The organism is Kitasatospora sp. NPDC032121, from assembly GCF_055580145.1.
Window position 1 is genome coordinate 1 of record NZ_JBVILX010000007.1, and the last position, 47,492, is coordinate 47,492.

The following is a 47,492-nucleotide window of genomic DNA, read 5'->3' on the forward strand; positions in this document are numbered from 1 at the left end:
ATCGAGCTGAACATGCCGCTGGTGCGCTTCATCGCGGCCCGGTTCCGGCACCGTGCCGAGGAGATGGAGGACATCCTCCAGGTCGGCACGATCGGCTTGATCAAGGCCGTCGACGGCTACGATCCGCGGCGCGGCGTCGAGTTCGTCACCTATGCCATCCCCACCATCGCGGGCGAGATCAAGCGGTTCTTCCGTGACACCTCGTGGCCGGTGCGGGTGCCGCGCAGCATGCAGGAGCTCTACCTGTCCGTCACCCGCGGCTCCGACCGGCTCGAGCAGGAACTCGGTCGTCTCCCGCAGCCGGGGGAGATCGCGGAGGATCTCCACCTCACCGTCGAACAGGCCACCGAGGGTCTGATGGCGGGCCGGGTCTGTCGTCCCAACTCGCTGGACGCGCTGCGTGACGGGGACACCGACGAGGCCGGCAGTGCCCTGCTGGACCGCCTGGGCGGCTGCGATCCCGGCATCGAGCTCGTCGACTTCCGTATCGCGGTGCGGCCGCTGCTGGCCCGGCTGCCGGAACGCGAGCAGACCGTCCTGAAGCTGCGGTTCTGGGACGGCTGGACGCAGTCCCGGATCGCGGAGCGGATCGGGGTCTCCCAGATGCACGTCTCGCGGCTGCTCAGCGCCACGCTGGCCTGGCTGCGGGAGGAGCTGGAGGACCGCGGCGCCCCCGGCTGGGCGGACGAGCCCGAGGAGGGCTGAGGCCCCGGGGGTGGCCCACGCGCAGTGCGTGGGCCACCTCGCCTCACCGGACGCCGGGTCGGCGGGTTAGAGGGCGCGCCGTCCGGGCACCCGCCCCGAACGGAGCGGGGGGACCGCGAAGGCAGGAGAAGACGATCCGGGAGCGGCTGGGCCGCCACCGACAACGAAGCGGAGGACGCGATGGCCGTCCGTCATGTCCTGATCGATCGGCCGCCCGGGGACGTGTGGAAGGTGCTGGCCGACCCGCGCTGCTACGCCCGGTGGGTTCCGGGCACCTCCCGCACCGAACCGGCCGGCGGCAGCTGGCCCCGGACGGGCGCCCGCCTGCGCTACACCGTCAGGGCCGGCCCCTGACACCTGAAGGGGCACACCGTCGTGCGCCGCTGCGAGGAGCCGGAGCGCCTGGAACTGGAAGCCGTCGCCGGCCGCCTGGGCACCGCGCGCATCGCCCTCGAACTGCTGGCCTGGGGCAGCGGCACCCTCGTCATCGTCGACGAACACCCCTTGCAGGGACCGGGCAGCAGCCTGCACGCCGCCCCGTCCGAGGCACTGCTGCACCTGCGCCACCGCAGCATGCTCTCCCGCCTGGCCGACACCGTCGAGAACACAGGCCACCGGACCGTCGAGAACGCCGGGCACCGGTCACCGGCACGAGGAGGCGCGGCATGAACGACGCCGTCGTGATCGGTGCCGGACCCAACGGACTGGTCGCCGCGAACGTCCTCGCCGACGCCGGCTGGCAGGTCGAGGTCCTCGAAGCCCAGGACCACCCCGGCGGCGCGGTCCACAGCGACCGCGGCGTGCACCCGGACTACGTCCACGACGTGTTCAGCTCCTTCTACCCGCTGGCCGCGGCATCCCCCGCCATCCAGGCACTCGCCCTCCAGGACTACGGCCTGACCTTCAGCCGCGCACCCGCCGTGCTGGCCCATCCCCTGACGGACGGGCGCTGCGCCCAGCTGCGTCAGGACGCGCAGGAGACGGCCGAGCTGATCGGCCGCGACTTCGGCCCCCACGACGCCCAGGGCTGGCAACGGCTGTCGGAGCTGTGGGAGCGCCTGGACCCGTGGCTGATCCGGGCGATGTTCGCACCCTTCCCGCCGGTGCGCGCCGGGCTCGTGCTGGCCGCCCGGGTGCGGGCCGCCGGTGGCCTGCGCCTGGCACGGTTCGCGACCCTGCCGGTGCGCCGCCTCGCCGAGGAGGAGTTCGACACCCAGGGCCCCGCGCTGCTGCTGGCCGGCTGCGCCCTGCACGCCGACCTGCTGCCGGAGTCCCCGATCAGCGGCGTGTTCGGCTGGTTGATGGCCATGCTCGGCCAGCAGTACGGCTGGCCCGCTCCGGTCGGCGGCGCCCGCGCGCTCACCGACGCCCTGGTGCGCCGCCTGGAAGCGCACGGCGGACACGTACGGTGCGACGCCCGCGTGGAAGGCGTCCTGATCCGCTCCGGGCAGGCGATCGGCGTGCGCACCGCCGGTGGCGAAACCGTCCGGGCCCGGCATGCCGTACTGGCGGACGTGGCCGCCACCACCCTGTACGGCGGCCTCGTCGGCTGGGACCGCCTTCCCGCCCAGCTGCGCCGCGACCTGCACCGCTTCCAGTGGGACTTCTCCACCGTGAAGATCGACTGGGCGCTCGACGGCCCCATCCCGTGGAGCTGCCCCGACGCGGCCCGCGCCGGCACGATCCACCTGGGGGCGGACCTGACGGAGCTGAGCGACTACGCGCTCCAGGTCATCACCGGGCGCGTCCCCGCCCGGCCGTTCGGACTGCTCGGCCAGATGACCACCACCGACGCCTCGCGCTCGCCCGCGGGCACCGAGTCCGCCTGGATGTACACCCACGTCCCCCAGCGGGTGTCGGCGGACTCCGGCCCGGACGGGCTCACCGGACGCTGGGACGGGCACGAGAGCGCCGTGTTCGCCCGGCGGATGGAGGCCCAGGTGGAACGGTTCGCCCCCGGCTTCGGTGACCGGGTGGTGAACCGGCGCATCCTCACCCCGCCCGTCCTCCAGGGCCTGGACGAGAACCTGGTCGGCGGCGCCATCAACGGCGGCACCACCGCGCTCCACCAGCAAGCCGTCCTGCGTCCCGTCCCCGGCACCGGACGGCCCGAGACCCCGATCCAGGGCCTCTACCTCGCCTCCTCCTCCGCGCATCCGGGCGGCGGGGTCCACGGCGCCTGCGGCGCCAACGCCGCCCGCGCGGCCCTGCGGGCGCGCCGACCCGCCGTACGCCGGATCGCGGGGCCCGTGCTCACCGCCGCCCAGCGTGCCCTCGCCCGGCCGACAGGGGCCTGAGTCCCGGCCCCGCCGGGATGGCCGGGGGTTTCGGCGGGGCCCGCCCGCCGGCCCGGGAGGTCACGCTGGGGAGCATCGGGCAGCGCCCGGGTGAACTGCCGACACGGTGCGAGATGGAACGCCGCACCCGGGGGAGGCTCGTCGGGCGACTGGCGGCACCTTTCGAAGCCGGGGCGCGGTGCTCCCGTCGAGGCGGGGCAGGGGCCGACCATTTCTCGCAGTGCCCGGGCGCCGTGGCGGCGAACCGTGCTCCGGCGCCCCGCCGATCCCGGGCGGGCCGAGTATCCGATCGGAGTACTGATGGACGAGCCCAACCGCGTGCGCAAGACGACCGAACAGCTGCCCGGTGCCCCCGGCCCGCAGGCGCCGCCCGTGGCGGAACCGACCGAGCCGCGTGCGCCGCTGCCGCCGAAGCCCGACCAGGAAGCGCCCGCGGCGGTGTCGGCGACAGGCCGTGCCGCCGGCACGGAGGCCGCGCGGGCCCAGAACGGCGGGTACCTGACCACCGCGCAGGGCGTACGCCTGCCGGACAGCGACCACTCGCTCAAGGCCGGCCCCCGTGGCCCCGTGTTGCTGCAGGACCATCACCTGCGCGAGAAGATCATGCACTTCGATCACGAGCGGATCCCGGAGCGGGTGGTGCACGCCCGCGGCGCCGCGGCCCACGGCGTCTTCCGCGCGTACGGCACGGCGGCGGACGTGACCAAGGCGGCGTTCCTGGCCGAGGGCGTGGAGACGCCGGTCTTCGTGAGGTTCTCCACCGTACTGGGGTCACGCGGCTCGGCGGACACGGTACGCGACACCCGCGGGTTCGCCACCAAGTTCTACACCGGCCATGGCGTCTTCGACCTGGTCGGCAACAACATCCCGGTGTTCTTCATCCAGGACGCGATCAAGTTCCCGGACATCATCCACGCCGGCAAGCCGCACCCGGACCGGGAGATCCCGCAGGCGCAGAGCGCGCACGACACGTTCTGGGACTTCGTCTCCCTGCACACCGAGGCCACCCACCACACGCTGTGGAACATGTCCGACCGCGGCATCCCGCGCTCCTTCCGGATGATGGAGGGCTTCGGGGTCCACACCTTCCGCCTGGTCGACGCCGAGGGCGCGACCACGCTGGTGAAGTTCCACTGGAAGCCGAAGGCGGGCGTGCACTCGCTGGTGTGGGAGGAGGCGCAGCTGATCGGCGGCACGGACCCGGACTTCCACCGGCGGGATCTGGCGGACGCGATCGAGGCCGGGGCGTTCCCGCAGTGGGAGCTCGGCATCCAGATGTTTCCGGACTCGCCGGAGCAGACCTTCGAGGGCATCGACCTGCTCGACCCGACCAAGATCGTTCCCGAGGAGCTCGCCCCGGTCCGGCCGATCGGCCTGATGACGCTCGACGCCAACCCCACCAACTTCTTCGCGGAGACCGAGCAGGTGGCCTTCCACCCCGGCCACCTCGTCCCCGGCATCGACATCACCGACGACCCGCTGCTCTCCGGTCGGCTCTTCTCCTACCTCGACACCCAGATCACGCGACTGGGCGGTCCGAACTTCGCCCAGATCCCGATCAACCGCACCCACGCCCCGGTCAACGACATGCTCCGCGACGGTTTCCACCAGGACGCCGTCCACAGCGGCGTCGCGCCGTACAAGCCGAACTCGCTCGACGGCGGCTGCCCGTTCTTCGCCGGCGCCGCCGACCGCGCCTTCGTGGAGCACCCCACACCGATCGCGGCCGGAGCCAAGGTCCGCGAGGCGCCCGCCTCGTTCGACGATCACTTCAGCCAGCCCCGGCTGTTCTGGGTGAGCCTGAGCCTGGTGGAGCGCGAGCACGTGATCGCCGCCTACACCTTCGAACTGTCCAAGGTCTACGAGCAGGCGATCAAGGAACGCGTGCTGACCGTCCTGGCACGGATCGACGACGAACTCTGCCGGGAGGTCGCCACCGGCCTCGGCCTGCCGGCACCGACCGCCGCCGCGCTCGCCGACGTCACCCCCAGTCCGGCCCTGTCCCAGCTCGGGCAGCGGTGGCCCGCGACCGGCCGTGTGCTGGGCATCATCGCGGACGGTGGCGGTGACCCCGCCGTGGTCCTCGGAATGCGCGACGCCGCGCGTGCCGCGGGCCTGCTGCCGCTGGTCATCGGTCCCACCGGAGCGCCACTGGCCGAGGGCCTCGGCGTGCAGCGGACCTTCGCCGCCGCCCGCTCCGTCGAGTTCGACGCGCTCCTGGTGGCCCACGCTCCCGGGCCGGGGGCGGATGACCGCGGCGCACGGGACGCCAAGTCCGGCGCGGTGGCGGGCGGCCAGCGGACGGTCGACTCCCGGGTCGTCCTGCTGGTCAACGAGGCCTATCGACACGCCAAGCCGATCGCCGGTCTCGCGGACGCCCGCGCCCTGTGGGCCGCGGCGGGGGTCGATCCGCACGCACCGGGCGTGTCCATCGAGACGGACGGCGGGAGGGCCGTCTCGGCGCTGGTGGAGCAACTCGGCACGCATCGTGTCTGGGAGCGCTTCCCCGTGGCAGGTTGAACCCTCGCAGGCCCGCCCGCGCCGGAGACCACCGGTGCGGGCGGGAGTTCGGCTGTCACGGGAAGCCGCCGGGACGCTGCGTCGGATGCGCTGGACCGACACCGTGATCAGGACCCTGTCGCCCCGGCTGCTCACCGGCGTCCGATCCGCCGGCCTCCGGGGTGCGTCACCGGATCGTTCGGTCCCGGCGCCCCTCCGGTTCGAGTACGGCGGGCGGCAGCCCGTCGAGTGCGGTCAGGACGTCGACCGGGTGGACGGCCAGCAACCGAGGGTCGGGTTCGTGGCCGCCGGCGTCGCCGGGGCGCGACCCACCGTCGGGTCCGCCCCGCCAGATGGCGATGTGGCGGGGCGAGGACGGCGGGCCCCAGAGGCGGGGAGCGACCGGACCGAACAGGGTGACGGACGGGGTACCGAGGGCCGTCGCGAGGTGGGACAGGCCGGTGTCGCCGGCCACGACGGCGCGCGCTCCGGCGACCAGGGCGGCCAGGACGGGGAACGGGACGTCCCGCTCTCCGCCGAACACGGCCCCCTCCGGCAGCCCGGCGTCCCGGGCCACCCGGTGGGCGAGCGCCCCCTCGCCCGAGCCCGCAGTGATCACGACCGGCACGCCCGACGAGTGGACGGCTCGGGCGACGGCCGCGAACCGTTCGGCGGGCCAGCGTCGGCTGCCGGCGTCGGCTCCCGGATGTACGAGGACGGCGTGCGGGGCGGGCGAGGGCGACTCGGGGGCGGGGATCAGCAGGTCGGCCGGGTCCGCCGCGATGCCGTACCACTGCACCAGGCGGCACCAGCGCTCGCGTTCGTGCTCCTCCTCGTCCCACTCCGGACCCGCCAGTGCGGGCGGTCCGACGCGCCCGAAGCCCCACACCTGCCGTGGGCCGAGAGCCTGGAGCACGGCGTGGCTGGCGGGGCCGTTGCCGTGCAGGTCGACGGCGAGGTCGGGTGGCGGACCGGACCACGCCAGCCGGGAGGGGACCCCGCGCCCGGCGGCGGTGGTGCCGAGCAGCCGATCCACGCAGCCGGTTGCCAGGACGGCGCCGGAGAGCCGGGCGGGTGCGGCCAGCGTGATGTGGTGGTCGGGCAGGGCCCGACGCAGTCCGCGCAGGACGGGCACGCCGGTGAGCAGGTCGCCGAGGCCCAGGGCCCGGAGCACCAGGACCCGCGGACGGTGGGCGCCCTGCCGGGGCGTACGCCGCCGGGGCACCGCCTGGCCGGGCGTCACCGCGCCGGCCACGGGCCGCCGCCCGTCGCGGCGGCCGCCCGCCGGGCGAGCGAGGTGGTCGAGTGTCCGTCGAGGTAGGGCAGCACGACGGCGTGGCCGCCCCAGCTGCGCAGGACGGCCCGTTCGGGCAGGGTCTCGGCTGTGTAGTCGCCTCCCTTGACCCACAGGTGGGGCCGCAGCAGACCGAGCACGCGCTCGGGCGTGTCCTCGTCGAAGACCGCCACCGCGTCGACGCAGCCGAGGCCGGCCAGGACCCTGGCCCGGTCCTCCGCGGAGTTGATCGGACGCCCGCGGCCCTTGAGCCGCCGGACGGAGGCGTCCGAGTTGAGGCAGACGATCAGGCAGTCGCCGAGCCGCCGGGCGGATTCCAGGAGGGCCAGGTGTCCGGGATGCAGCAGGTCGAAGCAGCCTCCGGTGGCGACCACCGTGCCTCCGCGGGAGCGGACCGCACGGGCCAGCCGTGTCGCGTCGGGCGTGACCGGATCCTCGGTGGTGGAGGCCGGGGGCGTGTGCCGCCAGAGTGCGGGATCGCCCACGCCGCCGCGGGCGATGAAGTCCGTGGCGGCCGTGACCCCGCGCTGCACGGCCTCTTCGGGGAGGGCGCCGTCGGCGAGCGCGGTGGTCACGGTGGCGGCGAAGCAGTCCCCGGCTCCACAGGTGTCGCCCGTCGCCTCGTACGGGGCGGGCAGCAGGATCGGGCTGTCGGGGCCGCGGCTGAGCAGTGCGCCGAGGGGGCCGAGGGTCACCGCGACTCCGGCGGCTCCCCAGCGCCGGGTGAGCAGGGCGGCTCGGCGGGTTTGCGAGGGAAGGTCCTCGCCGGGAGGCTCGTCGGGGGCGAGGGCGACCGTGAACAGACGGGCCTCGGCTGCGTTCGGGGTGGCCAGCCGGACACCGGGCACCGGTGGGCCGCCACGGGGGTGCGGGTCCCACACCACCGGGAGGTGGCCGGTCGCCGTGGCCAGTTCCGGCCGGAGCCGGTCGGCCGTCCGCAGGCCGTAGTCGGAGACCAGGACCGCCCCGGCGGCCGCGATCGCCTGTCGGGCGGTGTCTCCGGGCGCGCCGGGCACGCCGCCGCCCCGGTCGATCCGCACCAGTGGCCGTCCGCCGACGCGGACCCGGGTCTTGACCGGCAGGTCGCCGTCCAGCGGGAGTTCGACGAGGGTGACCCGGTCCGCGAGCAGGCGGCGCAGCTCGGTCGAGGCGTCGCCGGTCCCGACCGCGGTCACCAGGACGACCTCGCGGCCGCCGCCGGCCGCCAGCCAGGCGGCCAGCGCCGCACCGCCCGGCCGGTGCCGTTCGGCCGTCACGTCCACCACCGGCGCGGGCGCGTCGGGGGCGAGCCGGGTCGCGTCCCCGTCGATGTCGCAGTCGAGCAGGCTGTCGCCGACGACGACCAGCGGACGGCGTCGGTTCGTGACCCGGGTCTCGGCGGTGCTCATGCCGACTCCCTGGAGGGGCGTCCCCCGTCGCCGCCGGTGCGCGCGACGGTGGTGTGGGCCGGCAGCAGGTACGGCCGTGGGCGGGCCAGCGCCGCGTCGAAGGCCTCGCACACCAGGTGGAGGGCGATCAGGTGGACCTCCTGGACCGTGGCGGTCCGGTCGGCCGCGACGGCGAGGACCTCGTCGGCGGCGGCCGCGAGCGGGTTGGGTGCCGGGCCGGTCATCGCCCAGACGTCGAGACGGCCGCGCCGGGCCGCCTCGGTGGCGCGCACCAGGTTGGGACTGCGGCCGGAGGTCGACAGCAGCACCAGTACGTCGCCCGGTCGGCCGTGGGCGGCCACCTGGCGGGCGAACACCTCGTCGAAGCCGTAGTCGTTGCCGATGGCGGTGACGCTGGACGTCTCGGCGTGCAGCGCGATCGCGGAGAACGGAGGCCGCTCGGCCGCGTAACGGCCGACCAGTTCGGCGGTGAGGTGCTGGGCCTGGGCGGCGCTGCCGCCGTTGCCGGCCGCCAACAGCCGGCCGCCGGCGGGCAGCCGCCCGGCGAGGGCGGTGCCCCACGAGGTGAGCAGGGGCAGCTGGTCGGTCCGCAGTCGACGGACGGCCTCCTCCAGGGCGAGGCAGTGGCCGGTGGCCGGCCGCACGTCGGGCTGGTGGTCACGGGATCGGGGTGTCATCGCACGACTCCCGTCATCGGGTGGACGGTGGGGCGGGCCGTGGCGAGGACGTCGAGGTAGACCGCCTCGCTGCGGTCGGCGACGGCCCGCCAGGTGTAGTTGGCGAGCACCCGGCGGCGGCCGGCGGCCCCGTAGGCGGCGCGGACGGCGGGTGCGGCGAGCAGTCCGGCCACGGCAGCCGCGAGCTCCTCCGCGGAGCCGGGCGGTACCAGTCTCCCGGTGCGGCGGTCGGCGACGGTGTCGAGGTGCCCACCGACGGCGCTGGCCACGACGGGGACACCGCAGGCCATGGCCTCCAGCGGTACGATGCCGAACGGCTCGTACCGGGCCGGGCAGACCACGAGGTCGCTGTCGCGCAGCAGTCGGGGCATCCGCTCGCGGGGTACGGCGCCGAGCAGGGTGAGGCGGTCGGCGACGCCCAGTTCCACGGCGAGAGCCCGCAGTCGACGGGCTTCCGGGTCGGCGGGCAGCCGGTCGGCCGGGGGGCCGCCGGCGACCAGCAGGTGGACGCCGGGCAACCGGGTGAGCGCTGCCACGGCGGTGTCCGTGCCCTTGCGAGGGACGAGCCGGCCGACGGTGAGCAGCCGCGGCGGCCCTGCGGGCGGGCGGTGCCGGGCGGGGCCGAACCGGTCCGGGTCGACGCCGCAGGGCGCCACCCGGATCCGATCGGGTGGCAGGCCCATCAGGAGCAACTCCCGCACCTCGTCCCGGCAGGTGGCGATGACGGCGGCGGCCGACAGACCGACGGCGGTCTCGGCCTCGATCCGGTCGGGCGGGCTGGTGTCGGCCGACCCCTGGTACCGGCGCTTGACCGTGCCGAGCGCGTGGTAGGTGTGGACCACCGGCAGGCCGCGGTCTCGGGCGCCGCGCAGCGCGGCCAGGCCCGACATCCAGAAGTGCGAGTGCACCACGTCGGGCGGGTCGCTGTCCCAGTGCTCCGCCAGACGGTCGCCGAATTCCGGTATGTGGGGCAGCAGTTCGTCCTTGGGCAGGGCGTGGGCCGGGCCTGCGGGGACGTGGTGGACGGTCACTCCGGGCCGCAGGCGCACGTGTGCCGGCAGGGTGGGCGAATCCCGCCGGGTGTGGACGGTGATCCGGTGGCCCCGGTCGGCGAGCGCGTCGGCGAGGGCGGCGACGTGGACGTTCTGACCGCCGGCGTCGACTCCGCCCAACTCCGCCAGCGGGCTCGCGTGTTCGGAGACCAGGGCGATGTGCAGAGGGGGTGTCGTGGTCATCGGGTCAGCTCCTCGATCAGGTGTTCCCAGTCGTTCAGGAAGCGCTTGAGGCCGTAGCGTTCGAGTGCCGCCCGGCGGGCCCGTCGACCGTCCGCGTCGGCGGCGGCCGGATCGCGAAGGTAGTGGCGGGTCGCCTCGGCGAGCGCTTCCGGCCGGGTGCAGAGCACTCCGGCACCGGGCGGTACGGCCCGCACCACCTCGGTGGTGGCGAGTGCCACCACCGGCATGCCGAGGTGCATCGCCTCCAGCAGCGACAGTCCCAGCGACGTCCACCGGACGGGGTGCAGGTAGGCGCGGCGGCGGGCGAGTTCGGTGTGCAGGCGGGCCTGCGGCAGCTCGTACGTCCGGCAGCGTTCTTCGGGGAGGCCCAGGTGCCCGGCCAGGCCGTCGGTGCGCATGCCGAACACGTCGAGCGGGGCGGCGGCCGAGAGCATCGGCAACAGGTCGCAGCCGACGGTGCGCCCGCGCCGGACGGGTTCGTTGACCACCACGGCGGCTCGCTCCAGCTCGCCGGTGTACCGGTGGCCGGGGTCGACGATCCCGTGCTCCACGACGGTGGCCGGGGCCCGGCCGTTGTCCCAGAACAGGCGGTTGAAGTGGGTCACGTGGACGATCGGCACCCGGGCCTGGTCGGCGAGCGGATGGCGGGTGTCGGGCACGTTCCCGTGCGGGCTGTTGTGCTCCAGGTACAGGGCCGGCACGTCCCGCCCGGGCCGGCGTCCGAGCCAGCGCTCGGCGAGGTCCTGCTCGTGGGGCCGTTGGAGCACCACCAGGTCGACGTCGGCGCGGCGGAGCTCGTCCGGGGAGAGCTCGACGACCGAGGAGGGCCAGTCGAAGGTCAGGGCCCGCCCGAGTCCGTCCGGCCCCCGCCCCGGGAGGACCGGGACGAGGTAGCGGTGCGGTCCCTGGACGAACGCCGTCGTCCAGGATCCGTGGACGTGCCACAGCAGGATGTTCACGGGGCCTCCTCGGCGCGGCGCAGCAGATCATCGACGGCGCGGACGATCTCGGGCCCGGTCAGCGAGTCCAGACAGGGGTGGCCCGGAACCGGGCAGGTCCGGGCGCGGGTGCCGGCGCACGGGGCGTCCTGGTGCCCGAGCAGCACGTGCGGCACCCCGTGGGGGCGCCATCGCTCGGCCGGGACGACGGGAGCGAACAGGCAGACGACCGGCGTGCCGACGGCCGCCGCGAGGTGGGCGGGACCGGTGTTCCCGACGACCACGGCGTCGGCTCCCCGGAGCACTCCGGCCAGCTCGCCGAAGTCGGTGCGCCCGCCGAGGTCCAGGGCGTACGGGCCCGCCACCTCCGCGGTGAGTTCCTTGTCGCCCGGGCCACCGGTGACCACCACCCGGTGCCCCGCCGCGCTCAGGGCCCGGACCACGGCGGCGGCGGTGGCCGGGCCGGGAGCCCGGGCCGGGACGGCCGCACCGGGGTGGACCACCACGTACCGGCCGGGGCCGGTCAGCGTACCCGTGTCAGTGGCCCGCCGGATGCGCAGCCGGCCGTCGTCCCCGGGCGGGAGGGCGAATCCGGCCGCTTCGGCGAGGTCGAGCGCGGCCAGGGCCTCGTGCCGACCCTCCGCGCGCCGGTGCCGCAGGTCGAGCAGCGTCCCCGGGTAGTCCTCGCTGTCGGCCGCGATGCCCCGCACGCCCGCGAGCCGCAGCACCAGGGCGGTGGGCAGCGGGCTCTGGTGGAAGGAGGTCAGTACCAGGGCCCGGTCGAAGCGGTGCGCGGCGAGGTCCGCGACCACCGTTTCGATGTCCTCGGCGCGGACCGGCGGCGGGTCGAATCCCACCCAGGGGGCGTCCCAGACCAGGATCCGGTCGACCCCGGGCAGCAGCCGGGCCGCCGGCAGGCCCCTCGGCCCGCAGAGCAGGGTCACCTCCTGCGAGCCGTGGGCCGCCGCGCGCACCGCGGGTCCGGCGAGCAGCACGTCGCCGGCGCTGTCCAGCCGCACCACCAGTGTCCTCATGACGGGTGCCCGGTGAGCGGTCCGAGCAGGAGCCGGACGGCGCAGACGAGGTCGGCCGCCCGTTCGTGGGCCGCGGCGATCTCCTCCGGTCGGGTGACCGGGCTGGGAACCAGCACGCCGCGGGCTCCGGCGGCCCGGGCGGCCTCCACGTCGGAGCCGATGTCCCCGATCACCGCGACCCGCGCCGGCGGGACGCCGAGCGCCTCGCACGCGGCGAGCACCAGCCCGGGCAAGGGCTTGCGGCATCCGCAGCCGTCCGACGGTCCGTGCGGACAGACCGCCCAGACCTCGAAGGGTCCGAGCAGCTCCTCGACCCTGGCCCGTACCGCGTCGTGGCGGGCACGGTCGAGCAGGCCGCGGGCGACGCCCGACTGGTTGCTGACCACGCCGACGGCCACACCGGCCGTCCGGAGCAGCGCCAGCGCGGGCCGCGCGCCGGGAACGGGCCGGACCAGGCCGGGGTCGCCGTTGTACGGCACGTCCTCGACCAGGGTGCCGTCGCGGTCGAAGAGCACCGCGGCCGGTGCCCCGGGCAGCTGTGGGGCGGGCCGTCCCGTGTTCGGACCGGCGTACAGCCAAGGGCCGGAGGCCGGGGTGACGAGGGCCATCACGTCGTACTCCCTGCTCCGCCCGGTTGCCGGGCCGCAGACGGAACGGGGGGCGCCCCGCCGGAGGGCCGACGTACCGCAGGCCCGCTCGCCGGGGAGTGCGTACGGCGCTCGGCCCCGCGGTGGCGCACCAGGCCGCGCACCCAGTGGTAGCAGGCGGCCGGCGGGATCGCGACGCTGGTGGCGAGCATGGCCGCGACCTCGTCGGCCGTCCGCGGACCCGGCGCGATGCGGGCGAGCGCGAACTCGCCGGTGCCCAGCAGCCACGCGCCGCAGAGCAGCGCCGCTTCCCGGTGGCGGCCTGCCAGGACGCAGACCATGGCCCCCGCCGCTGCCGCGGTGACGGCGAGGTGCCGGGGCAGCCGGCCCCGCGGAGCGTCGGCGCGCCGCCACCAGCCCCGGCCGTGCAGACGGGTCATCAGCACGTCGTCGCCGTTGCCCACCTGGAGGCGCAGGGAGGTCCACGGGTCGGCGGGGCGCACCGGATGGGTGGTGGTCCGCCGCCCGCGCTCCAGTCGCCACCCGGCGTCGAGGACCCGCAGCGCCAGATCGGCGTCCTCGCGGAACGCCCGCCGGAAGCGTTCGTCGAAGCCGTCGACCTGCTCCAGGGCCTCGCGCCGGTACGCCATGTCCGCGGTGATCCACGCGGCCCCGGCGAGGCCGGCCGTGGCCCGCTCCCAGTCGGTGGGGCGGCGGTCGGCCGGAAGCGGCACGACGATCCGGCCCTGGACGCCACCCGTCCGCTCGTCCGCGGCGGCGAGATCGGCGGCGAGGTCACTCGCCCAGGTCGGGCCGGGCACGGTGTCGTCGTCGAGGAACGCCACCCAGGGTTCGGTCGTCACCCGCCAGCCGGCGTTGCGTGCGGCTGCGGGACCGTTGCCGCCGCCGGCGACGGTCACGACCCGGTCGCGCAGGAGCACGGGGACGGAGGCGTCCAGTGGCGGGGGACCGGGGCGCGGCCGGTCGTCGACCAGGACCACTCGCTCGGGCGCGGGCCCCTCGGCCGCGGCCAGCGCGGTCAGGCAGGCGGCGAGGCTCGGCCGTCCGAGTGTGGGGATGACCACGGCGTAGCGCGTCACGGCCGCGCCTCCCCGGCGTCGGCGAACATCGACGCCCGCCGGACCGCGAACGGCCCGAGCGCCAGCAGGTCGACGGGCGAGGAGCCGAAGCACTCCAGGGCGTCGCGGGGGCTGTCGACCATCGGGCGGCCCGCCGTGTTGAGGCTGGTGTTGACGACCACCGGCAGGCCGGTGAGCAGTTCGAACTCCTCCAGCATGCGGGCGGTGGACGGGTCGTCGTCGGCGTCGACGGTCTGGATCCGCGCCGTGCCGTCCACGTGGACGACCGCGGGGATGCGTTCGCGCCACTCGTCGGCCACCCGGTGCACGAAGAGCATGTACGGGCTGGGCAGCGGCCCCTCGAAGATCTTGGCCGCACGGTCGGCCAGGACCATCGGCGCGACCGGCCGGAACTGCTCGCGGCCCTTGACGTCGTTCAGCCGCTCCAGATTGGCGGCGTATCCGGGGTGTGCGAGCAGCGAGCGGTGCCCGAGGGCCCGCGGCCCGAACTCGGACCGGCCCTGGTACCAGGCGACGATGCCGTTCTCGGCGAGCACCCGGGCGGCCTCGGCGGCGATCGAGGCCGGTCGCTCGTACGGTACTCGGGCCCGGTTCAGCCACGCCTCCAACTCGGTGTCCGGCCAGGAACGGCCCAGGTCCGCGCCGGGCATCGGCGCGGGTTCGTCGCCGTGGACGGCCGCCAGGTACAGGGCCGCGCCGAGCGCGGTACCCGCGTCCCCGGCCGCGGGCTGCACCCAGACCCGGTCGAACGGCCCCTCCTGGGCGATCCGGGAGTTGGCCACGCAGTTGAGTGCCACGCCCCCGGCCATGGTGAGCAACCGGTCCCCGGTGCGCCCGTGCAGCCAGCGCGCCAGGTCGAGCAGGACCTCCTCCAGCACCCGTTGGGCGGAGCAGGCGAGGTCGGCGTGGAGCGGTGTCCAGTCGCCGCCCGGCGGCAGTGCCGGCGCGAACTCCTCCCACGGCACGGCGGTGGCCCGGAAGCCGCCGTCCCCGGTCGGGTGGACGTGGCGGCGCAGCGCGTCCGCCATCCGCGGCCGGCCGTAGGACGCCATCGCCATGACCTTGTACTCGTCGCTGGAGCGCAGGAAGCCCAGGTGCTGGGTCAGCTCTTCGTACACCAGACCGAGCGAATGGGGCAGCTCCTGCCCGGCCAGTGGCTCCAGTCGGCTGCCCCGTCGCCGGGCGGCCAGGTGCGAGGTCGCCTCGCCGCGCCCGTCGAGGACCAGCACGGAGCACGTGTCGGCTTCCCCGTCGGCCGCGAGCGCGCACGAGGCCGCGTGCGCCACGTGGTGCGGTACGAAACGCACCTGCTCCGGGCGCAGGCCGGGCAGCGCCTCGGCGAGGAACGTGGGGGCCACCCGGGCGTAGTGCTGCCGCAGCTCGTCCCACGGGTCGTCGAGGCCCAGCGCGTCGGCCGGCCGGGCGAGGGCCGGGTCGTACGCGTAGGCGACGAAGTCGAGGTCGGCCGGCTGCAGGCCGGCCCGGGCGAGGCACCAGCGGGCGGCCTGTTCGGGGAGTTCCCAGGCGGAGAAGGGCAGTGGTCGTTTGCCGTGCTTGCGTCTGGAGAAGCGTTCCTCCTCGGCGGCGCACACCGTACGGCCATCGATGACCAGGGCCGCTGAGGGGTCGTGGAACAAGGCGTTGATACCGAGTAGGCGCATGCTTCCTCTTTCGGGCGGGGCCGTTCCCGCCGGGCCCCTCCTGCCCGGGCCTGCGGGATGGGACCTCCGGATGGTCCGCGTCAGGCCTCGGGGTGCTCGCGGAACCAGGCGATCGTCCGCAGCAGCCCCTCCCGCACCGGGGTCCGCGGCTCCCAGCGCAGCTTGCCGCGGGCCAGGGTGATGTCGGGCCGGCGGACGGCCGGGTCGTCGATCGGGCGCTCGATGAACTCGATGGGAGAGCGGGAGCCCGTGAGCTGGATGACCAGTTCGGCCAGTGCCAGTACGGACATCTCGGCGTCGTTGCCGAGGTTGACCGGTCCGGACAGTTCGGACTCGGCCATGGCCACGATGCCCTCGACGGTGTCGTCGACGTACGTGAGCGAGCGCGTCTGGCTGCCGTCGCCGCTGACGGTGAGCGGTTCACCGGCCAGCGCCTGCCGGATGAACGTCGGCACGGCCCGGCCGTCGTGGGACCGCATGCGGGGACCGTAGGTGTTGAACAGCCGCACGATCGCGGTGTTCACGTCGTCCGCCCGGCCTTCCGCGGTGGTCAGCGCTTCCGCGAAGCGCTTCGCCTCGTCGTACACGCTGCGCGGGCCGATCGGGTTGACGTTGCCCCAGTAGCTCTCGCTCTGCGGGTGCTGGAGCGGGTCGCCGTACACCTCGGACGTGGACGCGAGCAGGAAGCGCGCTCCGTGCCGCCGGGCGAGCTCCAGTACGTTGCGCGTGCCCAGGCTCCCGGTCTCCAGGGTGTGCACCGGCAGCCGCAGGTAGTCGGCGGGGGACGCGGGGGACGCGAGGTGGAAGACCATGTCGGTGGGCTGTGCGATGTCCAGGCCGTCGGCGACATCGGCGCGGTGCACGACGAAGCCGGGCCGGTCCAGCAGGTGCGCCACGTTGGCCGGTGACCCGGTGCAGTAGTCGTCGACGCAGGTGACGGCATGGCCCCGGGCCAGCAGCGCCGTGCAGAGGTGCGAGCCGACGAAGCCGGCCCCACCAGTCACCACGGCATGTTTACCGCTTGTTCGCACAGAGTTCATGGCATGTCCATCCTCAATCGGGGACGTAGCAGCACGAACAGCATCTGTGGCTGTCGAGGAGGACGCGACCGGGGCCCGCGGTTTTGCCCGTGCGGAGTGACGGTGCCTGCGCCCGCGCCGCGCGGCGAAACGGCCGCGGCGGCGGCGCGGGGGCGGGCCGCCACTCGGGTGATCCTGGCTGGAAGGGCCGACCCTCCGGGGGAGCGGTGGGGCAGGGCCGACCGGTCGGCGCATCCGGTCGGCGCATCCGGTCGGCGCGCTGCCGGCGCCTTCGGCGCGGTCAGTGGCGCCCCGGGGTCCGGCGGCGGCCTCGCGCCGGCCACTGAGCCGTGCCGGTCCGCTGAGCCGTGCCGGTCCGCTGAGCCGTGCCGGTCCGGTGGGCCGGCCCCCCGCGGGATCAGGCGGGTGCCGACGCCACCCGGGGCAGGGCCGACGGCCGGCGCGCCAGGACGCCCCCGACGACGGCGACCGCGACCACCAGGCCGCCCGTCAGCAACGCCGTCCGGGCTCCCAGCACCTGGATCAGCAGGCCGAGCAGCGGCGGGCCGCCGAGTGCCCACCCGGTGCTGATGCTGCGCCACGCACCGAGCACCCGGCCGCGCAGGTGCGCGGGCGGGTCGGTCTGGAGAAGAGTGGAGACGGCGGTGTCGGAGAGCGACTCCAGGACCGCCATCGGCAGGACCAGCAGGAGCAGCGGGAGCAACGACGGTGCCAGCGCGGCGGTGGCCTGGAGCAGCGCGCCGCTCGCCGTCACCCACGCCACCAACCGGACGGTGGGTCGGCGCAGCCGGCCGGCCAGGACCGCTCCGGCCGCACCACCGACCGCGAGTACGGCCGACACCGTGCCGTACGCCCCCGGACCGGCGTGCAAGGAGCCGGTGACGAGCGAGGCCAGTGTCAGCTGGTAGTTCCGACCGAGGAGGGAACTCAGCGCGCACATGGCGGCGAGTGCCACCAGGCGGGGACGGCCGAAGAAGTAGCCGATGCCGTCACGCACGCCCCTGCCGCCTCGGGTCCGGCCGCCCGCCTCGTGGCCGGGGTCCGGGGCGTCCTGGTCGTCGGCCGCGCCGGGGAAGGGCCGCAGGAAGGGGATCGTGGTCGCGACGAGGGCGAAGGAGACGCCGTTGACCGCGTAGGCGACGACGGGGCCGAGCGGAGCGAAGGTGAGGCCGGCCAGGGCGACGCCGCCCAGACGGCCGACACTGTGGGCGACCGAGCCGACCGCGATCGCCGACGGCACGTCCTCCCGCGGGACCAGGTCGTTGCCGAGCAGCGCGCAGGCCGGACCGTCCACGGTGGCGACCAGGCCGGTGAGCAGCCCGAGCACCAGCAGCAGCGGCACGTTCAGCACACCGACCGCCAGCAGCACAGCGGTGGCGACGGCGATGGCGGCCAGGGCCGCCTGGCTCACCGCGGCCGTCACCTTCCGTGGCCAGCTGTCGACCACCGCGCCGCCGACCAGTCCGAGCAGCAGCGCGGGCGCCGCCTGCACGGCCAGGGAGAGACCCGTGACGGCCGCTGAGCCGGTCAGCTGCAGGACCAGGAGGTTCTGCACGGTCAGCTGCATCCAGGTGCCCGCGTTCGACAGGAGATTCGCCACCGTCCACCAGCGCATCGAACGGTGACGCAGCGAGCGCCAGGGCGCACGGTCGTTCCGGGGCGTCGGCAGGTCGGCGGCCGGCGCCGATGCCGGGTCGGCCGCCGGGGCCGGGTCGGTCGCCGGGGCCGGTGAGGCGGATGCCCGCTGGTGGGGAGGGCATGCGGCCGGGGTCGGGTGGGCGGCGGGGGCCGCGGGCGTGTTGGAATGCACGGTTCTCTGGGGGGTCGGACGGGCAGGATCGGCCCCCGTCCGGCACGGCGTGGTCCCGCGAGCGGCACGGAGAACCGGGGCGGCCGTGGACGGTCGCTCCGAAGCGCGGCACGGGACGCCGCGTCGCCCATTGTCGGCAGCCTTCGCGTCAGAGGGAAGGGAAGGAGCCCCGCCGTCGACGTACACACCGTCAGTCCTCTTGCCAGGGCGGCCGTTGCGGTCGGGGTGGCCTTGCTCACACCGCCGTTGGTCACTCTCCGTGGCCTCCTGCTGTCCGGGCGGGGACGGCCGGGCGGGATGGCCGGACGGGGACGGCCGGGCGTGAGCGGCGTGGTGCCGTCAGGCCTGCAGCAGCATGGCGACGGCCCGCCCCTGCCCGTCGCGGCAGGTGATCACGTTCAGCCCCTCCGGGTCGACGCGCAGGGCCAGGACGGGTCCGTCGGGCTCCAGCTGCCAGCCCTCGGAATGCTTCGCGGCTCCGCCGGCGGCCCGTCCGTCCGGGCTCGCCTCCTGCTCCCGGTCTCCTGCCTCGGCGAAGACCTGAGCGAACCGTACGGCGGACTGGTTGTCGGCCAGCGCGTGGACCAGGAGGACTCCGGAGTAGGTGTCGAGGAAGTCGACGTCCTCGTCCGCATCGACGGGGTAGGCGTCGTCCAGGCGCAGCAGGGCCGCCGTGATCCCGGGCTCGTCCGGGTCGGCGTCGAGGACCAGGTACGCCACCAACCGCGGGATCTCGAAGGCGTAGCCGTCGTTGCCCTGCGGGTCACCGACGTGCAGGGTCACGCCGGCGGGGACGCGCAGCTCCGCTCGGCGCAGCGGCCATGGCGCGGCGGGGTCGAGGCCGGCATCGAGTGCCGGAAGCGCGGCGAACAGATCGGGCAGGACGTTCACGATCACTCCTTCGTCTGGTGTCCGACCAAGGACGGTGACCGGCGACGAACGGTTCCCGGCGCCGTGACGGCCCACGAGCTGCCGGTACGGGGCGGAGCTGACCAGGGGACTCCTCCCGGGCGCGGGTCGCGGCGGGGCGCCGGCACACGGCCCCGGTGAGGCTCGGACGGGGGCCATGCGAACGGGTTGGCCGGGCCGGTGCCTGAACGGCGACTCAGGAGGCCATGGTCAGCCCTGCCGCGCCGCCGCCGCGGCTCAGCACGACCGACCGGATGTGGTCCAGGGCCTGGGCGTAGTCGGCTCGGCCCGGTTCGCGGCGGACGGCCTCGGTCAGGTCGAGGACCCTGTAGGGCGGACCGAGGTCCGTCAGCTGGGGGAGGAACTCGGCCTTGGTGACGGTCCAGCGCTGCCCGGGCGCGGCCGGCGGAGAGAAGGTGAACCGGGCGATCGAGCTCCAGTTCCCCCGCGGGTCCTCCGCGCCGGTGGGGTTGAACATGTGTCCGGCGAGCTGGTCGCCCAGGCCGTAGACGATCCAGGTGTCGTTGATCTTCTCGTAGGCCTGCGGGATGTGGGCGTGGGTTCCGAGGACCAGATCGATGTCCGGCCGACCGGGGCTCTGCCCGGCGGCCAGGTCGCGGGCGAGGGCGAGCTGCTGCTCGTCCGGGGTGTCCTGCCACTCGGTGCCCCAGTGGACACTGACCACCACGATGTCCGCCCCCTGTTCCCGGGCCGCCCTGGCGTCGGCGAGGATCCGCTCCCGGTCGATGAGGTTGACCGCCCAGGGGCGGTCCTTCGGCAGCGGGATGCCGTTGGTTCCGTAGGTGTAGGCGAGTTGGGCCACCGTGGCGCCACCTGCCGTGACCAGTGCGGGGCGGCCGGCCTCGTCGGCGCTGCGGGCGGATCCGGTGTGCTTCAGGCCGACGGCGTCCATGGCGTCGAGCGTGCGCCGGATGCCGTCGGGCCCGTCGTCGAGGGTGTGGTTCGAGGCCGTGTCGCAGGAGGTGTAGCCGGTGTCCTTGAGCGCCCGGGCCACCTGCGGGGGCGACTTGAACGACGGGTAGCCGGTGAAGGGCCCGCCGTCGGCGCCGTACACCGTCTCCATGTGGCAGATGGCCAGGTCGGCGGCGCCGACGACCGGCTCGACTCCGGCGAGCATCCGGGTGAAGTCGTAGCCGTCGCCCCCGGCGTCCTCCCGGGCCTGCCGGATGATCTCCGTGTGCGGCAGCACGTCCCCGGTCGCGACCAGTGTGAACGCCCGTGGCCCCGGCGGGGTCGGCGCGGCCGTGGTACCGGGATCCCGGGGCGGCGACGGCACGGCCTGCCGGGCCTGCGGTGCCCCGCACCCCGTGAGGGCGAGCAGGAGGGCGCTGGCGGCGGTGAGGATCTCTCGGCGCGGGAATCGCATCATCGGCTCGTCCCATGATCGGCGGGTGTGACGGTCCGACTATGCGAGCCGTCGACCGGCCGACGCGGAACCCGCGCCCTGGGATCACCCGACGGGGCCAGCCGCCCCGCGCGACGGCGCCCGGGAGGACCGGCTCCCGCGACCGGTCCAGCCCGACGGTGTCGAAGCGGGCGGCGGTCTCGGTGCCGACTGCCGACGCGCTGGCACCGGCTGGACGAGATCGCCATGGACGCCTCGGCCGAGCAACCACCGGGTTGACGCCGGCGTCGGCCTGCCCGCCTGCCCGCCTGCCCGCCTGCCCGCCTGCCCGCCTGCACGGCTGAAGGCGGGCGGGCGGGTCGACCGGGGGCGGCGTCGTGGCGTCAGGCTTCGGCGCCCATGTCGACCCAGTTGGTGACGTTGGCGATGGCGCCCTCCTTGACCGGGGCGTGGTGGTCGCTGGTGAGGACGCCGATGCGCAGGCCGTTCAGGACCAGGGCGAGGGCGTTGCCGTTCCCGGCCACGTCGAACCAGTTGGTGAAGTTGGCGACGGCGCCCTCCTTGACCGCGGCGTGGTGGTCGCTGGTGATGACGCCGATGCGCTGGCCGTTCAGGACCAGGGCGAGGGCGTTGCCGTTCCCGGCCACGTCCACCCAGTTGGTGAGGTCGGCGACGACACCCTCCTTGACCCAGGCGTGCCCGTCGGTCGTGATGACGCCGATGCGCCGGCCGTTCAGAACGAGGGAGGTGGCATTGGCGTCCGAGGCCATGTCGACCCAGTGGGAGACGTCGGTGACGGCCCCCTCCTTGACCCAGGCGTGGTGCTCGTTGGTGAGGACGCCGATGCGGTTGCCGGACAGGGCCAGCGAGAGGGCGTTGCCGTTCACGGCCACGTCGAAGTATCCGGCGGTGAGGCTGCCCTCCTTGACCCAGGCGTGGTGGTCGCTGGTGACGACGCCGATGCGGTTGCCGTCCAGGACGATCGAGAGCGCGTCGCCGCCCTCGTCGACCCATCCGGCGAACAGGCTGCCCTCCTTGACGTAGGCGCGGCCGCTCCTGTCGATGACGCCGATGCGGTTGCCGGACAGGGCCAGCGAGGTCGCGCCTTCGTACTGCTGGACCCATCCGCGGGAGTCGACGGTGCCGTCCTTGACGAACACGCGGCCGTCGGTGGTCAGGACGCCGATGCGGCTGCCGTCGACGGCGAGGCCGGCGATCGTTCCGGGCACCGGGGCCGGGCCGGCGATGCGGGGGCTCTCCACGGCCGCCGCCTGGCCGACGGCCGGTGCCGCGGTCACTGCTGATACCGCGATGGCCAGGACGGCCAGGGCACGGCGTACGGTCTTGGTGGCGCTACGCATGATCTTTCCCCTGTTCTTCTGGAAGGAAGTACTGGCGCGGGACGTCTCCCGGGAAGCCGGCTGGTGCGTCGAGAGGCGGGCTTGCCGCCCTGGGCGCGGGTGACAGTCGGGGCCGCGGCGGGACAAGGGTCTGCCGCACGTCGGAGCGTCGGAGCAGCAAGGGCGGAAGTGTTCATGTACATGACATGCCCGGGTCAGACCGATCCCTGAGGGAGCGTTCGGTCGGATGTGAAGCAACTATGCAGAGCATCCGTCAGATCTGCAAGACCAGGCCTGCCGTGGGCACAACCCCCGCCGCCCGGCCGGCCGGAAAGGCCGGAACCCGGCCCCCACGACCCCTGACGGCCGTCGGGACCGCAACACCGGCCCCGGCGGACACCTGGAGTCTCCCCACTTACCGAGAAACCCCAACTCCCTTCTGGTCTGGAGCCGTTCAGGTGCAGGACTCCCTGGAAAACTCGGATACCTTCCGGCGGATCTCGTCTCGCCCATGAGGTGAGGTCCTTTGCGGGTCAGGCGGGGCGGGCCGTGAGAATGTTGGCGGTCTGCCGGTGAGGCGGTCGGACGTCATGCGCTTGTCGGCGCGTTGCTGCGAGGTCTCGTCCTTGCTGCCGAGGGCGGCGAAGCTCTCGCCGGTGGGCGCGTGGACGCCTCGTCCGACGGTGCGCGTGGCGCGGCGGGGAGGCGGCGCGGCTTCGTGCGCTGGGGGGCCTCCGCCAGTGCGCGCAGCGGCAACCTCCGTGACCACGACGGACGAGACTCCTCACTCGAACGGTCCGTACGGAACGTCGAACGCCGCGTACGGAACGTCGGACGTCGCAGGTAAACGGCAGGGAGGTCGTTGTGTCCTTGGTTCGTCAGCGCATGGTCCGCGGCTGGCGCGCGGTGCTGGCCGCGTTCGCCGGGGTGGTCCTGGTACTGGCCGGCACGCCCGGTCCGGCGCAGGCCGCGGAGACGGAGTGGATCAGTCTCGACGGAAATCAGTCACGGGTGCTGTCGGCGGTGTACTCGGTGACGATCAGCGGTGCCACGTACGACGTCGCCCGGGGCACGGACAACAACATCTGGTTCCGCTACAACGGCGGGAGCTGGCACCCGCTCGGCGGAAACAACGCCTCCCGGACCACGTCGCCGCCGCGCATCGTCGAGTTCCCTCCGGGGCGCGCGATGGTCGTCATCCGAGGCACGGACGGGGAGATCTGGTACAGCCAGGCGAACAACGGGTCCCTGAACTTCTGGACGGACTGGGTACGGCTCCCGGCCGGCGCCAACGCGATCGGCAGCCCGATCCTCACCATCAGCTCGGCCACCCGGGACCTCATGATCGAGGCACCGAACACCTACCGGCGCATCAACACCACGTTCCTGAGGAACTACAACGGAACACTGACGTCCAGCGGCTGGCGGGTGGACTCGCACGCGCTCCTCGGCACCAACGCCACGGACATCGAGGGTGACAGCCAGATCGCCGTCTACGGCACCGAGTACTACCGATCGGTGCTGCGCAGCTTCTTCACGGGAACCGACCACCACGTGTGGCGCGAGACGACGGATCCCACGACCGGCGCGGTCCTGGATCTGTCCGAGGTGAACGGCGGTGGCGAGTGCGCCAGCGGCGTGGGGGCGGCGCGACTCGGGAACCAGTCCACCGTGGTCGGCCCCGGTCAGCCGGGCTACGCCGAGCAGCAGCGCGTCATGATCTCCTGCATCGGAAACGACGGATACGTGTGGGAGACCACGTCGAGCGACGGCGGCCGCACCTTCGACGGCTGGCGCCGCCCGGCCGGTTCTCTGGCCCCGTCGGCCTCGACACCGGCGGTGTACCCGACGCCCCTGGGGAACGCCTCGTGGACGATCACGATCAGGTGGAACGGCGCCAGGAGCGGCCTGTTCCCCGACAACGCGGCGGTCTCGAAGCGCATCTGGTAGATCTGCCGGAAGTCCTGCGGGAAGCACGGCCGGAAGCCCTTCCGGCCGTGCTTCCCGCTGTGCGGTGGATGCTCCCGGCGACCGCCGACGAGTGGCGCACGGGTGTTCCGGTGAACCGCGCGGCGGCGGTCGGCCGTCGGACGGGACGTAGGGACGTAGGGACGCAGGGACGCAGGGACGTCGTGCGCACCGCGCCCGGCTGCGCGGCATTCTGACGCATCGTCGGGAACGGTGATTCCACGCTCTCGGTTCCCCTCCGGCCGGGTGGTTCCCAAGAACGGCAGGGACACCGTCACGCCTAAGCAGAAGCTCCCCGCGGGCGTCGTCCTGGGTGAGGCCACGGAGTTGTCCGACGGCGACGCCGCCACGGTCGAGGCCCTGTGCAAGTAACCGGGCGTGCAGCGGGCCCGGGTCTCGATCGGGGACCTGGCCCGGCATCGCGGCAGGTGCTCGGCGGGATCCGGGTGAGGTCGGTGGGTCCGTGGAGGCCGAGGGCGTCCATGGCCACCTCCCGGAGAAGTCGGGGCATTCCGGGCTGCGGCCGGGTTCACGCAACGATCCCGTCAACCTGTTGCACTGGAATGCACTCGTACGGGCAATTGCCATGTTCCTGCCCTTCTGACTTGCTGGAATCAACCGATAGTCACCTGAAAAGAGCAACAGGCGGCCAGTGAACGGCGAAGGGATCGCGATGAGCACCGCCCCGCAAGCAACGACGGGCAGCGAGAGTCCCGCCCCTCCGATCAGTACGATCGCGGGGACCGGGACCGCGGGCCCCAAGGGTGACAACGGCCCTGCGATCTCTGCTGAGTTGAACCGTCCGTTCGGGATCGTGGTGGACCACACCGGGACCCTCTACTTCGCCGACCGCGACAACCACCGGGTCCGGAAGATCACGACAGACGGGCGGATCAGTACGGTCGCCGGCACGGGCACGGCGGGCTTCGGCGGTGACGGCGGCCCGGCGGTCAAGGCCCAACTGAACTACCCGCGCGGGGTGGTGGTGGATGGCGCGGGCACCCTCTACATCGCCGACGCCGGCAACCACCGGATCCGGAAGGTTACGGCCGATGGGACGATCAGCACCGTCGCCGGCACCGGCGCGGCGGGTTTCGGCGGTGACGGCGGCCCGGCGGTCAAGGCCCAACTGAACCGTCCGCACGGGCTGGCGCTGGACGGCACGGGCGCCCTCTGCATCGCCGACAGCCTCAACAACCGGGTCCGGAAGGTCGCGGTGGACGGGACGATCAGCACCGTCGCCGGCACCGGAACCGCGGGCTTCGCCGGTGACGGCGGCCCGGCGGCCGAGGCCCAACTGAACGTCCCTACGGGGGTGGTGGTGGATGGTGCCGGTGTCCTCCACATCGCCGAGTACAGCAACAACCGGGTTCGGAAGGTCACGGTCGACGGGACGATCAGCACTCTCGCCGGCACCGGCACCGAGGGCTCCACTGGTGACGGCGGCCCCGGGGACAAGGCCCAGCTGAACAACCCCCTGGGGCTCGCCGTGGACTGCGTCGGCACCCTCTACATCACCGAGTACGGCGGACAACGGATCCGCAGGATCGCCTCGCCGACCACGGCCGGGTTGCCGGAGTCGGGCACGGTGGTCTCCTGGGTCAACGTCCGCAGCAGGCTGCGGATGGGGGCCCTGCGCGAGTCCACCAGGGACGGGGCCGAGATCCACCAGGTCCTCGCCGCGCCCCGGGGGCACCAGCGCTGGCGCCTGGTGGTGGCGGGCCAGGAGGACGGCGAGGTGCTCTACACGTTCGAGAACCTGCGCAGCGGCAAGGTCCTGGAGGTGCCCGAAGCGCTGAAGGTACACGGGACGGTGGTCGCGCAGCGCGTCTACGAGGGCGCCGGCGCACACCACCAGCAGTGGCGGCTGATCCCCATGGGCCCCGCGACCGACAGCCCCCGGGTGTACGAGATCGCCAACCGGCACAGCGGCCTGCTCCTGCACGTCGACGCCAACACCCCGGTGGCCGTCACGCAGCAAGGCGCGGACGGCGACCACCGCAACCGGCAGTGGCAACTGCTCCCCGTATGACGCACGAGGAGCAGCCACCCACCCTCGACACCCGGGCACCACGAGCGAAGGAACGACGATGAGTACTCCCAACGAGCAGTCCGACCCGCGGATCAGGACATTCGCGGGGACGGGGGGCGCGGGCTTCAAGGGGGAGAACGAGCCCGCCGATTCGGCCCAGTTCAACCTCCCGTACGGGCTCGCGGTGGACAGCACCGGCACCCTCTACCTCTCCGACTACAACAACCACCGACTCCGGAAGATCACGACCGACGGGAGGGTCAGCACGGTCGCCGGTACGGGCGCCGCGACATTCGGCGGCGACAACGGCCCGGCCGTCGCCGCCCGGTTGAACTACCCTCGCGAGGTGGCGGTGGACGGAGCGGGCGCCGTCTACGTCGCCGATGCCGCGAACCACCGGGTCCGCAAGGTCGCGGCAGACGGCACGATCAGCACGGTCGCCGGCACGGGGTCCGCCGCGTTCAGTGGCGACGGCGGCCCCGCCACCGCCGCCCGGCTCAACTATCCGGTGGGGATCGCGGTGGACCGCGCCGGTGTCATCTACGTCTCCGACTACAACAACCAGCGGGTCCGGAAGATCACCACTGACGGGAAGATCAGCACGGTCGCGGGGAACGGCACCGCGGGGGCGAAGGGAGACGGCGGGCCGGCGGACAAGGCCCAACTGAACGGCCCGCACGGGCTGGCGGTGGACGGAGCGGGCACCCTCTACATCGCCGATGCCGCCGGTCACCGGGTCCGCAAGGTCACGGCCGACGGCACGATCAGCACGGTCGCCGGCACCGGCGCCGGCGGCTTCAGCGGCGACGGCGGACCGGCGGACAAGGCCCAACTGAACACCCCCACGGGGATGGTGGTGGACAGTACCGGCGTCCTCTACATCGCCGACTACAACAACCAGCGGATCCGGAAGATCACCACTGACGGGAAGATCAGCACGGTCGCCGGTACCGGAGCCAAGGGCTTCGGCGGCGACGACGGCCCGCCCGCCAAGGCCCAGTTGAACAACCCGATCGGGTTCGCCGTGGACTGCGTCGACACCCTCTACATCGCCGACCACGCCAACAACCGGATCCGGAAGATCGCCTCACCGTTGATGGCCGGCCTTCCGGAGTCCGGCACGGTGGTCTCCTGGGTCAACGTCCGCAGCCGGCTGCGGATGGGCGTGCTGCGCGAGTCCACCAAGGACGGTGCCGAGATCCACCAGTCCCTCGCCGTTCCCAGGGAGCACCAGCGCTGGCGGCTGGTCGTGGCGGGCCGGAGCGGAGGCGACGTCCTCTACACGATCGAGAACCTGCGCAGCGGCAAGGTCCTGGAGATCGTCGACGGGGAGGAGGCGGCCGGGGCGGTGGCGGCGCAACGCGCCTACCAGGGGGGAGACGCGCACCACCAGCAGTGGCGGCTGATCCCGGTGGGCCCCGCGACCGACAGCCCGCGGACGTACGAGATCGCCAACCGGCACAGCGGCCTGCTCCTGCGGGTCGACGCCACCGCCCCCGCGGCGGTGAAGCAGCACGAGTCGGACGGCGACCAGCGCAACCGGCAGTGGCAGCTGCTCCCCGTCTGACACCGCCTGACAACGTCTGACACAGGCGAAGGGGGTCAGGGACGGCAGCGTCCCTGACCCCCCTCGTCGAGCGTTCGCCGCTACGCGCGCGGCGGTGTGTCGGTGCTCGGCTTGTCGGCACTCGGCTTGGAGGCTTCCGGCGCCGCGGGTGCGTCGGGCGCCTCCACGGTCGGCTTGGCCGGCTTGGGCGGCTTGGTGTAGTCGCTCTTCTTCGGCCTGCTCTCCAGGTCCGGGTCCTTCTGGAGACCGCTGTGCTCCGCCACCGTCGGGCTGGACGCCCGCATGCCGCCGGCCGCCGCCGTGGAAACCGAGCCGGGGTCCTGGGAGTACTGCGCCTGCGCCCCGGCCGAGGCCTGGGTGGTCCGCACGAAGGAGCCGAGGAATCCGAGCACCGCCCGTGCCTCCGGCGAACGCTCCTGCACGATCTTCGCGCGGTCATTGGCCCCGTGGATCCCGCTGGTGAACAGGCTCGTGGTCGTGTCGTCGTACGTGTCGTCGTCGGAGTCCTCGAAGTCGACGTCCGCCCCCGGCACGGGCTTTCCGTCGCCGGTGATCACCGAGAACAGCCCCGCGCCCTTGCCCGCGGAGTCGAAGATGTTGCCGAACACCATGGTTGTCACCTCTGGTCGTCGTGGTGGCGTCGCCCGCCCGGTCAGGGGTTCTTGAACAGCTCTCGTTCGCTGTCGGTCAGGCTCTCGCCGTCGAACATCGTGTGCTGGACCTCCAGGGCGGAGACCACCTCGGCCAGCCCCTTCATCCGGAAGCCGCCGCCCGCCAGGTCGAGGTCGGCGATGTCGCGGGCCACCAGGCGATCGAGGCCGGGGTAGTCCCCGGACTGCGGTGGCGACAGCACCGCCACCGGCACGTCGTACTGCACCGCGAGCAGCCCGGAGAAGGTCACCGGGATCTCGTAGGAGTACTGCTTGCGGGTGCGCCGCTGGCTGACCAGGGTCTCCACCCGGGAGCCCGCCGGGACCTTGCCGGAGATCTGCGAGTTGGACATCCAGCTGGTGGTCAGGGTGCCGCTGACGGAGCCCGTGATGCCCGCCATCAACTGGGCGTTGAGCTGCGCGTTGCCGGTGGCACTGCCCGTGGTCGTGAAAGCCACCGAGTCCGTCACCGTGCTGGTCGCGGAGGCCGTCGCGGAGGCCGACGCCGAATTCGCCACCGAGTTGTTCACGCCGTTCTCGGTGCCGTTCGCGGTGTCCACCCCGATGTCCTCCTTGCTGTTCTCATTGGTCACCGTGTTGGTGCACTTGTTCTCCATGGCGTTCTGCAGCTGGGTTCCGAGCTGTCCCTGGAGCTGTCCCTGGAGTTGCGCCTGGAGGTCGACCTGGAGCTGGTTCTGCAACTGCAGCTGGAGTTCGGCGCTGACGCTGCCGCCGAAGGTGAGCTGGGTTTCCCCCTGGAGCGACCAGGTGATCGCGTTCGACACGGTGAACTCGACGGTGTCGGTGAAGTCCATCTCGGCCGTCTGGCTGCGGTTGACGTAACTGCGCGAGGAGAACATGTCGGGCGGCGGCTGATGGATGTTGCGCCGTTCCTCGACCAGCGGCTCGCCGAGGTTCAGGTAGGCGAGCCAGCCGAGTTGGTGCGCGGTTCCGGGGAAGGTGCCGAAGCTGGACTTGTTCACGGAGAAGCCGACGGGCTTGTGCTTCACACCGTAGTCGTCGACGTAGACCAGGCTGGGGTGGTCCAGGACGGCCTGCCAGGTCTGCTCGATGCCCAGTTCCCGTAGGTTCTTCTTGGTCAGCGGCCGGCGCTTGGCCCGATCCAGGTTGTACGCGTTGGAAGGCATTCCCCGTCCTCGGATGATGTCCTCGAACTGATCCGGCCGATGTGCGCTCGGATGAATTCGGTGAATTCGGTGGGTTGGGAACGGAATTGTGCACGTTCCGGCGATGGAAGCTATCACGGCCCCACTGCCGGGGATCGGCCGTTGTGGGCATGACACTCGATCGGGTGAACCAAGCACCTCGCCCTGTCGATGAATTGGGGAGTGTGTCACCCTGGCAACTCGGCAATTCCGGGCCATGCCCATGAACTGGGCGCCCGACGCATTGTTCTCCCGTATCCCAGAACACTCCCGTCTTCAGAACAGGTGAGGTTTGCGCTGTGTACACCCAAGAACGCACCGCGATGGCGAATTTGGTGGTCGGCGGCCCGGTGGCGGTGAACAGCTACGACAACGCGATCGTGGCGGCACTGGTCGAGAACCGGCCGGTCATGCTCGTGCACGCCTTCAACGGCGGCTACCTGCGGCCGGTCGACCTGAAGGACTCGGTCCACGACAAGGGGGTCAAGCTGGCGACCACGCTCGACCCGGACACCAAGGAGGCCAAGGGCCACCTCTGGTACATCACCCCGGGCGGCTTCTTCGGGCAGCGGCCGCTCTACTTCCTGGAGAGCGCCGCGGGCCAGGTGGTCCCCAAGCCCGTCGACCCGGCCGGCCAGGCCGCCGGGCGTGGTGACGACGGCACCCCGAAGCCCCAGCGCCGGCGCATCAGCGTCCACCAGGACGCCCCGAAGGCCGCCACCGCCGACACCGTGCAGCTGGGCCTGCCCGACAAGGTCGGCGACAAGTGGCGCGGCAGGAACGGCGCGCCCGAGGACACCCAGCTCTGGGTCGTCACGGTGACGCCGTGGGGCGGGATCACCTTCGTGCCGATCACCCACCCCGATGCCATCCTCGGCTTCAAGGACTACGCGGTGACGCCCGAGAACGAGGCGCGCCTCACCTACAACTGGGGCGGGGACTTCACCGGGACGATCATCAACACCTTCTATCCGCGGCTGCCCAACGAGTGGAACGTGCCCTACCACCACGTCTTCACGTGAGCCGCGACCACCGCCGCGCCGCCCCCGTCCCGGGCCAACGCCCGCACCGTCCGGAAGAGTTGGAAGAGGCACCACGATGCCCGTGCCCACGCAAGAACTGAAACTGGAGATCGTCAACGCCGCCACAGGGAAGGCCCTCGGCACCCCCCTGGTACCGAACGCGGACGGGACGCTCGTCGTCCGCGACTTCGCCGCGGAGGGCCCGAGCCCGGAACGATGGCAGCTCACCCCTGTGAAGACCGCGCAGGGCGGATTCGAACAGGACGATCAGGGCTATGTGATCCGCAACGCGGCCGGGGGCAAGGTACTCGACGACCCCGGCGGCAAGGACCGGGCCCTGCGCCAGGCGGCCGCCGCCGCGGGCAAGAAGAACCAGCAGTGGCACGTCGTCCCCGTCGAGGGCGAGGCGGGCCTCTACTTCATCGAGAGCGCGACCGACGGCGTCGTCCTCGACCTGCCCGATCGCGACGAGGACGACGAGCCGGAGGCCGAACCCCGGGTCGTCCTGCGCGCGTACGACGACGGCTCGAAGACCCAGCGCTGGCGGTTCGTCACCGCCGAACCCGAGCGCACCAGCGACCTCGTGCTGCGCTTCGCGCACCGGGACCACTGGAACGGGCGCCGGTCCTGGCCGCTGGTCCGGTCGACCGCACTGCGGACGGCACCCGGCGCGACGCCCTCGTTCAGCGACATGCTGCTGGTCCTGGAGCAGTTCGGCAGCGACAAGGCCGCCGGGGAGTGGACCGGTGAGGGTCCCAACCGCGTTCCCGGGCAGCCGGGTTGGTGGGCCGGGACCGGTGCGCGGTTCCTCGCCGACCTCACGGGGGCGGGGCGGCACGACATCGTGGGACTCAAGCCCGCCAAGGGAGCCGTGACCGCGTCCAGCCGGGGCGACGGAACCTTCGACGACGAGCAGCCCCTGCTCAAGACCGGCCCCGCCCTGGCACCCGCCGACCTGTGGACCCTCGCGGACACCACGGGCAGCGGCAAGCCCGACATCGTGGTGCTGGCCGCCGACGGCGTACGGGTGTCCCGCCAGGGCGAGGACGGCACGTTCGCCCCCGCCACCGGCAAGCTGGTCCTCAAGGCCTTCGGGAGCGACCCGAAGGTCGGCAGCTGGCTCGCCGACCGGCACCCCCGGTTCCTCGTCGACACCACCGGTGACGGCCGGCTCGACCTCGTCGGCTGCCACGACGGCGGCGTCTGGATCTCCCGTCAGGACGAGGACGGCACGTTCGCCGAACTCCCCGACGCACCGGTGCTCAAGGCCTTCGGTCACGGCGAGGAGGCCGGCGGCTGGCTCCTCGACAAGCATCCCCGGTTCCTCGTCGACACCACCGGTGACGGCCGGCTCGACCTCGTCGGCTGCCACGACGAGGGCGTCTGGGTCTCCCGCCAGGCCGGAGAGGGCACGTCCGGCGCGTCCGCTACGTTCGGCGAACCCGAGCTCGTCCTCGGCGACTTCGGCACCACCCAGGGCTGGAAGTCGGTCGCGAAACATCCCCGGTTCCTGATCAGGACCACCGCCGACGGTCACGCGGACCTGGTCGGCTTCGGCCCGCAGGGCGTCGCGGTGGCCCGCGGGCGCGGCGACGGCACCTTCGAGCCCGCGAAGCTCGTCCTGAACGACTTCGGGACGGCACAGGGCTGGACGCCCAGGAAACACCTCCGCTTCCTCGCCGACGTCACCGGCAACGGCATCCCGGACATCGTCGGCTTCGGCGACGAGGGCGTCTGGGTGTCGCACGGCCTCGGTGAAGGCCGCTTCGAGCAGGCACAGTTGGTGTGCCGCGGCTTCGGATACGGCGACGACTCGGGCGCCTGGCGGGTCGATCGGCACCCCCGCTTCGTCGCCGACATCACCGGCGACGGGCGCGTCGACCTCGTCGGCTTCGGCGGCCCGGGGGTGTACGTGGCGCGGAACCTCCACCGCCGCTTCCGGACCCGCTAGCGCGGCGGCGCACCCCGGAGAGCGGTGCGCCGCCGCGGACCTGGGAGCAGCCGTCGACGCGGCCGGACCGGGCCGGTGGATCGATCGGGTGGGTGGTCGGCCTCGCTGCCGACCTGCCGGCCACGCCGACCCGGTCCCTTTTCAAGTCCGCAGCGTGGCGGGTGCGCGCGCGGCGCTTCCGGGGCCGGGGGCCGGCAGCGCTGCCGACCCCCGGCCGTATCGAGGTGATCAGCACGGGCTCGGGCGGTTCTCCCGAGCCCAGCGCTGCTCGGCCTCGCTCGCCGGCGGGGGCGGGGCCATGCCGTCGATCATCCAGAGGTCCCGCGGCGTCTCGTCGATGTGGAATTCGCAGTACAGCCCGCGGTCCTTGGTGTGCGGAGCGAGGAGCGCGGCGAGCGCCTCCCGGGTGCGCCGGCGCATGTCCGGGTCGCTGGTGTGCCGGGCGATGTGCTCGACGACGATGCGCACGGCGTCCGGCGTGGGCTCGCCGCCCACGTAGAACGAGTCCGCGTCGATCTCGTGGAAGAGCACCACCACGTAGAACCTCGGCAGCCCGAAGCGGGTGTACAACCCGGTGATGTCGTCGGCGAGTTGCTTCTTCTGCGGCGGGGTGTAGGTGCCGGGAGGGTGGTAGACGTGCCAGAGCGGCATGGTTCTCCTCGGTGCGGTGGGGTGCGGCTTCGGACGTGGTGGCGGTTCAGCGGCGGATGGCGATGGCGAGGCCTTCCACCGGCCCGGACAGCGCGCCCTTGATCGCGCGGGTGGCGTCGTCGACGAGGATCTCGCTCTCCCCGCGCTCGACGCCGTCCAGGACGATGCGGGCGACGTCGGCGACCGAGATCTTCTCGACCGGGATGGCCGCGACCATGTCGGTGTCCGCGAAGCCCAGGTGCACGCCGACGACCTGGGTGCCCTGGGCGGCGAGTTCGAGGCGCAGGGAGTTCGTCAGCGACCACAGGGCGGCCTTGGACGCGCCGTACGCGCCGGCTCCGGCCCCCCAGGACAGCAGGGAGTGCATGTCGACGAGGGCGCCTCCGCTGCGGGCGGCGAGCACCGGGGCGAACGCCCGGGCGATCCGCAGCGGGCCGAAGACATTGGTCTCGAACGTCTCCCGGACCAGCCGCAGGTCCGCGGTGAGCAGCGGCCCCGGGTGCAGGACGCCGGCGTTGTTGAAGACGAGGTCGACGTCTGGTGCGCGCTCGGCCAGGGCGGCGACGGAGACGTCGTCGGTGACGTCCAGGGGGAGGACCTCGACCCGCTCGTCCGGGCTCGGGGCGGGCTTGCGGGCGGTGGCGTAGACCTTCGTGGCCCCGTGCCGGAGCAGTTCCTCGACGAATGCCTTGCCGATACCGCGCCGGCCTCCGGTGACCAGTGCGACAGAGCCTTCGATCACGGTCATGTGCGTTCTCCTCGCTCTAGGATGGCGTTTAGATTATTACCATCATCTATATGGGTGCGGAAGTAGGATCCTCAAGAGCTCCGGAAGGCTCAGGACGAAGAAGGGACCGCCGACCATGCCCCGCGTGTCACGAGCCGAGGCCCAACAGCACCGGCAGCAGGTGATCGACCACACCTCCCGGCTGATCCGGGAGAAGGGCGCCGACCGGGTCAGCGTCCCCCAGGCCATGGCCGCCGCCGGGCTCACCCACGGCGGCTTCTACCGCCACTTCTCCTCGAAGGACGACCTCGTCGTCCAGGCCCTCCAGGCAGCCTTCACCGAGCGCCGCGAAGCCATGGACCGGGTCGCCGAGGCCGCTCCCTCCGACCGGGCCGGCCGGTCCGAGTTCCTGACGCGCTACCTCTCCGACCTCCACCGCGACACCCCCGCCGGCGGCTGCGCCGCCGCCGCCCTGGCCGCCGACGCCGCCCGCGCCGAACCCGGCGCCCCGATCCGCACGGCCTTCACGGAGGGCCTGCTCGACCTCGTCGACGGCTTCCAGCAGCTCGGCGGCGACGCGGACGACCGCGGCACCGCCCTCGCCGAACTGTCCACCCTGGTCGGCGCCATCCTCCTCGCCCGCGCGAGCGACGACCCGGACCTCTCCCAGGAGATCCTCACCGCCGCCCGCCGACACCTGGACGCCCCGGACTGAAGGGCAGATGGTTTGCTCTTCCAACCCTCCAGGCCTCTGGTAAGTTCAGTTTTCCAACTCGATGCTCCGGTCGGTTGGCTCCCCGGCCCCCAGGTGGCGTGCCTGCCGTCGCGAGGGGCCCGAACGAAGGAGCGGACATGTCCGTCGGCCGAGTGTCGACCCGTACCCGCATCACCGAGCTCCTCGGCATCGACCACCCGATCGTGCAAGGGCCGTTCGGTGGCGGCTACTCCACCGTCCGCCTGGCCGCCGCCGTGTCCAACGGCGGCGGCCTGGGCTCCTACGGCGCCCACGTCCTCGCCCCTTCGGACATCGCGGCCACCGTCGCGGAGATCAGGGCCCGCACCGCGCGCCCGTTCGCGGTGAACCTCTGGATACCGCAGCCCGGCGAACGCGAACTGACCATGACCGAGTCCGAGTTCGCCACCCACCTCGGGCGGCTCGGCCTGCCCGACCCGCAGTTCCCCGCGTTGTTCGGCCAGGACTTCGAGCAGCAGGTGGACGCGCTGCTGGAGGCCCGGCCGCCGGTCTTCAGCTTCGTCATGGGCATCCCGCCCGGGAACGTCCTGGCCGAGGCCCGGCGGCGCGGCATCGTCACCCTCGGGACGGCGACGACCGTCGACGAGGCGGTCGCGCTCGACGAGGCGGGGGTCGATGCCGTCGTGGCCTCCGGGGCGGATGCCGGGGGCCACCGAGGGGCGTTCCTGCGGCCGGTGGAGGAGTCCCTGGTCGGGACGTTCTCCCTCGTCCCGCAGGTCGTCGACGCCGTCTCGGTACCGGTCATCGCCGCCGGCGGGATCGCCGACGGCCGCGGGATCACTGCCGCACTGGCACTCGGCGCCGACGCCGTCCAGATCGGCACCGGATTCCTCGCCACCGACGAGTCCGGCGCGAGCCCCGTCCACAAGCGGGCCCTGCACAGCCCGCAAGCCCGCGTCACCGTGCTGACCAGCGCCGTCTCCGGCCGCCAGGCCCGGACCATCGCCAACCGGTTCGTGCGGGACATGGCCCGGCACGAGGGCGACCTTCCGCCGTATCCGGTCCAGGGTGCACTCACCGAGCCCATCCGCCGCGCGGCCGTCGAACGGGGGCTCCCCGACTACCTCAACCTCTGGGCGGGGCAGGCCGCGCCGCTCACCCGACCGCGTACGGCCCAGGAATACCTCGCCGCCCTCGTCGAGGAAATCCGGCCCCGCGTGTAACGGCACGTTCCCTCCCGTGCGGCCGGCCCCCGCGCGGCCACCCTCTCTCATCACACAGGACGGACCCCGTGCCGTCTTCGACGTCGGCCGCCACGCCGATTGCCACGGAAACCATCGCAGTCGACGAGTGGTTGGCGGACCCGGAGTTCCTGGTGACCGCGGACCCGGAACGGGTCATCGCGCTGCTCGATGTGGCGTCGAGTCCGGCGGCACGGGTGGGGAGCGCGGTGTACCGGGTGTCGGCGGAGCTGCATCGTACGGCCGGTGCGGGCGTGCGGCGGCAGTTGCCGGCGCTGGACGCAGCCCGGTGACCGGCCGGCAGGTCGGCCGGCAACCCATGACCGGCCACACCCGCCGGGTGTCGGCGGTGGCGACGACGTTGCCGGACGGCTGCCCCGTGGCCGTCCCCGGCGGGGACGACGTCCGGGTGTGAGGGCTGACGACCGGCCGGCACGTGGGCCGGCCGGCGTGTTCGGGGTGCTGATCGCGGCCGTCCATTTCGCGTCGGCGATGGCGTGTGACGGCCGCGGTGCGGTGTTGATCACCGTGGCATGCCGCGGCCCGATGCCCGGTACACCAGCCTCTCGCTCGGCAGGGCCGGGGCGAGGGCGCTCACGGAACTGCTCTTCGAGGTGTATCGCCCGCGCGGCATCCACGCCGTCACCGTCGCGGTCGACTGCCGCATGGTCCGTGGCACCGGCTCCGATCCGGACCTGGTGGCCGGGCGCTCCTGGACGCCGTATCAGCAGCGGTATGAGCAGTGGCGCCGCGGAGTCGTGCACACCGGTTCGACGCCTGTCCGACCGGGCCCGGCTCTTGGATCATTCCGGCCCGGCGGCGGTCCAGCCGGGGGTTGTGAAGCGCGGGGTGAGGGAGTGGCTTTCCACCTCCGTGCCGCAGGCGCGGCAGACGACGGCCGGGTCGAGCGTCGCGCCGCAGGAGTGCTCGAAGACGGTCGGCGGCACGTCGTTGAGGTGGCGGTCGCCCCAGCGCAGCAGCATCAGCAGCACGGGGCGCAGTTCCTCGCCGGCCGGGGTCGGGCGGTACTCGTACCGGGTCGGGCGGTCGTTGTACTGGACCTTCTCCAGTACTCCGGCGTCCACCAGGCGGCGCAGCCGGGTGGTGAGGATGTCACGTGGCGCCCTGATGTTGCGGGCGATGCCGTCGAAGCGGTGCACACCGAAGAAGACCTCACGCAGGACCAGAAGCGAGTACTTCTCCCCGACCACTGCGAGCGCGTCGGCGATCGAGCAGGGGCGGGGGGTTGCGGCTGTGGTCATGTCGTTCATTGTAAGGATCTCGGTTGGCTTTTCCAACTCGCCCTCCTATAGTGAGTCTGGTTTTCCAACTTGCTGGTGGAGGTGATGAGCATGGACGGGCTGATGGTCAGTGTCCATGCCGCACAGCGGCCGGCCGGAGCCCCTGAGCACACCTGGCCGAACACTCCCCTCGACGAGCGCCTTCGCGAGCGTGGTCCTCGTCCGGCCGCAGGAGACCGGTTTGCCGATCCGGCGAAGGTCGACGTCAACGGCGGCGCCATCGCCGTCGGCCACCCCCTCGGCACCAGTGGCACCTGACCGATGACCACCTTCGTCCATGCCCTGCACCAGCGCGGCGCCCGCTGTGCCCTGCAGGCGACGTGCGAGGCCGACGGCCTCGCCAACGCCACCATCCGGAGGTACTCACGTGAACGACCCCAGCACCCGGACCACCTTCACACGTGCCCGCGTCACCCTGACCGAGGGCACAGCCGCCGGCAACGGTCACTCGATCTCCTACCTCGCAGCCGGTCCGGAGGACGGTCCGATGCTCGTCTTCGTCCACGGCTGGCCGGCCAACGGCCGCACCTGGAAGCACCAACTGACCGCCTTCGCCGCGCTCGGGTTCCGCGTGATCGCGCCCGACCTGCGCGGCTACGGAAGCTCGACCGTGCACCCGCGGCGAGACGCGTACGCCCAGGAGCACCTCGTGGGCGACATGGTGGCCCTGCTCGACCGGCTCGGCCGCGAACAGGCCGTCTGGATCGGACATGACTGGGGCAGCGCAACCGTCTGGGGCCTCGCCGCTCACCATCCCGAGCGCTGCGCGGCCGTGGCCAGCATCTGCGTCCCCTACCGCACGCTCGAACGAGGGGTGCCGGCTCTTCTCGAACACGTCAACCGCTCGATCTATCCGCCGGACACCCACCCGTACGCCCAGTTCGACTACATGCACTACTACGCGTCCGGGGCGGAGCGAGCCGCGCAGGTCCTCGACGCACGGCCGGCCAACGCCGTGAGGGCCTTCTTCCGTGGGGGCGTTCCGGCCGCTCACGGCAAGCCGGGGCCGACCTCGGAGATCACCCGCAACGGGGGATGGTTCGCAGGCGCGGACGCGGTCCCGGACCTCCCGGCCGACGCCGGAGTCCTGGACGAGGAACTGCTCGCGGACCTGACGTCCTCGCTGACCGGAACGGGATTCGGGGCCTCGATCGCCTACTACCTCAACGACGAAGCCAACCGCGCCTACAGCGACACCTCGCTGAACGGCGGACGGCTGGACATGCCGGTCCTGTTCCTCGAAGCGTTCTACGACCAGGTCGCCGACACGTCCGTGTCCCGGCTCGCGGAGCCCATGCGGCGCTACTGCACCGACCTCACCGAGGAATCCATCGAGGCGGGCCACTGGGCCCAGCTCGAACAGCCCACCGCCGTCAACGCCGCGCTCGCCCGCTGGCTTGCCACAAAGACCCCGAGCCTGTGGCCCCAGCCGACCCGCCCGTCCAGGACCTGACACCACGTCGGCGATCACGGCGGCGGGGCCGGGCCACGCCGCCGTCAACCGGCGCCCTGCCACATGACCCCCGGACCCAAACCGGAACCATCAGGTCCGAGACGGCGGTGGTGAGGGGCGGCGGCTGGCCGCGATCAGGAGGAGCCGCTTGCGCAGCAGCAGCGGTTTTGCCCTGCCGAACATGCTGCGCTTGAGCATTGTCAGGTCGTTGACGCGGCCCTCGACCGGCCCGACACCCCGCACCACCATCTTCCGGGCCGGTGAATGGCGCGTCGTCGTCTTCTACAGCCTGCTGCGTGCCGACCCCAAGCCGTAGGGCCTGTCTTCGCACCCGTGCCCGCGGGGCGAAGGCAGACCCTAGGCCGTTCCGAACCACTCCTCGGCGAGGGCGTCCAGCGTTCGCGCCGAGGGATTCAACTCCCGGAGGTACCACGGCAGATCGCTGTACAAGTGGAGCAGGGTGTACGCCATCAGCAGCCGGGGCTCGAAGCGGCGGCCGTAGGCGTCCAGCAGCCGGCCGAGCAGGTGCGGGTCGGCCCGGGTGGTGAAGAGCCCGACGGCGACCAGGTCGTAGGCCGGGTCGCCGATCATCGCGGGCTCGAAGTCGACCAGGCCGGTCAGGCGCCAGCCGTCGGCCGGGTCGGTGAGCAGGTGCTCGCGCATGAACTCGGTGTGCAGCAGGGCGCGTTCGGGGGCGGCGGGGAGCGGGGCGGCGGCGAGGAAGTCCGGGATCTGCTCCAGCCAGTCCTCCGTCAGCCCGCGGTCGCGCTGGCGGGCGACCGCGCCCGCCCGTTGGCCGGTCAGGAAGTCCGGCCAGTCACCGGGGCCGAGGGCGTCGGCGAGCGGCCCCGGGTCGAGGGCGTGCAGGGCGGCGAGCGCCTCGCCGCACTCGCGGGCGATCCGCTCGCGGTCGGCCCGCGGGATGCGCGGCCAGGCCGGGGCGAGGCCATCGCCCGGCAGCCGGGACATCAGGATGTGCCGCCAGCCGTTGACGTACTCGCCGGCCGCGTGGACGGACGGGGTGGGGATGGGCAGTGTGCCGTCCAGCCGGGAGAGCACGCGTTCCTCGACGATGCCGTCCCGGGCGCTGGCGGCCGGGAACAGCTTCAGCACGAGCGCGTCGCCGACCGCGTAGACCGGGACGGAGCCCTCCGCGAAGCGTTCCAGGGGCAGGCCCCCGACGCCCAGCCGGGCGCAGAGCGCCTCGGCGCCGGGGCGCATCACCGTCTCGTCAGGGACGACCGCGTCCCACTCCTCGTCCGTCAGCACCAAGGGCAGCACGGGTCCACCGTAGGCAGGCGAACGGGCTTGGCGCAAAGGCCTTTCAGCGCTCTTCCCGGAGGGTTCCGCAGGTCTCCACGTCCGACGGGACCGGCTCGGGACCGGTGTCCGGGTCGCGGGTGAGCGGATAGCGGGCCCCCGCGCCCCCTGCCACCATCCCCAGGCCGCTCTTCCGCGAGGCCGTACGCCTGGCCGACCCCACCCAAGACTTCGCGGCGCTGCGCGAACAGGCCGGCGGCGCCGCGATCGTGGACGCCTGGGCCGTCCGCCACCAAGCCCTCAACGCCTACCGAAGCTTCTTTCCCGGCCCGCACACCCACCACGCTGCGCACGCTGCCCCATGAGCTTCCCCTTCTCTCGGACCGGGTGATCCCGGGAGCAAGGTTCGCCGTCCCGCTGGGCGTGGTGGCAGAGCGCGCGGGGCGGTGCGCGAGGCACATCAGAACCAGCCGGACAAGACACGCTCAAGACGACACACCGCGGAAGATCGCGATCCGCATTCGGTGGGTAAGCGACCATGATCCGCTCGCAGGAGCCGGCCCGGCGAGCCGGCCGGCGCCGTCTGCACAGCGACTGTCGGGCTCGCACGCTGGTGCTTGCTGAAGGGCCGACAGATCTCGATCACCGGCAGTAGCTTCGGCGGGGTGGCCGTCCTGGGGACAGTTTGGGACCACACCGGATGAGCACTCATGAACGCTGATGGGTCAAGACGGGCGCTTGTGTGCGAAGTGAACACTGGCGGTCCGTCAGCACACCGCCGCGTCGTTCCCGCCGAGAAGTGCCAACTCATATGTTTCCCAGCGTAGTTTAGCAACAAAGAAGCCGAGATCTTGAGGTCTCGGCTGTCGACAATAATTGAACCCCCTGGAAGATCATGCGCGACTGCCGTCTCAAGGGTGACGGAGTCCATCACGCCGTGCTCGGCATCGCCCGCCTGCACAACCTCCTCCAGGCCGCGTAACCAGGCGGACGGAGGCCAGTCGACCCTGTCCTGATCTACTCAAGGACTAATTACGGAACAGCCCTTGGCCTCCCGGATCGTGACGGGGAGGCCGGGCAGGGGTGTGGCCGCGCCGAGCGGTGTCATGGTGGTCTCCTGCGAGGGGTGCCGGGCGGGTCAGCCTGCCTGGTGGCGGGCGGTGAACTGGTCCAGCAGTCCCTGCGGGGCGTCGGCGCGGAAGCAGGTGCGGAGGTTGGCGGCGGACATCGCGGCGGCCGCCTGGCTGCGAGGGAAGAGCGCTTGTTCATAGGCGGTGAGGGCGGCCTCGGTGTCGCCGGGGTGGGCGGCGATGGCCTGGCCGAGTTCGGCGGCGTCGAGCATGGCGAGGTTGGCGCCTTCGCCGGCGAAGGGGGACATCAGGTGGGCGGCGTCGCCGAGCAGGGTGACGCCGGGGATGCGGTTCCACCTGTGGTCGACCGGTAGCGCGTGGATCGCTCGCGGCACCAGCGGGCCGTCGGCGTCGGCGACCAGCGCCCGCAGGCTCGGGTCCCAGTCGGGGAAGTGTGCCAGCACCGCGGTCTTGGCAGTGGTGGTGTCGGTGATGTCGATGCCGTCGATCCACTCCCGGGGGACGGTCAGTGCGGTGTAGAGGTGCAGGCTGCCGTCGGTCTCGCGGTGGGCGAGGAAGCCCTTGCCGTCGCCGAGCGCGAAGAGCATGCCGCCGCCGACCACGGCCGCGCTCGCGGGGTGGCGGGTGTCGGCGTCCAGCAGGTCCGACTCGACGAAGGACACGCCGGTGTACGTGGGGGTGGCGTCGGAGAGCAGCGGGCGGATCCGGGACCAGGCGCCGTCCGCGCCGACCAGCAGGTCGGTGGTGAAAGTGCTGCCGTTGGCGAGCGTCACCTTGTGGCGTCCGCCGCCGAGCGGGCGGGCGGCAGTCACCTTCGCGCCCCAGTGGACGGTGTCCGATGGCAGCGAGCCGAGCAGCAGGTCGCGCAGGTGGCCGCGGTCGAGTTCGGGACGGCCGCCGGTGCCGTCGTCCTCCTCGGCGAGGTGGACGGTGGCGTGCCGGTCGAGGATCCGCATCTCCTCGCCCCCGGGGTGGATGAGGGCCCGGAACTCCTCGTGCAGGCCTGCGGCGTGCAGGGCGGCCTGGCCGGAGTCCTCGTGGATGTCGAGCATGCCGCCCTGGATGCGGGCGGCCGGTGAGGTGTCGAGGTCGAACACGGTGGTCTCGATGCCGTTCACGTGCAGGACGCGGGCCAGGGTGAGGCCGCCGAGGCCGGCGCCCACGATCGCGATCGGGTGATGGGTGGTCATGTGAGTGCTCCTGGTGGCTCGGTGCGGACGACCGTCGGTCAGGCGAGCGACCCGTCTGCCGGGGTGGGGGTGTGCGCGATGCCGGCGAGCAGCACCTGGAAGCCCCAGGACAGCCGCTGCTGCGGAGCCCCGGCGAGCAGCAGGGGCCCGAGCGTGGCGATCTGCGGATGGGTGTCGGGGGAGGCGCCGCGCAGCGCGCGGGTGAGGGCGTCCCATTCGGCTTTGGTGTCGGCCGACTGGTCCCGGGTGGCCTGCTCGGCGGCGGTTGCGGTGGCGTACTGCAGCAGGACGTCCACGCCCCAGGCCGCCTGTGCGGCCGGGACACCGCCCTCGGCCAGCAGCGCGAGCACGGTCTCGACCAGGCGCAGGTAGTGCTCGCCGCTCGGGCGGGCCACCAGGGCGGCGCGGGCCAGGGCGGGGTGCTCGAAGAGCATCACGGTGTAGGCGGTGAGTAGCACCTCCAGCCGCTCGCGCCAGCTGCCCTCGGCGGGGGCCGGCCCGACCGTGCCGAGCAGTCGGTCCAGAACGGCCGCATGCAGTTCATCGGTGTTGGCGACGTAGACGTACAGCGAGGCCGGGCCGGTATCCAGCTCCTGCGCCAGGCGGCGCATGGTGACCTTCTGCAGGCCCTCGGTCTGCATGATCTCCACGGCGGCCGTGACGATGCCCTCCCGGGTCAGCGCGGGCTTGGCGGGCCGCTCCCGGCGGCTTCTGGGTGCAACGGGGTGACCTGTCATGCCTGCCAGCCTAACGAACATGTTCGTCAGGAACAAGGTCGTGACGAACATGTTCGCCATGGGACTGCGGGGCCGGCCTCTGCGCTTGAGCCGGTCACGGCAGGAACCCATTACCCACCCGTACCCCGCGGTGATCAAACTCTGACCCCGGACGCCCCCAGCGCTCGGCTGATTGCGTCGCGCAGCTCGCGGGCGGAGCCGCCGAGCGGGGCCGGTGTCCGAAACCCCTTGGACGGTGCCGGGATCGGCTTGCTGAAATGGGAGACGGCCGCTGTTGGAGTCGAAGGGGTGCGGCGATGACCGTGATCAGGCTGCACCTGTCGGTGAGCGGCCTCACCGACGCGGACCTGCCGTCCTGCAGCTGGGCCGGCTCCCCCAAACACGTGCGCGAGCTCGTCCACCAGATCCGCCGCGCCGAGGCGGGCGAGATCGACTACCTGGCGGTGTGCACGCCGGTCGGGCTCCCGTTGGCGGTCGGCGGCATCGACTACACGGTCAAGCCCGGCGCCGGCACGCTCTGGCAACTCGGCGTCCACCCGGCCCTGCAGTCCTGCGGGATCGGCACGCTGCTGATCCGCGCCGCCGAGCAGCGGATCGGCGCCCGGGGCCTGACCCGCGCCGAACTCGGCGTCGAGGAGAGCAACCCACGCGCCCGCGCCCTCTACGAACGCCTGGGCTACCGGGCCTTCGGCCGCGAGCTCGACTCCTGGGACGTGGAGGCCGAGGACGGCTCGCTCCAGCGGTGCGAGACGATGTGCACGCTGATGCGCAAGGACCTGGTGCGGGGCGGTTAACGGCTGCGCGTCGTCGGCCGGATTGCGAAGGGTCTGCCGGCGCTCCTACGAGCCACCCCGCCGGGCGGGTGCGACGCCGGCCGTCCTCCGGAGCGAGATCGACGGCATAGGTCCACTTGCCATGCTTGACGTCCGCGCTCAGCTGCGGACACCACGGGCCGAGCTGCTTCCGGTTCTCGTCCTGGCAACCGCACCGGCGATAGACCCGACCCCTGCTCGTACGCTGCGCCACGGGCGTCTCCTTCTTGGGCTGTTGATTCCGGGTCCAAGATTCGCCGGGTGGTCGGGCGTGTGGCGCGCTCGACGAGGGCGTCCAGGGCCTCGATCGAGGGTGCCGCTGCCATGGGGACGTCCGCCATGGGGTCACCCTAGGGCCGCCGGCCACCTGCGCGCGAACAGCCCCGCGTCCCGGTCCGCGCCCAAGTCCGTCCGGCCCGCCGTCGAGGCCGAACGCCCCTCCCGCGGGGTGGCTGCCCGTCTGCGGTCCGTCCTCGCCCGGCCGTTCCGCACCGGCCCCGACACCGGGCGTTCCGCCACCGCGCCCGCCCCAGGCCCTTCCGCCGTCAAGCGGCTCTGACCCCGGAGTTCTCCCCTGCCCTCCCACCACCACCTGCCGACCGCCCTCACCGGGGTCTCCGAGCGAATCCGCAGTGCCCGCAGCAGCCTCGACGCCCTGCGTCGGCCCGCCACCCTGGCCACCGCTGCCGCACACATCGAGGCGCTGCGCCACACGCACCTGGACATCGTCCTGCTGGCCGCCGACCTCACTGCGACCCGCGCTGCCGGCGAGACGCCGCATCCGGCCGTCACCGGGCTGGGGAGGATGGGGCGATGGGGAAGGCGAGGGGCTGGTCCAGGCGTCACGTCCGGCGTGTTTAAGGATTCAATTGCATAGTCCACAACTCCCAATCCCTGGCAGGACACTGGCCGGATCCGGACCTAGCGTGGAGGCAGAGGAACCGCAATCCGAACACCACGCGCAGCGACCAAAGGAGAACCGACCATGGCGCCGCAGGACGACCGGGCCTTCCCCAGCTTCGCCAAGTTCATGGACTCCCTCGCCTCTGCCCGGCACGAGGACTTCGTGCTCCGGGCGGTGGCGGGTACGACCAACGCGGAGGACTTCTCCGCGGCGGCAGAACACGTCAGGAGCCTCTACGCAGGTGTCGAGGTCACTCACAGTTTCGTCGACGACAACGGGCAGGTCTTCGACTGTGTCCCGATCGCCAGCCAGCCCGCCCTCAGGGGCGCCTTCAGCGTTCCGCCCGAGCCCCCCGACGCCCCGGACGCGGCCGGGCCACGGGGCGCCGGTCAGGGCACGCCGATCCAGCCGCAGCTGCGGTCCGACCGGCTGGATAAGTTCGGCCACGCCATGTCGTGCCCGCCCGGCACGATCGCGATGCGCCGCGTCACCCTGGAGGAGGTGGCGAGGAGCGGCGGCGTGCAGAACTTCCACCGGAAGTATCCGCAGGGGAAAGGCCGCCACCCCCGACTGAGCCCTCCTGAGGCCGCCGCGGGCACCCACAAGTACGCGCACGCCTTCCAGGGGGTCGACAACCTAGGCGGTCACGACTTCATCAACATATGGGACCCCAACGTCGGGTCGGAGGTCTTCTCGCTCTCCCAGCACTGGTACGCCGGCGGCTCACCCGTGCAGACCGTCGAGTGCGGCTACCAGGTCTACCCGGGGAAGTACGGCACCACCCAGCCGGTCCTCTTCATCTACTGGACGGCCGACGGTTACCAGAACACCGGGTGTTACAACCTCGACTGCTCGGCGTTCGTCCAGACGAACAGCGCCTGGGCCCTCGGCGGCACGATCTCCCCGGTGAGCGTCTCGGGCGGCTCGCAGTACGAGCTCGAGGTGTCCTACTACCTCTCGGGCGGGAACTGGTGGCTCTACCTGGGCGGCACCCAGGCGAGCAACGCGGTCGGCTACTACCCGGGCTCGCTGTTCGGCAGCGGCCCGCTCGCGACCAACGCCCAGGACATCGACTACGGCGGCGAGGTGGTGAACAACGTGGCGTGGCCGCCGATGGGCAGTGGCGCGTTCGCCGACGCCGGCTGGCAGTTCGCCGCCTACCAGCGCGACATCCACTACTTCGCGACCGACAACACAGCCCAGTCGGCGAAGCTGACCGGCGTCCAGACATCGCCGAACTGCTTCACCATCACGGTCGGCAATGCTCCCGATCCGTGGAACGAGTACTTCTTCTTCGGCGGCCCGGGCGGCACCGACTGCACCTGACCCGGCCGTTACCGACGGCGGAGCACCCCTCGCACTCCGCCGTCCAGGCCTCCCCGCAGTGGGGGAGTGGGAAGTCGGCGGGCCCGACCTCCCACTCCGACCCGACCCTTGCGTATCGACTACCCGAGTCGGTGGCGTAGCCAGGTGCACCGCCCTGCGGGACGCAGCTTTCGCCCTCACCGAGGCCGACCGGCACCTTCTCACGCTCGCCGGCAACCTGTGGCGCAACAACGTCACCGGCGACACCTACACCCCCCACCCCCGCGTCCACCACCGCTCCCGCGCCAAGCCGAACGCGTACTCGACCGCGCAGCCGACGGCCTGCGCCAGGCCGCCGAACGGGCCGAGCGCCCCTCCCGCACCACCCTTCGCACCGCCGCAGCGCGCCTGCGCTCGGCCACCACGCGTCGGTCGATGGCCGGCGCCACCCTGGTCGAGGTCGCCCGCGTCGATCGGCCGCGCGATGTCCTTCCCGGACGACTACATCGCCACACGACCGACCCAGAGAGGGATCACCATGAGCACCACCTCGACCGGCCCCGCTGCGCTCCGCCCGCACCGTGCAGCCTCGGCGCACCCGCGCCGCCGCAGCTTCGGCTGGCGCGTGCTCGAGTGGCGCCGCAGGCGCCCGCTGTCCACTCTCGGCTGAGCGCCGCCAGGCCCCATCCCGCATGCCCGCGCCGCCCCTTTTCCTGGTGGCGCCGCAGGCGACACCCCTCCAGCGTCTTTCGAGGGGCCGTCAGGCCCCGGCCCATGCCGAAGGCCAGCGTGTCTTCTGGTCCCTTTCCGGTCGTCCATGGTGGTGTTGTGACTCGGTGCTCGGGAGGTGTTGGCCGGTCCACGCCCCCAGGTAGCTGTCAGTCCGAGGTGGTCAGGTACTCGCCCGGCGGGATTCGGCTGATCGTGTCCATGGTGAATGCTCCCACGGCCATGGCGGCCGCTCCGGCGATCGCGCCCAGGGAGGCGAGCGTCGGGCCGTCGTGGTTCGGGATGTCGCCCGTCGACAGGTAGGCCCCGATCAACGTGCCCATCAGGACCCGCTCGATGTTCGGTGCGGCGTCCGGACCCATGCCCCGTGCACTGCCCTGGACGATGCCGGCGATGGTGACGGCCAGTTGACTGGCATCGGGTCGGCCCGCGATAGCGGCCGCCTGGTCCGCCGCCTGGTTCGGTGTCTGGCCGTTCTGGAACACCAGCCGACCGAGCTCGCCGAGTTCCTCGACATCCTGCTCGGTCAGGCCGGCCATCGCCTGGAGCCGGAGCAGGTGGTAGCGGAATCTGTGGTTGTTCACGTCTTCGACGAAGAACTGGGTCATCAGGCCGAGGGAGTCGTCAGGCTGCGGGAAGTCAGACATGGTGCTGCCCTTCGGGTGCGGCGGCTCGGGCCGGTGCAGATCATGCCTGCTCCCGGCGCGAGAGCGGGCGGATCGTCCGTCGAAGACACTATGGGCATCCGCCCGGCCCCGCCCGCGTGTCTGAGCCAACCGTGGGCACACCGTCAGGTCCAGCACCCGCCGCGGCTGCCGCCACTGGCCCGCAACGGGGCAGTGGCGGTGTTGCCGACGGTCGAGCACCACTGCACGGCGTCCAGCGTGAACCGCAAGCTCGCCGCGGTCGGCACCCTGATGAAGCATCAGGAAACTCAGCATTGGGTCAGCATCGGTCCTGTCAGGCGCTGTCGCGGATGGTCGAACGACGTCACGCGTCGAGCGCGGAGGCGAGTGTCGACAGGGGCGCTGCGGGGTGGGTGGCGTACGGGGACTCTGGCTCGGGGGGGGGGGGGGGGGGGGGCCCCCCCCCCCCACCACCCCCCCCCCCCCCCCCCCCACCACCCCGCCCCCCCCCGGCCATGTACCGCCCACCATCACC

The 47,492-nt window shown here is 72.8% G+C and carries 41 protein-coding genes and 2 pseudogenes; 20 read left to right on the top strand and 23 right to left on the bottom strand.

Annotated elements, in window-relative coordinates; genetic code table 11:
• The 5 genes from ACZ5OX_RS19615 to ACZ5OX_RS19635 all read left to right on the top strand — a co-directional run.
• Nucleotides 1-705 (top strand): SigB/SigF/SigG family RNA polymerase sigma factor (locus ACZ5OX_RS19615; RefSeq protein WP_465631426.1); only part of this gene is annotated, 705 nt, incomplete at its 5' end.
• 180 nt (nt 706-885) lie between these two features.
• A complete protein-coding gene (locus ACZ5OX_RS19620; RefSeq protein WP_465631428.1) occupies nt 886-1,059 on the top strand; it encodes an SRPBCC family protein in 174 nt (57 codons plus the stop codon).
• Between the two features lie 21 nt (nt 1,060-1,080).
• A complete protein-coding gene (locus tag ACZ5OX_RS19625) occupies nt 1,081-1,374 on the top strand; it encodes a hypothetical protein (protein ID WP_465631430.1) in 294 nt (97 codons plus the stop codon).
• Entirely contained in the window at nt 1,371-3,002 is a 1,632-nt protein-coding gene (locus tag ACZ5OX_RS19630; RefSeq protein ID WP_465631431.1) for a phytoene desaturase family protein, read from the top strand. Before ACZ5OX_RS19625 ends, ACZ5OX_RS19630 begins: the two co-directional genes overlap by 4 nt.
• 300 nt (nt 3,003-3,302) lie before the next feature.
• The gene (locus ACZ5OX_RS19635) at nt 3,303-5,522 is read left to right on the top strand and encodes a catalase (RefSeq protein WP_465631433.1); all 2,220 of its coding nucleotides are present in this window, start codon (nt 3,303-3,305) and stop codon (nt 5,520-5,522) included.
• Between the two features lie 166 nt (nt 5,523-5,688).
• Here ACZ5OX_RS19635 and ACZ5OX_RS19640 read toward each other — a convergent pair whose 3' ends face one another.
• From ACZ5OX_RS19640 to ACZ5OX_RS19705, 14 genes are all read right to left on the bottom strand, one after another.
• The gene (locus ACZ5OX_RS19640) at nt 5,689-6,756 is read right to left on the bottom strand and encodes a glycosyltransferase family 9 protein (RefSeq protein ID WP_465631435.1); all 1,068 of its coding nucleotides are present in this window, start codon (nt 6,754-6,756) and stop codon (nt 5,689-5,691) included.
• Nucleotides 6,741-8,183 carry a D-glycero-beta-D-manno-heptose 1-phosphate adenylyltransferase gene (rfaE2, locus tag ACZ5OX_RS19645; protein WP_465631437.1) on the bottom strand — a complete coding sequence of 481 codons (1,443 nt, stop codon included), beginning with the start codon at nt 8,181-8,183 and terminating at the stop codon, nt 6,741-6,743. Before rfaE2 ends, ACZ5OX_RS19640 begins: the two co-directional genes overlap by 16 nt.
• On the bottom strand, nt 8,180-8,860 hold the full coding sequence (locus ACZ5OX_RS19650; protein WP_465631439.1) for a D-sedoheptulose-7-phosphate isomerase: 681 nt from the start codon (nt 8,858-8,860) through the stop codon (nt 8,180-8,182). The genes rfaE2 and ACZ5OX_RS19650 overlap by 4 nt, the downstream gene beginning before the upstream one ends.
• Nucleotides 8,857-10,095 (bottom strand): glycosyltransferase, encoded by a 1,239-nt coding sequence (locus ACZ5OX_RS19655; RefSeq protein ID WP_465631441.1) that lies wholly within the window; start codon nt 10,093-10,095, stop codon nt 8,857-8,859. Before ACZ5OX_RS19655 ends, ACZ5OX_RS19650 begins: the two co-directional genes overlap by 4 nt.
• Nucleotides 10,092-11,054: a glycosyltransferase gene (locus ACZ5OX_RS19660; protein ID WP_465631443.1), complete on the bottom strand. Its 963-nt coding sequence runs from the start codon at nt 11,052-11,054 to the stop codon at nt 10,092-10,094. The genes ACZ5OX_RS19655 and ACZ5OX_RS19660 overlap by 4 nt, the downstream gene beginning before the upstream one ends.
• Entirely contained in the window at nt 11,051-12,067 is a 1,017-nt protein-coding gene (locus ACZ5OX_RS19665; RefSeq protein ID WP_465631445.1) for a glycosyltransferase family 9 protein, read from the bottom strand. The genes ACZ5OX_RS19660 and ACZ5OX_RS19665 overlap by 4 nt, the downstream gene beginning before the upstream one ends.
• Complete coding sequence (locus ACZ5OX_RS19670) at nt 12,064-12,675, bottom strand: D-glycero-alpha-D-manno-heptose-1,7-bisphosphate 7-phosphatase (RefSeq protein ID WP_465631887.1); 612 nt, start codon at nt 12,673-12,675, stop codon at nt 12,064-12,066. The genes ACZ5OX_RS19665 and ACZ5OX_RS19670 overlap by 4 nt, the downstream gene beginning before the upstream one ends.
• A complete protein-coding gene (locus tag ACZ5OX_RS19675) occupies nt 12,675-13,754 on the bottom strand; it encodes a glycosyltransferase family 2 protein (protein WP_465631446.1) in 1,080 nt (359 codons plus the stop codon). Before ACZ5OX_RS19675 ends, ACZ5OX_RS19670 begins: the two co-directional genes overlap by 1 nt.
• Nucleotides 13,751-15,415 (bottom strand): carbamoyltransferase family protein, encoded by a 1,665-nt coding sequence (locus ACZ5OX_RS19680; protein WP_465631448.1) that lies wholly within the window; start codon nt 15,413-15,415, stop codon nt 13,751-13,753. The genes ACZ5OX_RS19675 and ACZ5OX_RS19680 overlap by 4 nt, the downstream gene beginning before the upstream one ends.
• 80 nt (nt 15,416-15,495) lie before the next feature.
• Nucleotides 15,496-16,455 carry a UDP-glucuronic acid decarboxylase family protein gene (locus ACZ5OX_RS19685; RefSeq protein ID WP_465631450.1) on the bottom strand — a complete coding sequence of 320 codons (960 nt, stop codon included), beginning with the start codon at nt 16,453-16,455 and terminating at the stop codon, nt 15,496-15,498.
• 397 nt (nt 16,456-16,852) lie between these two features.
• Nucleotides 16,853-18,055, bottom strand: a complete 1,203-nt coding sequence (locus ACZ5OX_RS19690) for an MFS transporter (protein WP_465631452.1) — start codon at nt 18,053-18,055, stop codon at nt 16,853-16,855.
• Nucleotides 18,056-18,604: 549 nt separating this feature from the next.
• A complete protein-coding gene (locus tag ACZ5OX_RS19695) occupies nt 18,605-19,156 on the bottom strand; it encodes a hypothetical protein (protein WP_465631454.1) in 552 nt (183 codons plus the stop codon).
• 214 nt (nt 19,157-19,370) lie between these two features.
• On the bottom strand, nt 19,371-20,564 hold the full coding sequence (locus ACZ5OX_RS19700) for a CapA family protein (protein WP_465631456.1): 1,194 nt from the start codon (nt 20,562-20,564) through the stop codon (nt 19,371-19,373).
• A 359-nt stretch (nt 20,565-20,923) separates the two neighbouring features.
• The gene (locus tag ACZ5OX_RS19705; RefSeq protein WP_465631458.1) at nt 20,924-21,901 is read right to left on the bottom strand and encodes a peptidase S1; all 978 of its coding nucleotides are present in this window, start codon (nt 21,899-21,901) and stop codon (nt 20,924-20,926) included.
• 843 nt (nt 21,902-22,744) lie between these two features.
• On the opposite strand from ACZ5OX_RS19705, the gene ACZ5OX_RS19710 reads away from it, so the two are divergent.
• The 4 genes from ACZ5OX_RS19710 (at nt 22,745) to ACZ5OX_RS19725 (ending at nt 27,447) form a co-directional block, all read left to right on the top strand.
• Nucleotides 22,745-23,830 (top strand): hypothetical protein, encoded by a 1,086-nt coding sequence (locus tag ACZ5OX_RS19710; protein WP_465631459.1) that lies wholly within the window; start codon nt 22,745-22,747, stop codon nt 23,828-23,830.
• Nucleotides 23,831-24,094: 264 nt separating this feature from the next.
• Nucleotides 24,095-24,220, top strand: a complete 126-nt coding sequence (locus ACZ5OX_RS19715) for a hypothetical protein (protein ID WP_465631461.1) — start codon at nt 24,095-24,097, stop codon at nt 24,218-24,220.
• Between the two features lie 421 nt (nt 24,221-24,641).
• The gene (locus ACZ5OX_RS19720; RefSeq protein ID WP_465631463.1) at nt 24,642-25,880 is read left to right on the top strand and encodes an NHL domain-containing protein; all 1,239 of its coding nucleotides are present in this window, start codon (nt 24,642-24,644) and stop codon (nt 25,878-25,880) included.
• 58 nt (nt 25,881-25,938) lie between these two features.
• Complete coding sequence (locus ACZ5OX_RS19725) at nt 25,939-27,447, top strand: NHL domain-containing protein (RefSeq protein WP_465631465.1); 1,509 nt, start codon at nt 25,939-25,941, stop codon at nt 27,445-27,447.
• A gap of 80 nt (nt 27,448-27,527) precedes the next feature.
• Here the strand turns inward: ACZ5OX_RS19725 and ACZ5OX_RS19730 are convergent, their stop codons facing one another.
• Together ACZ5OX_RS19730 and ACZ5OX_RS19735 are read right to left on the bottom strand one after the other, a co-directional pair.
• Nucleotides 27,528-28,058 (bottom strand): hypothetical protein, encoded by a 531-nt coding sequence (locus ACZ5OX_RS19730; protein WP_465631467.1) that lies wholly within the window; start codon nt 28,056-28,058, stop codon nt 27,528-27,530.
• A 41-nt stretch (nt 28,059-28,099) separates the two neighbouring features.
• Complete coding sequence (locus tag ACZ5OX_RS19735) at nt 28,100-29,245, bottom strand: hypothetical protein (protein ID WP_465631469.1); 1,146 nt, start codon at nt 29,243-29,245, stop codon at nt 28,100-28,102.
• Nucleotides 29,246-29,562: 317 nt separating this feature from the next.
• On the opposite strand from ACZ5OX_RS19735, the gene ACZ5OX_RS19740 reads away from it, so the two are divergent.
• Both ACZ5OX_RS19740 and ACZ5OX_RS19745 read left to right on the top strand, forming a co-directional pair.
• Nucleotides 29,563-30,285 (top strand): hypothetical protein, encoded by a 723-nt coding sequence (locus ACZ5OX_RS19740; protein ID WP_465631471.1) that lies wholly within the window; start codon nt 29,563-29,565, stop codon nt 30,283-30,285.
• A 76-nt stretch (nt 30,286-30,361) separates the two neighbouring features.
• Nucleotides 30,362-32,236, top strand: a complete 1,875-nt coding sequence (locus ACZ5OX_RS19745; protein ID WP_465631472.1) for an FG-GAP-like repeat-containing protein — start codon at nt 30,362-30,364, stop codon at nt 32,234-32,236.
• Nucleotides 32,237-32,464: 228 nt separating this feature from the next.
• Here the strand turns inward: ACZ5OX_RS19745 and ACZ5OX_RS19750 are convergent, their stop codons facing one another.
• Nucleotides 32,465-32,887 (bottom strand): tautomerase family protein, encoded by a 423-nt coding sequence (locus tag ACZ5OX_RS19750; protein ID WP_465631474.1) that lies wholly within the window; start codon nt 32,885-32,887, stop codon nt 32,465-32,467.
• A 46-nt stretch (nt 32,888-32,933) separates the two neighbouring features.
• Nucleotides 32,934-33,635 (bottom strand): SDR family oxidoreductase, encoded by a 702-nt coding sequence (locus tag ACZ5OX_RS19755; protein WP_465631475.1) that lies wholly within the window; start codon nt 33,633-33,635, stop codon nt 32,934-32,936.
• Nucleotides 33,636-33,750: 115 nt separating this feature from the next.
• Here ACZ5OX_RS19755 and ACZ5OX_RS19760 point away from each other — a divergent pair, with 115 nt between their 5' ends.
• The 3 genes from ACZ5OX_RS19760 (at nt 33,751) to ACZ5OX_RS19770 (ending at nt 35,842) form a co-directional block, all read left to right on the top strand.
• Entirely contained in the window at nt 33,751-34,329 is a 579-nt protein-coding gene (locus ACZ5OX_RS19760; protein WP_465631477.1) for a TetR/AcrR family transcriptional regulator, read from the top strand.
• 137 nt (nt 34,330-34,466) lie between these two features.
• Complete coding sequence (locus tag ACZ5OX_RS19765; protein WP_465631479.1) at nt 34,467-35,531, top strand: NAD(P)H-dependent flavin oxidoreductase; 1,065 nt, start codon at nt 34,467-34,469, stop codon at nt 35,529-35,531.
• A gap of 68 nt (nt 35,532-35,599) precedes the next feature.
• Nucleotides 35,600-35,842: a hypothetical protein gene (locus ACZ5OX_RS19770; protein ID WP_465631481.1), complete on the top strand. Its 243-nt coding sequence runs from the start codon at nt 35,600-35,602 to the stop codon at nt 35,840-35,842.
• A gap of 510 nt (nt 35,843-36,352) precedes the next feature.
• On the opposite strand, the gene ACZ5OX_RS19775 is transcribed toward ACZ5OX_RS19770, so the two are convergent.
• A complete protein-coding gene (locus tag ACZ5OX_RS19775) occupies nt 36,353-36,811 on the bottom strand; it encodes a winged helix-turn-helix transcriptional regulator (protein ID WP_449806631.1) in 459 nt (152 codons plus the stop codon).
• Nucleotides 36,812-36,989: 178 nt separating this feature from the next.
• Here ACZ5OX_RS19775 and ACZ5OX_RS19780 point away from each other — a divergent pair.
• From ACZ5OX_RS19780 to ACZ5OX_RS19790, 3 genes and pseudogenes are all read left to right on the top strand, one after another.
• A pseudogene (locus tag ACZ5OX_RS19780) lies at nt 36,990-37,204 on the top strand (steroid 3-ketoacyl-CoA thiolase); the annotation flags it as partial.
• A 13-nt stretch (nt 37,205-37,217) separates the two neighbouring features.
• Nucleotides 37,218-38,303, top strand: coding sequence for an alpha/beta fold hydrolase (locus tag ACZ5OX_RS19785; RefSeq protein ID WP_465631484.1), 1,086 nt, complete (start codon nt 37,218-37,220; stop codon nt 38,301-38,303).
• 148 nt (nt 38,304-38,451) lie between these two features.
• Entirely contained in the window at nt 38,452-38,619 is a 168-nt protein-coding gene (locus tag ACZ5OX_RS19790; protein ID WP_465631903.1) for a hypothetical protein, read from the top strand.
• Nucleotides 38,620-38,660: 41 nt separating this feature from the next.
• Here the strand turns inward: ACZ5OX_RS19790 and ACZ5OX_RS19795 are convergent, their stop codons facing one another.
• The gene (locus ACZ5OX_RS19795) at nt 38,661-39,584 is read right to left on the bottom strand and encodes a phosphotransferase family protein (protein WP_465631485.1); all 924 of its coding nucleotides are present in this window, start codon (nt 39,582-39,584) and stop codon (nt 38,661-38,663) included.
• Nucleotides 39,585-40,449: 865 nt separating this feature from the next.
• Here ACZ5OX_RS19795 and ACZ5OX_RS19800 point away from each other — a divergent pair.
• Nucleotides 40,450-40,545: pseudogene (locus ACZ5OX_RS19800) on the top strand (IS5/IS1182 family transposase); the annotation flags it as partial.
• A 156-nt stretch (nt 40,546-40,701) separates the two neighbouring features.
• Here the strand turns inward: ACZ5OX_RS19800 and ACZ5OX_RS19805 are convergent.
• Together ACZ5OX_RS19805 and ACZ5OX_RS19810 are read right to left on the bottom strand one after the other, a co-directional pair.
• On the bottom strand, nt 40,702-41,844 hold the full coding sequence (locus tag ACZ5OX_RS19805) for an FAD-dependent oxidoreductase (protein ID WP_465631487.1): 1,143 nt from the start codon (nt 41,842-41,844) through the stop codon (nt 40,702-40,704).
• A 38-nt stretch (nt 41,845-41,882) separates the two neighbouring features.
• Nucleotides 41,883-42,581 (bottom strand): TetR/AcrR family transcriptional regulator, encoded by a 699-nt coding sequence (locus tag ACZ5OX_RS19810; RefSeq protein ID WP_465631489.1) that lies wholly within the window; start codon nt 42,579-42,581, stop codon nt 41,883-41,885.
• 296 nt (nt 42,582-42,877) lie between these two features.
• Between ACZ5OX_RS19810 and ACZ5OX_RS19815 the strand changes: the two genes are divergently transcribed.
• Together ACZ5OX_RS19815 and ACZ5OX_RS19820 are read left to right on the top strand one after the other, a co-directional pair.
• Nucleotides 42,878-43,375, top strand: a complete 498-nt coding sequence (locus ACZ5OX_RS19815) for a GNAT family N-acetyltransferase (RefSeq protein ID WP_465631491.1) — start codon at nt 42,878-42,880, stop codon at nt 43,373-43,375.
• 1,003 nt (nt 43,376-44,378) lie between these two features.
• Nucleotides 44,379-45,623 (top strand): neprosin family prolyl endopeptidase, encoded by a 1,245-nt coding sequence (locus ACZ5OX_RS19820; RefSeq protein WP_465631493.1) that lies wholly within the window; start codon nt 44,379-44,381, stop codon nt 45,621-45,623.
• A gap of 857 nt (nt 45,624-46,480) precedes the next feature.
• On the opposite strand, the gene ACZ5OX_RS19825 is transcribed toward ACZ5OX_RS19820, so the two are convergent.
• Entirely contained in the window at nt 46,481-47,272 is a 792-nt protein-coding gene (locus ACZ5OX_RS19825; RefSeq protein WP_465631494.1) for a hypothetical protein, read from the bottom strand.
• Nucleotides 47,273-47,492: the final 220 nt, after the last annotated feature.

What these genes read in the sequence shown, in the direction of transcription:
- ACZ5OX_RS19620 (WP_465631428.1), top strand. Translation starts at nt 886, where the DNA reads ATGGCCGTCCGTCATGTCCTGATCGATCGGCCGCCCGGGGACGTGTGG.
- ACZ5OX_RS19630 (WP_465631431.1), top strand. Translation starts at nt 1,371, where the DNA reads ATGAACGACGCCGTCGTGATCGGTGCCGGACCCAACGGACTGGTCGCC.
- ACZ5OX_RS19635 (WP_465631433.1), top strand. Translation starts at nt 3,303, where the DNA reads ATGGACGAGCCCAACCGCGTGCGCAAGACGACCGAACAGCTGCCCGGT.
- rfaE2 (WP_465631437.1), bottom strand. Translation starts at nt 8,183, where the DNA reads ATGAGCACCGCCGAGACCCGGGTCACGAACCGACGCCGTCCGCTGGTC.
- ACZ5OX_RS19650 (WP_465631439.1), bottom strand. Translation starts at nt 8,860, where the DNA reads ATGACACCCCGATCCCGTGACCACCAGCCCGACGTGCGGCCGGCCACC.
- ACZ5OX_RS19655 (WP_465631441.1), bottom strand. Translation starts at nt 10,095, where the DNA reads ATGACCACGACACCCCCTCTGCACATCGCCCTGGTCTCCGAACACGCG.
- ACZ5OX_RS19665 (WP_465631445.1), bottom strand. Translation starts at nt 12,067, where the DNA reads ATGAGGACACTGGTGGTGCGGCTGGACAGCGCCGGCGACGTGCTGCTC.
- ACZ5OX_RS19670 (WP_465631887.1), bottom strand. Translation starts at nt 12,675, where the DNA reads ATGGCCCTCGTCACCCCGGCCTCCGGCCCTTGGCTGTACGCCGGTCCG.
- ACZ5OX_RS19680 (WP_465631448.1), bottom strand. Translation starts at nt 15,415, where the DNA reads ATGCGCCTACTCGGTATCAACGCCTTGTTCCACGACCCCTCAGCGGCC.
- ACZ5OX_RS19685 (WP_465631450.1), bottom strand. Translation starts at nt 16,455, where the DNA reads ATGAACTCTGTGCGAACAAGCGGTAAACATGCCGTGGTGACTGGTGGG.
- ACZ5OX_RS19700 (WP_465631456.1), bottom strand. Translation starts at nt 20,564, where the DNA reads ATGATGCGATTCCCGCGCCGAGAGATCCTCACCGCCGCCAGCGCCCTC.
- ACZ5OX_RS19705 (WP_465631458.1), bottom strand. Translation starts at nt 21,901, where the DNA reads ATGCGTAGCGCCACCAAGACCGTACGCCGTGCCCTGGCCGTCCTGGCC.
- ACZ5OX_RS19725 (WP_465631465.1), top strand. Translation starts at nt 25,939, where the DNA reads ATGAGTACTCCCAACGAGCAGTCCGACCCGCGGATCAGGACATTCGCG.
- ACZ5OX_RS19730 (WP_465631467.1), bottom strand. Translation starts at nt 28,058, where the DNA reads ATGGTGTTCGGCAACATCTTCGACTCCGCGGGCAAGGGCGCGGGGCTG.
- ACZ5OX_RS19735 (WP_465631469.1), bottom strand. Translation starts at nt 29,245, where the DNA reads ATGCCTTCCAACGCGTACAACCTGGATCGGGCCAAGCGCCGGCCGCTG.
- ACZ5OX_RS19745 (WP_465631472.1), top strand. Translation starts at nt 30,362, where the DNA reads ATGCCCGTGCCCACGCAAGAACTGAAACTGGAGATCGTCAACGCCGCC.
- ACZ5OX_RS19750 (WP_465631474.1), bottom strand. Translation starts at nt 32,887, where the DNA reads ATGCCGCTCTGGCACGTCTACCACCCTCCCGGCACCTACACCCCGCCG.
- ACZ5OX_RS19755 (WP_465631475.1), bottom strand. Translation starts at nt 33,635, where the DNA reads ATGACCGTGATCGAAGGCTCTGTCGCACTGGTCACCGGAGGCCGGCGC.
- ACZ5OX_RS19760 (WP_465631477.1), top strand. Translation starts at nt 33,751, where the DNA reads ATGCCCCGCGTGTCACGAGCCGAGGCCCAACAGCACCGGCAGCAGGTG.
- ACZ5OX_RS19765 (WP_465631479.1), top strand. Translation starts at nt 34,467, where the DNA reads ATGTCCGTCGGCCGAGTGTCGACCCGTACCCGCATCACCGAGCTCCTC.
- ACZ5OX_RS19775 (WP_449806631.1), bottom strand. Translation starts at nt 36,811, where the DNA reads ATGACCACAGCCGCAACCCCCCGCCCCTGCTCGATCGCCGACGCGCTC.
- ACZ5OX_RS19805 (WP_465631487.1), bottom strand. Translation starts at nt 41,844, where the DNA reads ATGACCACCCATCACCCGATCGCGATCGTGGGCGCCGGCCTCGGCGGC.
- ACZ5OX_RS19810 (WP_465631489.1), bottom strand. Translation starts at nt 42,581, where the DNA reads ATGACAGGTCACCCCGTTGCACCCAGAAGCCGCCGGGAGCGGCCCGCC.
- ACZ5OX_RS19815 (WP_465631491.1), top strand. Translation starts at nt 42,878, where the DNA reads ATGACCGTGATCAGGCTGCACCTGTCGGTGAGCGGCCTCACCGACGCG.
- ACZ5OX_RS19820 (WP_465631493.1), top strand. Translation starts at nt 44,379, where the DNA reads ATGGCGCCGCAGGACGACCGGGCCTTCCCCAGCTTCGCCAAGTTCATG.
- ACZ5OX_RS19825 (WP_465631494.1), bottom strand. Translation starts at nt 47,272, where the DNA reads ATGCTGAGTTTCCTGATGCTTCATCAGGGTGCCGACCGCGGCGAGCTT.